The organism is Pseudomonas sp. NFACC51, from assembly GCF_900103575.1.
Lineage (GTDB): Bacteria > Pseudomonadota > Gammaproteobacteria > Pseudomonadales > Pseudomonadaceae > Aquipseudomonas > Aquipseudomonas fluorescens_Q.
In genome coordinates this window covers 144,944-202,614 of sequence record NZ_FMXH01000008.1, presented here as the reverse complement: position 1 = coordinate 202,614, position 57,671 = coordinate 144,944, and the positions used below count along the sequence as shown (strand labels likewise).

Below are 57,671 nucleotides of genomic sequence, written 5' to 3'. Positions count from 1 at the left end.
ACAGGGTTTTGCAGGAAGTTTCCGTCAGTCGCAAGAACTTTGCTTGTAGGGCCTTACTGAATTCTCGCGGGTGTCTTGAGAACGGGGAACAGGCCGGGCATGGTCAGGGTCCAGACATTCTTAAGGACAAGAACCATGCTTGTATTAAGCCGCGCTGTAGGTGAGTTGATTTCCATTGGTGACGATATTTCCGTCCGTGTGCTGTCGGTCAGCGGCGGCACGGTGCGTTTCGGCGTGGAAGCGCCACGGCACGTCGATGTCCATCGCTCCGAAATCTACGACAAGATCCAGAAGAAAAAGGCCCAGGCCACTCGCAAGGCCTGTTCAGTCGAATAGGTGTTTTGGCACGTCGTGCTTGAGCATCAGTTGACACTGTTCACTTTCGGGGTCGAAGACGATCAACGCCTGGCCTTTGGTCAGGGCTTGCCTGACCCGCAGAACCCGCGTTTCCAGGGGGGTGTCGTCACCATTGTCGGTGCCGTCGCGGGTCACGAAATCCTCGATCAGGCGGGTGAGCGTGTCGACTTCGAGTTGGTCGTGGGGGATGAGCATGGGGTACCTCGGCTAGACAATGGGACGATGCTACGGCCAATGGGCTTTTGCGGCTAGCCTTGGGTTTGTGGGGCCGTTCTGGCCTCATCGTGAGCAAGCTCGCTACCACAGAGGAATGCATTTCAAGTGTGGGAGCGAGCTTGCTCGCGATGGCAATAGCCCAGACAGTGAATGTTGGATCAGCTATCGGAGCGCTGCCCCACCAGGCTATCCACCGATGGCACCCGGGTATCGCTTTCCATCTGGGTATCGTGTTCGATCTGATGACTGAAGCGGTCCAGTGAGCCTTGGGCTGGTTGCGCGTCGCTGGCGAACACCGGCGGGCTGAGGATGTAGGCGCCGAGCAGGCGACTGAGGGCGGCCAGGCTGTCGATGTGGGTGCGTTCGTAGCCATGGGTGGCGTCGCAGCCGAAGGCGAGCAGGGCGGTACGGATGTCGTGGCCGGCGGTGATGGCCGAATGAGCGTCGCTGAAGTAGTAGCGGAACAGGTCGCGGCGTGCCGGTACCTCGTTCTCCTTGGCCAGTTTCAGCAAGTGCCGCGACAGATGATAGTCGTAGGGGCCTCCGGAGTCCTGCATCGCCACGCTGACCGAATGTTCGCTCGAGTGCTGGCCAGGGGCGACGGGCGCGATGTCGATGCCGACAAATTCGCTGACATCCCAGGGCAATGCTGCCGCTGCACCGCTGCCGGTTTCCTCGGTGATGGTGAACAGTGGGTGACAATCGATCAGCAGTTCTTCGCCGCTGTCGACAATCGCCTTGAGCGCCGCCAACAGGGCTGCGACCCCGGCTTTGTCGTCCAGGTGCCGGGCACTGATGTGGCCACTTTCGGTAAATTCCGGCAGGGGATCGAAGGCGACGTAATCACCGATGCCCACCCCCAGGGTTTCGCAATCGGCACGCGTGGCGCAGTAGGCGTCCAGGCGCAGCTCGATGTGGTCCCAACTGATGGGCAGTTCATCCACGGCGGTATTGAACGCGTGCCCGGACGCCATCAACGGCAGCACGCTGCCACGGATCACGCCGGTGTCGGTAAACAGGCTGACCCGGCTGCCTTCGGCAAATCGGCTGGACCAGCAACCCACCGGGGCCAGGGTCAGGCGGCCGTTGTCCTTGATGGCCCGCACTGAGGCACCGATGGTATCCAAGTGCGCCGACACGGCCCGGTCGGGGCTGCTCTTGCGCCCCTTGAGCGTGGCGCGGATTGTGCCACGGCGGGTCATTTCAAAAGCGATACCCAGCTCTTCGAGCCGCTCGGCGACATAACGCACGATGGTGTCGGTAAAGCCGGTAGGGCTGGGAATGGCGAGCATTTCCAGCAGGACTTTCTGCAGGTATTCGAGATCCGGTTCTGGAATTTTGCTGATCATGGAAACTCCTCACGGAACATTAAGTTGAATAGGGGAACCTTGTGGCGAGGGAGCTTGCTCCCGCTGGACCGCGAGCGGTCCCCTTTGAGCTCCAGGTCAATGCACAGACCCGGAGGCAACGGAGAAGGGCTGCTTCGCAGCCCAGCGGGAGCAAGCTCCCTAGCCACAGAAGAAGGGCTAGGCCACCGCCTGGCTATGAGGAAACAACAGATCCACAAAGCGCTCGGCGGTGGGTTGTGGTTCGTGGTTGGCCAAGCCTGCGCGTTCGTTGGCTTCGATGAACACATACTTGGGTTGATCGGCCGCCGGTACCAGCAGGTCGAGGCCGACCATGGGGATGTCCAGCGCCCGTGCGGCGCGCACCGCCGCATCGACCAGGGTCGGATGCAGGATCCCGGTGACATCCTCCAGCACGCCGCCGGTATGCAGGTTCGCCGTACGCCGTACGAACAGGTGCTCCCCAGCGGGCAGCACGCTGTCGTAGTCGAACCCCGCCGCGTTGAGTGTGCGCAAGGTCTCGCCATCCATCGGGATTTTACTTTCGCCGCCCGTGGCCGCTTGGCGTCGGCGGCTCTGGGCTTCGATCAACGCGCCGATGGTGTGCCGGCCATCGCCGATCACCTCCGCCGGGCGCCGGATCGCCGCCGCCACCACTTCAAAACCGATCACCAGGATGCGCAGGTCCAGACCCTCGTGGAAACTTTCCAGCAAGACCTGGCTATCGAATTGCCGGGCCGCTTCGATGGCGCTCTGCACCTCCTCGATGGTGCGCAAATCCACCGCCACGCCTTGGCCCTGTTCGCCGTCCAGCGGCTTGACCACCACCCGTTCGTGCTCGTCGAGAAACGCCAGGTTGTCATCGGCATTGCCCGCCAACTGTTGGGCCGGCAGGTTCAGGCCGGCGCTTTTCAGCACTTTGTGGGTCAGGCTTTTGTTCTGGCACAGCGTCATGCTGATGGCGCTGGTCAGGTCGCTCAAGGATTCGCGGCATCGGACCCGGCGGCTGCCATGGACCAGGGTGAACAAGCCGGCCTCGGCATCGTCTACCTGTACGTCGATGCCTCGGCGGTGAGCTTCTTCGACAATGATGCGCGCATAAGGATTGAACTGCGCTTCGGGGCCTGGCCCCAGGAACAACGGCTGGTTGATGCCGTTCTTGCGTTTAATGGCGAAGGTCGAGAGATTGCGAAAACCGAGTTTGGCGTAGAGGTTTTTCGCCAGGCGATTGTCGTGCAACACCGACAGGTCGAGGTAACTCAAGCCACGGCTCATGAAATGCTCGATGAGGTGACGCACCAGCACTTCGCCAACACCGGGCCGCGGACATTGCGGGTCCACGGCCAGGCACCAGAGGCTGCTGCCGTTTTCCGGGTCGTTGAAGGCCTTCTGGTGATTCAGGCCCATGACGCTGCCGATCACCGCACCGGTGTCGTCATCTTCGGCCAGCCAATAGACCGGGCCACCCTCATGGCGCGGGGTCAGGCGCAGTGGGTCGATGGGCAACATGCCCCGGGCTTGGTAGAGCTGGTTGATGGCCTGCCAGTCGGTCTCGCCTTGGGCCCGGCGAATCCGAAAGCCGCGAAATACCCGCGTGGCCTGGCGATAGTCGCTGAACCACAGGCGCAAGGTGTCGGACGGATCGAGGAACAGTTGGGCCGGTTCCAGCCCCAGCACTTGCTGGGGCGCGGCCACGTATAAGGCAATGTCCCTTTCGCCGGGTTGTTCGTTGAGCAGTTCCCGGGCCAGGCTTGCCGGGTCCGGGAAGGTGTGGCCGATCAAAAGTCGGCCCCAGCCGCAATGCACCGCGATCGGGTCGGCGCCCAATTCGCTGCCGTCTTCGGCCAGGCGTGCCTGCAGGCGTTCATAGGAGGGCGCCTGGCCGCGCAAGAGGCGTTGGTTGTGAACCGTTGCATGAGGTTTCATCGATCAGATTCCTTGCTCGCTGAGCCACAGGTTCAGCGCCGCCAGTTGCCACAGTCGTGAGCCGCGCAATGGCGTGAGCTGGCCGTTGGGGTCGGTCAGCAGGCGGTCGAGCATGGCCGGGTTGAACAGGCCGCGGTCCTGGCTCGGATCCAGCAGCAGTTCGCGAACCCAGGCCAGGGTGTTGCCTTCCAGGTGCTTGAGGCCTGGTACCGGGAAATAGCCTTTTTTGCGGTCGATTACCTCGCCGGGGATCACCCGCCGGGCGGCTTCCTTGAGTACCTGTTTGCCGCCATCGGGTAGCTTGAACTTCGCGGGGACCCTGGCCGAGAGTTCCACCAGGCGGTAGTCCAGGAAGGGTGTGCGCGCTTCCAGGCCCCAGGCCATGGTCATGTTGTCGACGCGCTTGACCGGGTCGTCCACCAGCATCACGGTGCTGTCCAGGCGCAGGGCCTTGTCTACCGCGGCATCGGCCCCGGGCTGGGCGAAATGTTCTTTGACGAAGTCGCCGGCCGCGTCGTTGGCCGTCAGCCATTTGGGCTGCACGGTGGCGGCATATTCTTCATGGCTGCGGTCGAAGAACGCGGCGCGATAGGCCGCGTAGGGATCGCTGGCGCCATCGACCTGCGGGTACCAGTGGTAACCGGCGAACAGCTCGTCGGCGCCCTGGCCGCTTTGCACCACTTTGCAGTGCTTGGCCACTTCCCGCGACAGTAGATAGAAGGCGATGCAGTCGTGGCTGACCATCGGTTCGCTCATGGCACGGAACGCTGCCGGCAGTTGCTCGATGATCTCTTTTTCGTCGATACGCAGTTGGTGGTGGCGGGTGCCGTAGTGCTTGGCGATCAGGTCCGAATACTGGAACTCGTCACCGCGCTCGCCACCGGCATCCTGGAAACCGATAGAGAAGGTCGACAGGTCCTCTACGCCGACTTCCCGCAGCAGGCCCACGAGCATGCTTGAATCCACGCCACCGGAAAGCAGTACGCCGACATCCACGGCGGCGCGTTGGCGAATGGCGACCGCTTCACGGGTGCTGTCGAGCACGCGCTCGATCCAGTCTTCCAGGTTCAGGTGCAGTTCGTCGGCCCGTGGTCCGTAGGGCAGGGTCCACCAGGTTTTCTGCTCGGTGCTGCCGTCGGCTTCGATGCGCATCCAGGTCGCGGGCGGCAGTTTTTCAACACCCGCCAGCAAGGTGCGGGGCGCCGGGACCACCGCGTGGAAATTCAGGTAATGGTTGAGGGCCACCGGGTCGAGCATCGGGTTGATATCGCCGCCCTTGAGCAGCGCCGGCAATGCCGAGGCGAAACGTAGCCGTTGGCCGGTGCGCGACAGGTACAGCGGCTTCACGCCGAGGCGGTCGCGGGCGATGAACAGGCGCTTGGCATCGCGTTCCCAGATGGCGAAGGCGAACATGCCGTTGAGCTTGGGCAGCAGCGCTTCGCCCCAGGCGTGATAGCCCTTGAGCAGCACTTCGGTGTCGCCACCGGAATAGAAGCTGTAGCCCAGGCCTTCGAGTTCGCTGCGCAGCTCCGGGTAGTTGTAGATCGCGCCGTTGAAGGCCAGGGACAGGCCCAGCTGATTGTCGATCATCGGCTGGGCCGAGCCGTCCGACAGGTCCATGATTTTCAGGCGCCGATGGCCCAGGGCAATTGGTCCCTGGCTATGAAAACCCCAGGCGTCGGGGCCGCGAGGGGCCAGGTGATGGGTGATTCGCTCTACGGCCGCAAGGTCCGCAGGTTGTTGATCGAAACGTAACTCTCCAGCTAATCCGCACATAAGTCCTTACCGGTTTTTCCGTTGGGGAGGGGTCAAGCCGCACCCACCAAAAGGGCGGGTACCCTGAAACTGACCGGAGGGATTGCTGTGAGTTTTAGATCGATGCGTTATAAGCCGGCGGGTAGGGGGTGCCCCATGCCTCACGGGATAAGAGGAACCTGTGGAAGCGAGCTTGCTCGCGATAGCAGTGGGGCAGTCAACTCAGATGCCAACTGATCCACCGCCATCGCGAGCAAGCTCGCTCCCACAAGGGATTGGGGCACACCATTAAAGGGTGTCAGGCCTTGCCCCGAATCAATGCCCGCAACGCAAATCGATTCGGATGGCAGGCCTCGGCCACGCTGCGGGGCAGCGGCAAAGGCTCGTTGTCCAGCCAGGCGGCGATCAGTTCGCCCGACAGCGGTGCAGTGATCAGGCCACGGGAGCCATGGCCGCTGTTGATGTACAAACCCTCGGACCACGGGCAGGGGGTGTCTGGCACTTGGCGGGCGTCTTTGCCCAGGGCCGAATAGGCCTCGCTGAACGCCTGCCTATCCGCCAACGGTCCGACAATCGGCAAGTAATCCGGGCTGGTGCAACGGAATGCCGCACGGCCTTCGAGGCGTTCCGGGTCCAGGCTGCCGGCGTTCAGGCGATCCACCAGGTCTTGGGAGATTTCTTCGAGCATCTGCAGGTTGCCGGCGTGCTCGGCGGCGGTGGGCGTCAGGTCGTCGCTGTTGAAATCGAAACTGGCGCCCAGGGTGTGCTCGCCCAGCCGCGGCGGGGCCACATAGCCTTCGGCGCAAACTACGGTCGCCAGGCTCTGGCTGCGGGTGGTTTGCGGCAACCGGGTGATTTGCCCGCGAATACGCTTGAGCGGCAAGTCGGCGGCCGGTTCGAAACGTTTGATTTCGGCGGCGCTGGCGAGGATCGCCACCGGTGCGCTGGCCAGGCATCGTTCGTCGTCCCATGCCTGCCACTGGCCGTCCACGCGGCGCAGTTGCAGCACTTCATGATGGGGCTGCACGTCGATCGCCGTGCCTGAGGCTTGCCAGCGACACAAGGCCGGTGGATGCACCCAGCCGCCCTCGGGATAAAACAGACCACCACAGGCCAGGCCGATGCCGGACCGCACTTGCGCCTCGCACTGATCGAGGGGGTGCAGCAAATCCCTTGGGAACGCCTCGGCCAGTTGTGCCTGACGCTCGGCTTCCTTGCTGTTGAAGGCCAGTTGCAAGACCCCGCAGGCGTCCCAGTCAATGCCGCGTTGCAGTTGTTCCAACACGCGCCGGGTGTAGCCGAAACCGCTGAGGATCATCTGCGACAACGCCGTGCCGTGGGCCGATAGCTTGAGATACAGCACGCCCTGGGGGTTGCCGGAGGCTTCCTCGGCCAAGCCTGCATGACGCTCCAGCAGCGTCACCTGCCAGCCACGCGCGGCGAGGCTGGCGGCGCTGGCACAACCAGCCAGGCCGCCGCCGATCACCAGGGCCCGGCGCTCGCCGATGGGCGGCAAGGGGCGGGCGTACCAGGGTTTTGCCGGGGCCGGCGCTGGTGTCTGCTCCGGCCAGCCAAGAAACACACCGCGCAGGATTTCCCACTTATGGCCGATGCCCGGCGTGCGCTTCATCTTGAAGCCCGCCGCGTTCAGCAATCGCCTGACCCAACCGGTGCTGGTGAAGGTGCTGAGGGTGGCGTCGGGTGCGGCCAGCCGGGCCAGTTCGGCGAACAGCTCGGCGGTCCACATCTCTGGGTTTCGGGCCGGTGCGAAACCGTCCAGGAACCAGGCGTCGATCTGCCCGTCCAACTGCGGCAACTGCTCCAGGGCATCGCCGATCAACAGGGTCAGCGTCACCCGCCCATTGGCCAGGACCAGGCGCTGGAAACCCTGATGTATCGCCACGTATTGCCCAAGCAGTTGCTCGGCCTGGAGGGCGAGCTGCGGCCAGAGGGCCAGGGCTCGACACAGGTCCTGCGGGGTCAATGGGTACTTCTCGACGCTGACGAAATGCAGCCGCGCCCCGGTCGGCGCGCATTGTTCGAACAACTGCCAGGCGCAGAGGAAGTTCAAGCCGGTGCCAAAGCCGGTTTCGCCGATCACCAGGCGCCCGTCGGCGGGCAGCGCGGCAAAGCGCTCGGCCAGGTTGTTCTGCTCGAGGAACACGTAACGGGTTTCTTCCAGCCCGGACTGATCGGAGAAATACACGTCGTCGAATACCCGCGAGCGCGGGCGACCCTGGTCGTCCCAGTCGAGTTGGGCGTGGTGCTGGATGGGCGTCATGGCAGGCTCGGTCGAAACTGAGCGGCCATTCTAGCCGATCGGTATCGGCTTGCTTGACCCATCGCAACACAGCGTTGTTCTTGATGGAATCTGCTGCACAGGGCCGCATCCAATCCGCTAGTCTTGCCCCAATCCCTGGAAGGAGCTGTCCATGTTCGAATCCGCTGAAATCGGTCACGTCATCGATAAAGAAACCTTTGAAGCCGAGGTGCCGGCCCTGCGTGAAGCACTGCTGGAAGCGCAGTTCGAGTTGCAGCAGCAGGGTCGGTTTCCGGTCATCGTGTTGATCAACGGCATCGAAGGCGCGGGCAAGGGCGAGACGGTGAAGTTGCTCAACGAATGGATGGATCCGCGGCTGATCGAAGTGCGCACCTTTGACCAACAGACCGACGAGGAATTGGCGCGGCCTCCGGCGTGGCGCTATTGGCGAATGCTGCCGGCCAAGGGGCGCATGGGAATTTTCTTCGGCAACTGGTACAGCCAGATGCTGCAGGGCCGGGTCCATGGCGAGTTCAAGGACCCACGGCTCGACCAGGCGATTGCCGGTGCCGAGCGCCTGGAAAAAATGCTCTGCGACGAAGGCGCGCTGATCTTCAAGTTCTGGTTCCACCTGTCCAAGAAGCAGATGAAGGCCCGGCTCAAGGGGCTCAAGGATGACCCGCTGCACAGCTGGCGCATCAGCCCGCTGGACTGGCAGCAATCCCAGACCTATGACAAGTTCGTCAAATACGGCGAGCGTGTGCTGCGCCGCACCAGTCGCGATTACGCGCCGTGGCATGTGATCGAAGGCATGGACAGCTGTTATCGCAGCCTCACCGTCGGGCGGATCTTGCTCGACGGTTTGCGCCAGGCCCTGGACCGGCCGAAGATCAGGCCGCAAAAGGTCAGCGTGGCGCCGCTGCCCGAGTTGGATGGCCAGATCACGTTGCTCGACAGCCTGGACATGACCCGGCGCCTGGACAAAGCCGACTACGAAGAACAATTGATCACCGAGCAGGCGCGCTTCTCTGGCCTGCTGCGGGACAAGCGCATGCGCCAGCATGCCCTGGTAGCGGTGTTCGAAGGCAATGACGCGGCGGGCAAGGGCGGGGCTATCCGGCGGGTCACGGCGGCCCTGGACCCGCGCCAATACAGCATCGTGCCCATTGCCGCGCCCACGGAAGAAGAGCGCGCCCACCCCTACATGTGGCGCTTCTGGCGGCATATTCCCGCACGCGGCAAGTTCACCATGTTCGACCGCTCCTGGTACGGTCGGGTGCTGGTGGAGCGGGTCGAAGGGTTTTGCAGCCAGGCCGACTGGCTGCGGGCCTACGGGGAAATCAACGATTTCGAGGAACAGCTCGCCGACGCCGGCGTGGTGGTGGTCAAGTTCTGGCTGGCCATCGACAAGCAAACCCAGCTGGAGCGTTTCCAGGAGCGCGAGGATATTCCGTTCAAGCGCTTCAAGATCACCGAGGATGACTGGCGCAACCGCGACAAGTGGGACGCTTACCGGGCCGCGGTGTGCGACATGGTCGACCGCACCAGCACCGAGATTTCCCCCTGGACCTTGGTGGAAGCCAACGACAAGCGCTGGGCGCGGGTCAAGGTGTTGCGCACCCTCAACCAGGCGCTGGAAGCGGCTTTCGAGCGGAGTGCAAAGCAGGCTCGCAAGAAAAAGAAGGGCTAGGGCGATGGAGGCGCATACGCGAGGTGAATGATTGTCGCAGTCGGTTATGCAGTGGATTTATGCTCGATTCACTCTCAACCGACTACAACAATGAGGTACAGCCATGCGTGAAGTGGTGATCGTCGACAGCGTACGGACCGGCCTGGCCAAGTCCTTTCGCGGCAAGTTCAACATGACCCGTCCAGACGACATGGCGGCCCATTGTGTCGATGCCTTGCTGGCGCGCAACGACATCAACCCCGCCAGTGTCGAGGACTGCATCGTCGGGGCCGGGTCCAATGAAGGCGCCCAGGGCTACAACATCGGGCGTAACGTGGCGGTGCTCTCGCGATTGGGCACCGGCACCGCCGGCATGACCCTCAACCGCTTCTGTTCCTCGGGCCTGCAAGCCATTGCCATCGCCGCCAACCAGATCGCTTCCGGTTGCAGCGACATCATCGTGGCCGGCGGGGTGGAGTCCATCAGCCTGACGATGAAAAGCGTCAACACCGACAACCTGATCAACCCGCTGCTCAAGGAGCAGGTGCCCGGGATTTATTTTCCCATGGGCCAGACCGCCGAGATCGTCGCCCGACGTTACCAGGTCAGCCGCGAGGAGCAGGATCGCTACGCCTTGCAGAGCCAGCAACGCACCGCCAAGGCCCAGGCGGCCGGGTTGTTCGATGACGAAATCATCCCGATGGCGGTCAAGTACCGGGTCGAGGACAAGAACACTGGCGCTGTGCAGGTCCTCGACGGTGTGGTCGATCGCGACGATTGCAATCGCCCGGACACCACCTATGAAAGCCTGGCAGGCCTGAAACCGGTGTTCGCCGAAGACGGTTCGGTGACGGCGGGCAACTCGTCGCAGTTGTCCGACGGGGCTTCGATGACCTTGGTGATGAGCCTGGAAAAAGCCCTGGCGCTGGGGCTCAAGCCCAAGGCGTTTTTTCGCGGCTTCACCGTGGCCGGTTGCGAGCCGGACGAGATGGGCATCGGCCCGGTGTTTTCAGTGCCCAAGCTGCTCAAGGCCAAGGGCTTGCAGATCGCCGATATCGATCTGTGGGAACTCAACGAAGCCTTTGCTTCCCAGTGCCTGTACAGCCGCAACCGACTGGAAATCGATCCCGGGAAATACAACGTCAACGGCGGCTCGATCTCCATCGGCCATCCATTCGGCATGACCGGCTCGCGGCAAGTGGGGCACCTGGTGCGCGAGCTGCAGCGACGCAACCTGCGCTACGGTGTCGTAACCATGTGCGTGGGCGGTGGGATGGGGGCTACGGGGTTGTTTGAGGTGGTTCGTTAACCGTTTGCCGAAGAGGTTGGGGGGCAATCTGTGGCGAGGGAGCTTGCTCCCGCTCGGCTGCGAAGCAGTCGCCGGCTTATCAGTACCGTGCTGATTGAACAGGGGCCGCTTCGCGGCCCAGCGGGAGCAAGCTCCCTCGCCACATCCTGCCTAGCTGGCAACCTGCGTCAGTTGTAGCATCCGGCCGATATACGCCTCTATCTCCCGCTCCGCCGCCTCGCGGGTGGCGAACGGACCCTCCTGGGTGCCCTCACGTGTATTGAAATAAAACTCGCCGTTGACCCGGCAGATCCGGTCACTGCGAAAAATAGTCGTAGGGGCGGGATCCAAGGCGCGTTTTCCAAGCATGTCGGGTCTCCAGAGTGCAGCAAGGTCTGTTTCAAATGAGCATATGTGTTGTCCCTGATTCCCGCCTGCCCAGCCGATCGACGGCTACGACCCATACAATCCCGTGGGCGGCCTCTGCCCAACTGTCCCTGTGTCGTGACGCAATAGACGCCTAGAATGGACGTCCTTTGTCTTGGGCTTCGAGGGTTGCATGCACATATCGTCCGGTCGCTGGGTCTACGGCCTGTTCCTCGCCCTGCTGACTGCCCTGCTCTGGGGAATCCTGCCGATCAAGCTCAAGCAAGTGCTGCAAGTGATGGACCCGGTCACCGTGACCTGGTTTCGCTTGCTGGTGTCCGGCGGTTTGCTGTTCATCTATTTGGCGGCCACCCGGCGCCTGCCCAGTCACAAGGTCCTTGGCCCGCGCGGAGGCTGGCTGGTGGCGATGGCGGTGCTCGGGCTGGTGGGCAACTACGTGTTGTACCTGATGGGCCTGAATCGCTTGAGCCCCGGCACCGCGCAACTGGTGGTGCAGATGGGGCCGATCATGTTGCTGGTCGCCAGCCTGTTCGTGTTCAAGGAGCGCTTCAGCGTGGGGCAGGGCATCGGCCTGCTGGTGTTGCTGATCGGTTTTACGCTGTTTTTCAACCAGCGCCTGGGTGAGTTGCTGACGTCCCTGAGCGACTACACCGCCGGGGTGCTGATGGTGTTGCTGGCGTCGACGGTCTGGACCTTCTATGCCTTGGGCCAGAAGCAACTGTTGACGGTGTGGAATTCGTTGCAGGTGATGATGGTGATCTACCTGTTCTGCGCGTTGCTGCTCACCCCCTGGGTGCACCCGTTGGAGGCGCTGCAATTGAGTCCGTTGCAAGGCTGGTTGTTGCTCGCTTGCTGCCTCAACACGTTGATTGCCTATGGCGCGTTTGCCGAAGCCTTGGCCCATTGGGAGGCGTCGCGGGTCAGTGCGACCCTGGCGATCACGCCGCTGGTGACGTTCGCCGCGGTGGCGATGGCGGCTTGGTGGTGGCCTGAGTATGTCCATGCCGAGCAGATCAATCTGCTGGGGTATGGCGGGGCGGTGCTGGTGGTGCTGGGTTCGGCGTTGGTCGCCCTGGGGCCCTCGCTGATCGCCGGGCTCAAGGCCCGGCGGCAGCGGATGGTTGTAGAGCGATAGACCGCGTTATCGTTCTTCGCGAGCAAGCCCGCTCCCACATTCGATCTCATCGGACACAGGTTGTGTATCCGACCCCAATCCATTGTGGGAGCAGGCTTGCTCGCGAAGACAGGTTATCGGTCACCGCAAATCTTCAGCCCTAGCTACCGGCCTCCAGCATATTCTCCGGTCGCACCCAGGCATCGAACTCTTCATCGGTCAGGTACCCCAGTTGCAGTGCCGCTTCACGCAAGGTCAGCCCTTCGCCGTAGGCTTTCTTGGCGATCTCGGCGGATTTGTCGTAGCCGATGTGCGGGTTCAGCGCGGTCACCAGCATCAACCCGCGTTCCAGGTGCGCGGCCATCTGCTCGGCATCCGGCTCGAGCCCGGCGATGCAGTGCTGCTGGAAGTTGCTGCAGCCATCGGCCAGCAGCCGGATCGATTGCAGCAGGTTGTGGATGATCACCGGTTTGAACACGTTCAACTGCAAATGCCCCTGACTGGCGGCAAAGCCGATGGTCACGTCGTTGCCCATGACCTGGCAGGCCAGCATCGACAAGGCTTCGCACTGGGTCGGGTTGACCTTGCCGGGCATGATGGAACTGCCCGGTTCGTTGGCCGGCAATTTCACTTCGGCAAACCCCGCCCGCGGCCCGGAACCCAGCAGGCGCAGGTCGTTGGCGATTTTCATCAGGGTCACGGCGAGGGTTTTCAGGGCGCCGGACAAGGCGGTCAAGGGTTCATGGCCGGCCAGCGCGGCAAACTTGTTCGGCGCGGTGACGAATGGCAGGCCCGACAGCGCCGCCAGTTCAGCGGCAATCGCTTCGCCGAAACCATGGGGCGAATTGAGCCCGGTGCCGACCGCCGTGCCGCCTTGGGCCAGTTCGCAGACCGCCGGTAGCGCGGCGCGGATCGCTCGTTCGGCGTAATCGAGTTGAGCAATGAACGCCGACAGTTCCTGGCCAAAGGTGATTGGCGTGGCATCCATCATGTGGGTACGGCCAGTCTTGACCAGTTTCATGTGGCGCGCCGCCAGTTCCGCCAGGCCGCCGGACAGCTCACTGATGGCCGGGAACAATTGCTGGTGGACGGCCTGGGCAGCGGCAATGTGCATCGCGGTGGGGAAGCAGTCGTTGGAGCTCTGCGAGCGGTTGACGTGATCGTTGGGGTGCACGGGGCTCTTGCCACCGCGGGGGTTGCCGGCCAGTTCGTTGGCGCGCCCGGCGATCACCTCGTTGACGTTCATGTTGCTCTGGGTGCCGCTGCCGGTCTGCCAGACCACCAGCGGGAACTGGTCGTCATGCTGGCCGGCCAGCACTTCGTCGGCGGCCTGTTCGATCAGGCGGGCGATGTCGGCGGGGAGGTCGCCATTGCGGTCATTGACCCGTGCGGCGGCTTTCTTGATCAGTGCCAAGGCGTGCAACACCGACAGTGGCATGCGTTCGTTGCCAATGGCGAAGTTGATCATGGAACGCTGCGTCTGGGCGCCCCAGTAGGCGTCGTCCGGGACTTCAACCTGGCCAAGGCTGTCGGTTTCGATACGGCTCATCGGGTCAAACTCCTTAAGGGCTGAATGCGCAGTTTAGGCCCAGATGGGCGGCACCGGTTCCCTCAATCATCCTTCAATCCAGGAGCGGTGGGTTCGGCCCGTCAATCGGACCCGGCAAGCATCGGGGTTGAGGCCCAGCGTTTTTTAGGCGCAGAATGGTCGCCCTTGGGGTTTTACCTCGCCTGTAATCAAAGGAAACTCGATGACCCGTCTTCGTGCCATCTGTACCGCAGTTGCTCTGGTGTGTGCCAGCGGCCCTGTTTTCGCCGATACCGCCAGCCACAACGCCAGCGCCGAAGCGTTCCTGACCCTGGCGCACGCTGACAAACTGGGCACTCCGGTATACATGCAAGTGCAGCAGATGTTTGCCCAGCGCTTTGAACAGACCAAGGCCCCTGAGTCGAAAAAAGCCACCCTGGAAACCTACCAGGCCAAGGCCAATGCCGCGTTGGACCAAGCTATCGGCTGGAACAAGCTCAAGCCGGACATGGTCAAGCTCTACACCAGCAACTTCAGCGAATCGGAGCTCAAGGACCTGGTCGCTTTCTATCAATCGCCACTGGGCAAGAAAGTCCTGGAAAAAATGCCGCAACTGACCCAGCAATCAGCCCAACTGACCCAGGCCAAGCTTGAAAGCGCGGTGCCGGTGGTCAACAAGCTGCTGGCGGACATGACGGCCGAGCTCGAGCCCAAAGCCGCCCCTGCCAAGAAAAAGCCGTAAGCGGAGCCTGGTATGAGCATGCAACAACGCATCGAATCGACACTCGGGCTCTTGCAGCCCGAGCACTTGCAAGTGCTGGATGAAAGCCACATGCACAGCCGTGGCCTGCAGACCCACTTCAAGGCCGTGGTGGTCAGCCAGCAGTTCGAAGGGCTCAATCGTGTCAAGCGTCACCAGAAGGTCTACGGCACGCTGGGCGAGCTGATGGGCGAATTCCATGCGTTGGCGCTGCACACCTACACCCCTGAAGAATGGGCCCAGATCGACGCGGCCCCGGCTTCGCCAACCTGTGCCGGCGGCAGCAAGCACTGAAAGTGGTTGTTTGTCGCGCGGATGCTTGTTGTGGCGAGGGAGCTTGCTCCCGCTGGACCGCGAAGCGGTCCCCTGGAAACTGATCCAGACGACGGCTTCGCCGCCGAGCGGGAGCAAGCTCCCTCGCCACAATGGTCCGGCTCACAGGCGCGTGCAGCTCCTAAAGCCACCGTGTTTTTGCTAGAATCCGCAACGCGCCGCTCACCCGGCGCGTTTTTTTTCGCATCCGGTTCACCCTTTACGAGGGTAGCCACCTGGAGAAATACCCATGGCACAACCCATTGTCGTGGCGGCACTGTATAAGTTCGTCACCCTTGAAGATTACGTCGAGCTGCGTGAGCCCTTGCTCAAGGCCATGCTCGACAACGGCATCAAAGGCACGTTGCTGATCGCTGAAGAAGGCATTAACGGCACGGTTTCCGGCACTCGCGAAGGCATCGATGGCCTGCTGGCCTGGCTCAAGAATGATCCGCGCATGATCGACATCGACCATAAAGAGTCGTACTGCGATGAACAGCCGTTCTACCGCACCAAGGTCAAGCTCAAAAAAGAAATCGTCACCCTCGGCGTCGAAGGCGTGGATCCTAACAAGCAGGTCGGCACCTATGTCGAACCACAGGACTGGAACGCACTGATCAGCGATCCGGAAGTGTTGTTGATCGACACCCGTAACGATTACGAAGTGTCCATTGGCACCTTCGAGGGCGCCATCGACCCCAAGACCACCAGCTTTCGCGAATTCCCTGAATACATCAAGGCCAACTTCGACCCGGCCAGGCACAAGAAAGTCGCGATGTTCTGCACCGGCGGCATTCGTTGCGAAAAAGCCTCCAGCTACATGCTTGGCCAGGGTTTCGACGAGGTCTATCACCTCAAGGGCGGCATCCTGAAATACCTCGAAGAGGTCCCCCAGGAAGAAACCAAGTGGCGCGGCGACTGCTTCGTGTTCGACAACCGCGTAACCGTCCGCCACGACCTCAGCGAAGGGGACTACGATCAATGTCACGCTTGTCGTACTCCGGTAAGCGTAGAAGACCGCGCCTCGGAGCACTACGTGCCTGGCATCAGTTGCCCGCACTGCTGGGACAAACTGAGCGAGAAGACCCGTCGCAGCGCCATCGACCGGCAGAAGCAGATCGAGTTGGCCAAGGCTCGCAACATGCCGCACCCGATCGGCTACAACTACAAGCAATCATCTTCCGAGGCTTGAACCATGGCGTCACGCCTGCTCTATGTGATGGACCCGATGTGTTCCTGGTGCTGGGGTTTTGCGCCGGTGGCCGAGGCGCTGGTAGAGCAGGCGCAGGCCGCGGGGGTGGAGTTGCACCTGGTGGTGGGTGGTTTGCGCACCGGCAGCGGTTCGGCGCTGGAGCCGACCACCCGGCGCTACATTCTTGAACACTGGCAGGCCGTTACCCAGGCCACCGGCCAGCCCTTCAAGCTTGAAGGCGCGCTGCCGGACGGTTTCGTCTACGACACCGAGCCTGCCTGCCGGGCACTGGTCACGGCCCGCAGCCTGGCTCCGGACCTGGCCTGGAAGTTGGTGAAGCTGATCCAGCAGGCTTTTTATGTGCAAGGCCGCGACGTGACCCACGCCAGCGTGCTGGTGGAGCTGGCCGAACAGGCCGGGCTGCCACGCATCGAATTCGCCGCGGCCTTCGATCGCGCCGATCAACATGCGGCCACGGCTGCGGATTTCACCTGGGTACAGGACCTGGGCATTGCCGGGTTCCCCACACTGTTGGCCGAGCGCGATGGCCAGTTGGCCTTGCTGACCAACGGTTACCAGCCCCTGAGCCAACTGTCGCCTTTGCTTGGCCGCTGGCTGGAGCGCGCGACCTGTGCCTGACCGGCCACCAGATACATCGGCCTCGCAGCGCATCGACCGGTTGAGTTGGGCGGAAATCCGTCGCCTGGCCCTCAAGCATAAAAAAGCCCTGTGGATCGCCAATGGCGTGGCCGTGCTGGCGACGCTGTGCAGCGTACCGATCCCGTTGCTATTGCCGTTGCTGGTGGATGAAGTCCTGCTGGGGCATGGCGATACGGCCCTGAAAGTCATGAACCAGGCGTTGCCCATGGGCTGGCAGCGCGCGGCCGGCTACATTGGACTGATGTTGCTGGTAACCCTGGCCCTGCGCTGTGGCGCATTGTTGTTCAACGTGCTGCAGGCGCGCTTGTTCGCCCGCTTGGCCAAGGACATCGTCTATCGCATTCGCATCCGCTTGATCGAACGTCTCAAGCGAATTTCCCTGGGCGAATACGAAAGCCTGGGCAGCGGTACCGTGGCGGCCCATCTGGTCACCGACCTGGACACCCTGGACAAATTCATCGGCGAAACCCTCAGTCGTTTCCTGGTGGCGATGCTGACCCTGGTGGGCACCGCCGGGATCCTGGTGTGGATGCACTGGGAGCTGGCGCTGCTGATCCTGCTGTTCAATCCGTTGGTGATCTACGCCACGGTGCAGTTGGGCAAGCGGGTCAAGCACCTCAAGAAGCTGGAGAACGACAGCACCTCGCGCTTCACCCAGGCCTTGACCGAAACCCTGGATGCCATCCAGGAAGTGCGCGCCGGTAACCGCCAGGGGTATTTTCTTGGCCGCTTGGGGATGCGCGCCAAGGAGGTCCGCGATTACGCCGTGAGTTCGCAGTGGAAAACCGATGCCTCGAACCGCGCCAGTGGTTTGCTGTTCCAGTTCGGCATCGATATTTTTCGCGCGGCGGCCATGCTCACCGTGGTGTTTTCCGACCTGTCCATCGGCCAGATGCTGGCGGTGTTCAGCTATCTCTGGTTCATGATCGGTCCGGTCGAGCAACTGTTGAACCTGCAGTACGCCTATTACGCCGCCGGCGGTGCCTTGAACCGGATCAATGAACTGCTGGCCCGGGCCGACGAGCCCCAGTACACGGGCGTCGTCGATCCGTTCAAGGGCCGTGACACGGTGGGCATCGAGATCCAGGGGTTGAGTTTCGGCTACGGCGAGGAACTGGTGCTCAACCAGTTGAACCTGTCCATCTCGCCGGGCGAGAAAGTCGCCATCGTCGGGGCCAGCGGCGGTGGCAAGAGCACCCTGGTGCAGTTGTTACTGGGGCTGTACACGCCACAATCAGGCAGCATTCGTTTCGGCGGCGCCACGCAACAGGAGATCGGCCTGGAGACCATCCGGGAGAATGTTGCAGTGGTGTTGCAACATCCGGCGCTGTTCAACGATACGGTGCGGGCAAACCTCGCCATGGGCCGTGAGTGCAGTGACGACGACTGCTGGCGTGCTCTGGAAATCGCCCAGCTCGATGCCACCGTACGGGCGCTGCCCCAGGGCCTGGAGAGCGTCGTTGGGCGTTCCGGGGTGCGGCTGTCGGGCGGACAGCGTCAACGGCTGGCCATCGCTCGCATGGTATTGGCCGACCCACGGGTGGTGATTCTCGACGAAGCCACCTCGGCACTGGACGCGGCGACCGAGTACAACCTTCATCAGGCACTGGCGCGTTTTTTGAGCGCACGCACCACGCTGATCATCGCCCACCGGCTCTCGGCGGTGAAGCAGGCCGATCGGGTATTGGTGTTCGACGGTGGGCAAATCGCCGAAGACGGCGACCATTTGCAGCTGATTGCCGAAGGTGGCCTGTACGCGCGACTCTATGGTCATTTGCAACAGATTCAGCAGCCTTGAGTTTCTAGCGCTTTTCTGCGCTTAGTATCGGAAAAAAAGCAGGCAAACACGCCGATTTTTCTGAATTCCACGCAAAGTCTGTCGATCTGTTCATCCATTCATTCGAAAGGTTGAAAACTAGCCTAGGCTATTGAGTCAGGAGCGGAATTCTGGCGGGTGTTCGTCTGGCAATACCTGTGCAAGGGACCTCATGAAGCAAAAGCAGACTCTCGGAACACCACGGCTGCTAGGCATCGTCTGGCCCTTTATTGCCGTCGTGCTATTTCAGGCATTGCTTGGCGGCGTCAGCCTTTACGTGCTGTCTGCCGTTCGCGGCTATGTGGCGGGGGAGAGTCTCTGGTCCAAGGGCCAGAAAGACGCCATCTATTATCTCAACCTCTACGCCGACAGCCGTGACGGGGCGATTTTCCGCAAATACCAGCAAGCCATCGCCGTCCCCGAGGGCGGCCATGAACTGCGCGTGGCGCTGGATCGCGAACCGCCGGATCTCGAAGCTGCACGGGCCGGGATTCTCCAAGGTGGCAACCATCCGGATGACGTTTCCAGCTTGATCTGGTTGTACCTCAATTTTCGTCACTTCAGTTACCTGGAGGAAGCCATCGATCTCTGGACGGTGGGCGACGGCTACTTGATCGAGCTGGATAACGTCGCCCGGCAGATGCACAACAGCATTACCGCAGGCCAGGCGTCGGAGGTGGATATCCGCGGCTGGAAGGCCCAGATCTTTGCGATCAACGATTCCGTTACCCCGGCTGCCAAGGCCTTCAGCGACGCATTGGGCGAGGGCTCGCGTTTCATCCTGCAGCTTTTGTTGGTGACCAATTTCGCCACCGCCCTGGGACTGATCGTCCTGGCGTTGTTGCGGACCCATAAATTGCTCGCCCAGCGGCAGGTGTTCGCCAACGCGCTGCAGATGGAGAAAGAGCGGGCGCAGATCACCCTGCAATCCATTGGCGACGGGGTCATCACCACCGACGTCGAAGGTGCCATCGCCTACATGAACCCCGCTGCCGAAGCGATGACCCATTGGAAGGCTGAACATGCGACGGGCTTGCCCTTGGCCGCGTTGTTCAATTTGCTCGATGACAATGCCCAGACCGAGGGGCTGACCCTGATCGAGCACATCCTCAGCGGTCGGCTCAGCGGTGCCAGCGAACATTCCAAGCTGATCCAGCGCCTGGATGGCAGTACCGTGTCGGTCACCCTGGTGGGCGCGCCAATCCGTCATGCGGGCAAGGTCAGCGGCGCCGTGCTGGTGTTGCATGACATGACCCAGGAGCGCCAATACATCGCCAACCTGTCGTGGCAGGCTACTCATGATGCCCTGACTGGCCTGGCGAACCGCCGGGAATTCGAGTATCGCCTCGAGCAGGCCTTGCACAACCTCACTCGCCAGGTCGGGCGTCATGCCTTGATGTTTCTCGACCTGGATCAGTTCAAGCTGGTCAACGACACCTGCGGCCATGCAGCGGGTGACGAATTGTTGCGCCATATCTGCGCCTTGCTGCAATCGGGGCTACGGGAAAACGACACCCTGGCCCGGCTGGGCGGGGATGAGTTCGGGATCTTGCTGGAGAACTGTTCGCCGGAAGCGGCGGAAAAAATTGCCGAAGGGCTGCGCCAGACCGTGCAGAACCTGCACTTTGTCTGGAAGGGCCGGCCGTTCGTGACCACCGTGAGCATCGGCCTGGTGCATATCGCCCAGACGCCGACGACCCTCGAGGCGTCCCTGCGGGCTGCCGACATGGCCTGCTACATGGCCAAGGAAAAGGGCCGCAACCGGGTCCAGGTCTACCATGCCGACGACTCGGAGCTGTCCCTGCGTTTTGGCGAAATGGCCTGGGTCCAGCGCTTGCACATGGCCCTGGAGGAAAATCGCTTCTGCCTCTACGCCCAGGAAATCGCCGCGTTGGGCCCGGGTGACCATGGCGGCGGGCATATTGAGATCCTGTTGCGCCTGCATGACGAAGCCGGGCGGATGATCCTGCCGGACAGCTTCATTCCCGCGGCGGAACGCTACGGCCTGATGACCTCCCTGGACCGTTGGGTGGTGGAGAATGTCTTCAAGATCATCCGCCAGTGCCTGAATGATTCGCGACAGGGGCCTATGGCGATGTGTGCGATCAATCTGTCAGGCACAACGATTGGAGACCAGGCGTTCCTCGATTTCCTGCGTAAACAGTTCGTGGCCTACTCGATTCCGCCGGAAATGATTTGTTTTGAAATTACAGAAACCAGCGCTATTTCGAATTTGGGCAGTGCGATCCGCTTTATCAATGAACTCAAGAGCTTGGGATGTTACTTCTCGCTGGATGACTTTTGCGCCGGAATGTCTTCATTCGCCTACCTGAAACATTTACCTGTAGACTTCCTGAAGATCGACGGGAGTTTCGTAAAGGATATGCTGGACGACCCGATTAACCGAGCAATGGTCGAAGTGATCAATCACATCGGCCACGTCATGGGTAAGCGCACGATTGCCGAGTTTGTTGAGACCGCCCAGATCGAGCAGGCATTGCTGGAGATAGGGGTGGATTACGCTCAGGGGTATGTGATCGAACGCCCGCAATTGTTTACCTGTGACACGTTGCAATGTCGGCCGGCCCGGCCGCAGCCGTTGTTATTCAAGGCCCCCGGCACGTTCCGCTGAAACTCTTGCTGATCTGGAAAATCACAATCAAAAGGAGCCCGACAGTGATCGACACATTCAACCGAACAGGCCCGCTCATGGACGCCACGAGCTATCCGAAATGGGCACAGCAGCTCATTACCGATTGCAGCGAGAGCAAGCGCCGGGTTGTCGAACACGAACTGTACCAGCGCATGCGCGACAACAAGCTCAGCGCCAGGACCATGCGCCACTACCTCATTGGTGGTTGGCCGGTCGTCGAACAGTTCGCTTTATACATGGCACAGAACCTCACCAAGACCCGCTTTGCCCGCCACCCCGGTGAGGACATGGCGCGTCGCTGGCTGATGCGCAACATTCGTGTCGAACTCAACCATGCCGACTACTGGGTCAACTGGAGCGCCGCCCACGGCGTGACCCTGGAAGACCTGCAAGCCCAGCATGTGCCGCCTGAGCTGCATGCCTTGAGCCACTGGTGCTGGCACACCAGTTCCTCGGATTCGCTGATCGTGGCCATCGCCGCGACCAACTATGCCATTGAGGGGGCCACGGGTGAGTGGTCGGCGCTCGTGTGTTCCAGCGGTGTCTACGCGGCCGCTTTCGCCGAGGAAGACCGCAAGCGGGCGATGAAATGGCTGAAGATGCATGCCCAGTACGACGATGCCCATCCTTGGGAAGCCCTGGAAATCATCTGTACGCTGGCGGGGATGAACCCAAGCAAAGCCCTGCAAACGGAGCTGCGCCAGGCCGTTTGCAAGAGCTATGACTACATGTACCTGTTCCTGGAGCGTTGCATGCAACTGGAGCAGTCGGAGACGGTGAGCAAGTCCTCATCCACCCGTGAGCGCCTGGCACTGGCCGGGAGCTGATTACTACCGCTACAGATAGCCACAACCTGTGGGAGCGAGCCTGCTCGCGAAGAGGTCTGGACAGTCGACGGGGAGGTTGACTGCAAGACCGCTATCGCGAGCAGGCTCGCTCCCACAGTTGTTCGGGTGACTACCGGCTGATGATCGCCGCAAGATTTTGTGGGAGCGGACTCGCTCGCGAAGACTTCGGCGCATTCAGCCTATTGATAGGCTGACCCACCGCTTTCGCGAGCAAACCCGCTCCCACAAGGATGTGGTGTTCTTGCATTCTTTCGTTGTTCAGCCAGCCATCGCCAGTCGATTACGGCCTTCGCGCTTGGCCACGTACAGTGCGCTGTCAGCCCTGCGCAGCAGGCTTTCCGATGATTCCCCCGGTAGCAGGGTGGCGCAACCCAGGCTGACCGTCAGCTCGATCCTTGTGCTCGCGGCGAAATAATCCTGGGCCTGGGCGGCGTAGCGCAGTCGTTCCCCGACCATGGCCGCAGCATCCCGGCTGGTATTGGCCAGCAGGATCAGAAACTCTTCACCGCCGAACCTGAACACCATGTCCACGTTGCGCAGTTGGCCCTTGATCGACTCGGCCACGGCCTTGAGCACTTCGTCGCCAACGCCGTGACCATGGCTATCGTTGATGCGCTTGAAATGGTCGATGTCGAGCATCAGCACCGACAAGGGTTGCGAATGACGCTTGGCCATGTCGATTTCACGCATCAGCGTCTGGTCCATGGCAATGCGGTTGCCGGTACCTGTCAGCGGATCGCGCAGGGCGCTCTGGGTGGCGGCCCGATAGAGCAACGCGTTGCGCAGTGGATACAGCAGCGCCGACATGCTGGATTCAAGGTCGCTTTGTTCGGCTTCGGTGAAGCGCTGGTTGCGACGGAATACCAGTTCGCCCAGGTGTTCGCCTTCATGGCTGAGGTTATAGCTGAGGGTGTGATGCCCGCGTTGCCCGAACTCCAGGCGCAAATCACTGGCTTTGTGCTGGTAAGCCAGCGCATCCAGGGGCACCAGCCGCTGGATTTCCCGGAAAAACAGGCCGAGGATTCGCTGTGGCTCCAGGCTGGTCTGCAGCTGTTGGCTCAGTTGCTGGCGCAATTGCGAAAGACTGACGGAGCGTGCCGCGAGCGGCGATGGCTGGCCAAGACCCAGACGCTGCAATTTGGCGCTGTCGAAGTCAATCGCGTTGATCTGGGTGGGCGTTTTCATATGGCGTTAGCCCCTAAGCTAAATCTGTCCTGGCAGGTTGGGTGTGGCGGCTTTGGGCTGCGCGTCGTACTGGTCCTTCAGTCCCGTAGGACACTGATTTGAGTTTAGTCTGCTTTCCCTGGCAGGCATAAGTCTCGTCTCAACGTCCACTACTTGCCGAACATGGCATGTTTGAGGAAGTTTAGAGCGAAAGTCGTGCCATTCGGTTCACTTCAATAAAAACCGCTTAGGAATCAATTTATTGGCGGCAAAAAGGGATATTTCCAGCGACGTGGGTTTGGCGGTTCGCTTGGTTGGGCATCGAATGGAGCCTGCATCGCGACGGTAAGTCGTCGCGATGCAGGCCGTGGCCATTATTGCGCGTTGAACGCCTGGCCATTGACGCCGGTGCTGTCCGGGCCCATGAGGTACAGGTAGACCGGCATGATCTCTTCGGGCGTCGGATTGTTGAGCGGGTTTTCCCCCGGGTAGGCCTGGGCTCGCATGCTGGTGCGGGTGGCACCGGGGTTGATGCTGTTGGCGCGCACGGCGGCGACGGTGTCGACTTCGTCGGCCAGGGTCTGCATCAGCCCCTCGGTGGCGAACTTGGACACGCCATAGGCGCCCCAGTACGCCCGGCCCTTGCGCCCGACGCTGCTGGAGGTGAACACCACGGACGCATCCTGGGACAGCTTGAGCAGGGGCAGCAAGGTGCTGGTAAGCATGAACATCGCGTTGACGTTGACGTGCATCACCCGCATGAAATTCTCACCGGACAACTGTTCCAGCGGTGTACGCGGGCCGATGATCGAAGCGTTGTGCAGCAGGCCGTCCAGATGACCGAACTCGGTTTCGATCATGGCCGCCAGTTCATCGTACTGATGAGGCAGTGCGGTTTCGAGGTTGAACGGGATCACCGCTGGCTGCGGATGACCGGCCGCCTCGATTTCATCGTAGACCTGGGTCAGGTTGGCTTCGGTCTTGCCCAGCAGCAGCACGGTGGCGCCATGGGCGGCATAGGCTTTCGCCGCTGCGGCACCGATACCGCGACCGGCGCCGGTGACCAGAATCACCCGGCCATTGAGCAGGTCGGGGCGGGCGGAATAATCAAACATAAAAAACCTCAACAATTAGAGCAGCACAGTACCGGTGACGAGGAAGCTTTTGTGGCAAAGAGGCTTTTGTGGCGAGGGAGCTTGCTCCCGCTCGGCGGCGCAGCCGTCGTCCAGGGGACCGCTTCGCGCTCCAGCGGGAGCAAGCTCCCTCGCCACAAGGGCTCAGTTCAGCAACTGCACAACGCGTTATCCAGCACTTCACGCAGCGCCGAAGGGTGGTCGATCACGACGTCCGCACCCCAGTGCTTCGGGTTGTCGTCCGGGTGGATGTAGCCGTAGGTCACCGCGCAGGTCTTGGTACCGGCGCTGCGTCCGGACTCGATGTCCCGCAGGTCATCGCCCACGAACAGCACGCTGGCCGGATCCAGGTCGAGCATCTTGCAGGCCAGGGTCAGCGGTTCCGGGTCTGGCTTGCTGTTCTTCACGTGATCAGGGCAGATCAGCACTTTCGAGCGCTCGGCCAGGCCCAGTTGCTGCATGATCGGCTCGGCGAAACGCACCGGCTTGTTGGTGACCACGCCCCAGATCAGGTTGGCCGCTTCGATATCGGCCAGCACCTCGGCCATGCCGTCGAACAAATGACTGTGGACCGCGCATCCCTTGAGGTAGCGGTCGAGGAACTCCTGGCGCAGTTCCTCGAACCCTGGTGATTCAGGGTCCATGGAAAAGGTCACCGCGACCATCGCCCGGGCACCGCCGGAAATCTCGTCGCGAATGTGCTGGGTGTTCATCGGAGGCAAGCCACGGTCGGCGCGCATGGCCTGGCAGATGGCGATGAAATCCGGCGCGGTGTCCAGCAGCGTGCCGTCCATGTCGAAGAGAACCGCTTTGAGACGCATCGACTTACTCCTCGCGCAGGGTCTGGATCATGTAGTTGACGTCAACGTCGGCGGCCAGCTTGTAGTGCTTGGTCAGCGGATTGTAGGTCAGGCCGATGATGTCCTTGACGGTCAGCCCGGCCGCGCGGCTCCAGGCGCCCAGTTCGGAAGGGCGGATGAATTTCTTGAAGTCGTGAGTGCCGCGCGGCAGCAGCTTCATGATGTATTCGGCGCCGATGATGGCGAACAGGTAGGCCTTCGGGTTGCGGTTGATCGTGGAGAAGAACACCTGGCCGCCGGGTTTGACCATACGGAAGCAGGCGCGGATGACCGACGACGGATCCGGCACGTGCTCGAGCATTTCCAGGCAGGTGACCACGTCGAATTGGCCGGGCATTTCTTCGGCCAGGGCTTCGGCGGTGATCTGCCGGTATTCCACGCTGACGCCCGACTCCAATTGATGCAGTTGCGCCACGGCCAGTGGCGCTTCGCCCATGTCGATGCCCATCACCGTCGCCCCGCGCTGGGCCATGGCTTCGCTGAGGATGCCGCCGCCACAACCGACGTCGAGCACCTTCTTGCCAGCCAGGTTGACCCGTTCGTCAATCCAGTTGACCCGCAGCGGGTTGATGTCGTGCAGCGGCTTGAATTCGCTTTCACGGTCCCACCAGCGATGGGCCAGGGCTTCGAACTTGGCGATTTCGGCGTGGTCGACGTTGCTCATGTGCAGATCCTCGAAAAGCTTGAAAAATCAGGTGCCCCGAGCCGTGGCTCAAGGGGCGTGGTTATTCGTTGTGGCCGCTGATGCGGCGACCCCAGGCCTGGGCCGTGGCGATCAGTCTTGATTCGTCCATGCGGGTCAGTCGGCCATCCTCCAATAACGGCTTGCCGCCCACCCACAGGTGTTTTACGCAATCGCGACCGGTGGCATAGATCAACTGCGACACCGGGTCGTAGATCGGCTGCTGGGCCAGGCCCGACAGATCGAAGGCCACCAGGTCGGCGGCCTTGCCCACTTCCAGCGAGCCGACAATCGCCTCGATGCCCAGCGCCCGGGCGCCATTGAGCGTGGCCATGCGCAGCGCCCGGTGGGCATCCAGGGCCGTGGCCGAGCCGGCGACGGCCTTGGCCAGCAGGGCCGCGGTGCGGGTTTCGCCCAGCAGATCCAGGTCGTTGTTGCTCGCCGCACCGTCGGTGCCGAGCGCCACATTGACGCCGGCCTGCCACAGGCGCTCCACTGGGCAGAAACCGCTGGCCAGCTTCAGGTTCGATTCCGGGCAGTGGATCACGCTGCAATTGCTTTCTACCAGCAAGGCCTGGTCTTCGTCGCTGATTTGAGTCATGTGCACGGCCTGAAAGCGTGGCCCCAGCAGGCCAAGTCGTCCCAGGCGCGCCAGTGGTCGCTCCGCGGTGTTATCCACAGCCTGCTGCACTTCGAAGGCGGTTTCGTGAACGTGCATATGAATGGCCGCGTCCAGTTCCTCGGCGATCACGCGGATTTTCTCCAGGTTCTCGTCGCCCACGGTGTAGGGGGCGTGCGGGCCGAATGCGACTTTGATCCGTGGGTGGTGCTTGAGGTCGCCAAACAATTCGATGCCCTGACGAATGGCTTCGTCGGCGCTGGCGGCACCGGGGATCGGGAAATCGAGGATTGGAATCGCGATTTGCGCACGAATACCGCTGTCGTGGACACACTCGCTGGCGATCTTGGGGTAGAAATACATGTCGGAGAAGCAGGTGATGCCGCCCTTGATCTGCTCGGCGATGGCCAGGTCGGTGCCGTCGCGTACGAAATGCTCATCGACCCATTTGGCTTCCGCCGGCCAGATGTGCTGTTCGAGCCAGGTCATCAAGGGCAGGTCGTCGGCCAGGCCGCGGAACAGGGTCATGGCTGCGTGGCCATGGGCATTGATCAGGCCGGGGCTGAGCAGCATGCCGGGCAGCTCACGGACCTGGGCGGCGTCACACCGGAGGGCTTCTGCCCGTGGACCAATGAACGCGATGCAGCCGTCGCGAATGCCCAGGCCATGATCCTTGAGCACTACACCGGCGGGTTCGACAGGCACCAACCAGGTCGGCAGCAATAATAAGTCGAGCGCAACGGCAGGCTTGGGCATCGTGGAACGGTTCCATGGGGTATAAAGGATGGCGAAGTATACCCGAGCGTCTTCGCGGAGGGATCGCTATAATCGGCGGCTTTTGTTCATGAGTACGGGGTGAAGGATGCGCGATCGACTATTGGCTGCGGAGAAGGTGAAGGCCATCGATTGGCGTGATGGCGTCCTGTACCTGTTGGACCTGCGTGTCTTGCCGTTCGAGGAAAACTGGATCGCCTGCACCTGTGCCGCCGATGTGGCCGAGGCCATTGGCTCGCTGGTGGTGCGCGGCGCGCAGGCCATCGGCATCAGCGCGGCTTATGGTGTCGTGCTGGCGGCGCGGACCAGGGTGGCCGAGGGCGGTGACTGGCAATCGGCCCTGGAGGCTGATTTTGCCTTGCTGGCCGAGGCCCGGCCGACAGCGGCGAACCTCTTCTGGGCGCTGGATCGGATGCGCGACCGGTTGGGGCGCTTGAAAGAGCACGCCGAGCCGCTGGCGGTACTTGAGGCTGAAGCCATCGCGATCCACGAAAGTGACCGCGAAGCCAACCTGACCATGACCCAGCTCGGTGTCGACCTGATCCGCAAGCACCAGGGCAACGCCCAGGCCATCCTCACCCACGGCAACACCGGCGCCCTGGCGAGCGGTGGCTTCGGCACGGCCTTGGGTGTCATCCGTGGCGCGTATATCGAAGGCATGGTGGAGCGCGTCTATGCCGACGAAACCCGTCCATCGCTGCAAGGCTCGCGCCTGACGGCGTGGGAGCTGGCCCGTGAGAGCATCCCGGTGACCCTCAACGCCGATTCCGTCGCCGCCCACATCATGAAGACGAAAGGTGTGACCTGGGTGATTGTCGGTGCCGACTGCATCACCGCCAATGGCGATGTGGCGAACAAGATCGGTACCTATCAACTGGCGGTCTGTGCCATGCACCATGGCGTGCGTTTCATGGTGGTGGCGCCGAGTTCGACCATCGATATGAGCCTGGCCTGCGGTGATGACGTTCCGGTCGAGGAGCGCGATGGACGTGAACTGCTGGAAATCGGCGGCAAGAGGCTCGGTGCGGAGGTGGACGCCTTCAACCCGACGTTCGATATCACCCCGGCGGATTTGATCGACGTCATCGTCACGGAGAAGGGCATCATCGAGCGTCCGGACACCGCCAAGCTGGCGCAGTTGATGTGCCGCAAGCGGTTGCACTGACGATTTCCAGAGGGTGATCTGCCGCCATCGCGGGCAAGCTCGCTCCCACAGTGGATAGGGCATGTCTGAAATTTCTGACATAAGAGTCCTTGTGGGAGCGAGCTTGCTCGCGATGAGGTCCTCAAAGGCAACAAATGCCTTGCATTTTCGCCCCGATTCTCCATCCGCAGCGCTTCTAAGCCCCTCTGGTCCCATATCAGCCTGTCACCGGTCAACTAACTACGCACCATGCGCATCTGGGGGATAGGTGCGTGGCGGCTCTTGTGATAACATCCGGCGGTTTCCAAGGCTGCCTCGCGAGGTGGCCTTTACTGCGCAGATCCATGGCATAACTCGTTGATTTGTCGTAAGTCGCTGCACGGCACTTGTTCTGCAGCGGCGAGCTTCGTTCGTCCCATCTGGATGTGACGAGGTTTCACCAGAAAAAGGAATCAGGCTTCTCATGGGCGAACTGGCCAAAGAAATCCTCCCGGTCAATATCGAAGACGAGCTGAAACAGTCCTACCTCGACTACGCAATGAGCGTAATCGTCGGGCGGGCGCTGCCGGATGCGCGCGATGGCTTGAAGCCCGTGCACCGGCGCGTGCTGTTCGCGATGAGCGAACTGGGCAACGACTTCAACAAGCCGTACAAGAAATCTGCCCGTGTCGTCGGCGACGTGATCGGTAAGTATCACCCCCACGGCGACACTGCCGTGTACGACACCATCGTTCGTATGGCGCAGCCATTCTCCTTGCGCTACCTGCTGGTAGACGGCCAGGGCAACTTCGGTTCCGTGGACGGCGACAACGCCGCGGCCATGCGATACACCGAAGTGCGCATGACCAAGCTGGCCCACGAACTGCTGGCCGACCTGCACAAGGAAACCGTGGACTGGGTGCCGAACTACGACGGCACCGAAATGATCCCGGCGGTCATGCCGACCCGTATCCCGAACCTGCTCGTCAACGGCTCCAGCGGTATCGCCGTGGGCATGGCGACCAACATCCCGCCGCACAACCTCGGTGAAGTCATCGACGGTTGCCTGGCCCTCATCGACAATCCCGAGCTGACTGTCGATGAGCTGATGCAATACATCCCGGGTCCGGACTTCCCGACCGCCGCGATCATCAACGGTCGCGCCGGCATCATCGAAGCCTACCGCACCGGCCGTGGCCGTATTTACATGCGCGCCCGTTCCACCGTCGAAGACATCGACAAGGTTGGCGGCCGCCAGCAGATCGTCATCACCGAGCTGCCGTACCAACTGAACAAGGCTCGCCTGATCGAGAAGATCGCCGAGCTGGTGAAAGAGAAGAAGCTCGAAGGCATCACCGAGCTGCGTGACGAGTCCGACAAGGACGGCATGCGCGTCGTGATCGAGTTGCGTCGTGGTGAAGTGCCTGAGGTGATCCTCAACAACCTCTACGCCCAGACCCAACTGCAAAGTGTGTTCGGCATCAACATCGTTGCGCTGATCGACGGCCGTCCGCGGATCCTGAACCTCAAGGACCTGCTGGAAGCTTTCGTACGTCACCGTCGCGAAGTGGTTACCCGCCGCACCGTGTTTGAACTGCGCAAGGCTCGCGAGCGTGGCCACATTCTTGAAGGCCAGGCCGTTGCCCTGTCGAACATCGACCCGGTGATCGCCCTGATCAAGGCCTCGCCAACGCCGTCGGAAGCCAAGGAAGCGCTGATCAGCACGCCTTGGGAGTCCAGCGCGGTGGTGGCGATGGTGGAGCGTGCCGGTGCCGATTCGTGCCGTCCGGAGAACCTCGACCCGCAATACGGCCTGCGCGAAGGCAAGTACTTCTTGTCCCCGGAACAGGCGCAAGCCATCCTGGAACTGCGCCTGCACCGCCTGACCGGCCTGGAACACGAGAAGCTGCTGGCCGAGTACCAGGAGATCCTCAACCAGATCGGCGAACTGATCCGCATCCTCAACAGCGCCACGCGCCTGATGGAAGTGATCCGCGAAGAGCTGGAAGTGATCCGCGCCGAATACGGCGACGTACGCCGCACCGAGATTCTCGATGCGCGCCTCGACCTGACCCTGGGCGACATGATCCCGGAAGAAGAGCGCGTGGTGACCATTTCCCACGGCGGCTACGCCAAGACCCAGCCGTTGGCCGCCTACCAGGCCCAGCGTCGCGGCGGCAAAGGCAAGTCGGCGACCGGCGTCAAGGACGAGGACTACATCGCTCACCTGCTGGTCGCCAACAGCCACACCACGCTGTTGCTGTTCTCCAGCAAGGGCAAGGTGTACTGGCTCAAGACCTACGAAATCCCCGAAGCGTCCCGCGCAGCCCGTGGTCGTCCGCTGGTCAATCTGCTGCCGCTGGACGACGGTGAATACATCACCACCATGCTGCCGGTGGAGGAATACACCGAAGGTCACTACATCTTCATGGCGACCGCCAACGGCACCGTGAAGAAGACTCCGCTGGAATCCTTCAGTCGCCAGCGTAGCGTCGGCCTGATTGCCCTGGAGCTGGACGAAGGCGACGTGCTGATTTCCGCCGCCATCACCGACGGCGAGCGTGAAGTCATGCTGTTCTCCGACGGCGGCAAGGTCACTCGCTTCAAGGAATCCGACGTTCGCGCCATGGGCCGTACCGCCCGCGGTGTGCGCGGCATGCGCCTGCCGGAAGGCCAGAAGCTGATTTCCATGCTGATCCCAGAAGAGGGCAGCCAGATCCTCACCGCTTCGGCGCGTGGTTATGGCAAGCGCACGGCCATCAGCGAGTTCCCTGAGTACAAGCGTGGCGGCCAGGGCGTGATCGCCATGGTCAGCAACGAGCGTAACGGCCGTCTGGTTGGCGCTGTCCAGGTGCTCGATGGCGAGGAGATCATGTTGATCTCCGACCAGGGTACCCTGGTGCGTACGCGGGTCGCCGAAGTCTCGAGCCTGGGTCGTAACACCCAGGGCGTGACGCTGATCAAGCTGGCCAGCGACGAAACGCTGGTAGGGCTTGAGCGGGTGCAGGAGCCATCGGAAGTCGAAGGCGAGGAGCTGGAAGGCGAGGAAGGCGTGGCGTTCGACGGCACCCTGGGTGCCGATGTCGACGACATGACCGGTGACCAACCGCTCGACGCTGCCGCAGACGAAGAAGAACCGCAGGACTAAGCGGACACGCGGGGGGCGGATGAAGATTCGCCCCCTTGTTGTTTGTCCCGTTTGAAAATTTGCGACACTGCACATTCTCCTGTGGGGCTGATGCTGCTCACTTAAGGTTTGTTTGATTCATTGTGGCGAGGGAGCTTGCTCCCGCTTGGGTGCGAAGCGCCCATAGAATGGGTCTGCTGCGCAGCCCAGCGGGAGCAAGCTCCCTCGCCACAGGTTCAGGGCAATCCTTACATGAGCGGTAGCTACCATCGGGTGATGGGTGAATGAAGATTTAAGTGACCACCAGATCAGAGCGAGATTGGATGTGAGCAAGAGAGCCTATAACTTCTGTGCCGGCCCGGCGGCGTTGCCTGAAGCGGTCCTGAAGCGTGCCCAGGGTGAACTTCTCGACTGGCACGGCAAGGGCCTGTCGGTCATGGAAATGAGCCATCGCAGCGATGAGTTCGTATCCATTGCCACCAAGGCCGAGCAGGACCTGCGTGATCTGCTGAACATCCCGTCCAACTACAAGGTGCTGTTCCTGCAGGGCGGTGCCAGCCAGCAGTTCGCCCAGATCCCGTTGAACCTGCTGCCGGAAAGTGGCAAGGCCGACTACATCGACACCGGTATCTGGTCGCAGAAAGCCATCGAAGAAGCTTCGCGCTACGGTCACGTCAACGTGGCTGCCACCGCCAAGCCCTACGACTATTTCGCGATTCCCGGCCAGAACGAATGGAACCTGTCCAAGGACGCGGCCTACGTTCACTACGCGCCGAACGAAACCATCGGTGGCCTGGAATTCAACTGGATCCCGGAAACCGGCGACGTGCCATTGGTGGCCGACATGTCCTCGGACATTCTCTCGCGCCCTGTGGATATCTCCCGTTTCGGCATGATCTACGCCGGCGCCCAGAAAAACATCGGCCCTAGCGGCATCCTGGTCAGCATCATTCGTGAAGACCTGCTGGGGCGTGCCCGTTCCCTGTGCCCGACCATGCTCAACTACAAGGTCGCGGCCGACAACGGCTCGATGTACAACACCCCGCCGACCCTGGCCTGGTACCTCTCTGGCCTGGTATTCGAATGGCTGAAGGAGCAGGGCGGTGTCGAGGCCATCGGCAAGCTCAACGAAGTCAAGCAGCGCACGCTGTATGACTTCATCGACGCCAGCGGCCTCTACAGCAACCCGATCAACAAGACCGATCGTTCGTGGATGAACGTGCCGTTCCGACTGGCCGACGACCGTCTGGACAAGCCGTTCCTGGCCGGTGCCGACGAGCGTGGACTGCTGAACCTCAAGGGCCACCGTTCGGTCGGTGGCATGCGTGCCTCCATCTACAACGCCGTCGACATCAACGCCGTCAATGCGTTGATCGCCTACATGGCAGAGTTCGAGAAGGAACATGGCTGATGTCTGAGCAAGAACTCAAGGCGCTGCGCCTGCGCATCGATGCCCTGGACGAAAAGGTCCTGGAGCTGATCAGCGAGCGTGCGCGCTGCGCCCAGGAAGTCGCCCGGGTGAAGATGGCCTCCCTGGCCGAAGGCGAAGTGCCGGTGTTCTATCGTCCTGAGCGTGAAGCCCAGGTGCTCAAGCGTGTCATGGAGCGCAACAAGGGGCCGCTGGGCAACGAAGAGATGGCGCGGTTGTTCCGTGAAATCATGTCCTCGTGCCTGGCGCTCGAGCAGCCGCTGAAAGTCGCCTACCTGGGGCCGGAAGGGACCTTCACCCAGGCCGCCGCCATGAAGCACTTTGGTCACGCCGTGATCAGCAAGCCAATGGCGGCCATCGACGAAGTCTTCCGCGAAGTGGCGGCCGGCGCGGTGAATTTTGGCGTGGTGCCGGTGGAAAACTCTACCGAAGGCGCGGTCAACCACACGCTGGACAGCTTCCTCGAGCATGACATGGTGATCTGCGGCGAAGTCGAGCTGCGTATCCACCATCACCTGTTGGTCGGCGAGAACACCAAGACCGACAGCATCAGCCGGATCTATTCCCACGCCCAGTCGTTGGCCCAGTGCCGCAAGTGGCTGGACGCCCATTACCCGAACGTCGAGCGCGTAGCGGTATCGAGCAACGCCGAAGCGGCCAAGCGGGTCAAGGGTGAGTGGAACTCGGCGGCGATCGCTGGTGATATGGCGGCCGGCCTCTACGGGCTGACGCGCCTGGCCGAGAAAATCGAGGATCGCCCGGACAACTCCACGCGGTTCCTGATGATCGGCAGCCAGGAAGTACCGCCGACCGGCGACGACAAGACCTCGATCATCGTCTCCATGAGCAACAAGCCCGGTGCGCTCCATGAACTGCTGGTGCCGTTCCACGACAACGGTATCGACCTGACGCGGATCGAGACCCGTCCGTCGCGCAGTGGTAAATGGACCTACGTGTTCTTCATCGATTTCGTCGGCCACCACCGCGATCCGCTGGTAAAAGGTGTGCTGGAGAAAATCAGTCAGGAAGCAGTGGCACTCAAGGTGCTGGGTTCCTACCCCAAGGCAGTTCTTTAAGGGCGGATAGCAAATGAGTGGCAACTTCCTCGCTCTGGCTCAGCCAGGCGTGCAACAACTCTCGCCTTACGTTCCGGGCAAGCCCGTCGACGAACTGGCCCGCGAGCTGGACCTGGATCCGGCCAGCATCGTCAAGTTGGCGAGCAACGAAAATCCGTTGGGCGCGAGCCCCAAGGCACTGGCGGCGATCCGCGACGAACTGGCCGAGCTGACCCGTTACCCCGATGGCAATGGGTTTGCGTTGAAAAGCCTGCTGGCCGAGCGCTGTGGCGTCGAGCTGAACCAGGTGACGCTGGGCAATGGCTCCAACGACATTCTTGAGTTGGTCGCCCGTGCGTACCTGGCACCGGGTCTCAACGCTGTGTTCAGCGAGCACGCGTTTGCGGTCTACCCGATCGCGACCCAGGCCGTGGGCGCGGATGCCCATGTGGTTCCGGCCAAGGACTGGGGGCACGATCTGCCGGCCATGCTGGCCGCCATCGATGCCAACACGCGGGTGGTCTTCATTGCCAACCCGAACAACCCGACCGGCACCTGGCTCGACGCCCAGGCCTTGGACGACTTCCTGCAAGACGTGCCCGCGCACGTGCTCGTGGTGTTGGACGAGGCCTACATCGAATACGCCGAAGGCAGCGATTTGCCCGATGGCCTGGATTTCCTCGCGGCCTACCCGAACCTGCTGGTTTCGCGCACGTTCTCGAAAGCCTACGGCCTGGCCTCGCTGCGGGTTGGCTACGGCTTGTCCACCGCCGTGGTGGCCGACGTGCTGAACCGCGTGCGCCAGCCATTCAACGTCAACAGCTTCGCCCTGGCAGCCGCCTGTGCCGCCTTGCAGGATGAGGCCTACCTGGCCGAAAGCCGTCGCCTGAACGCGGCCGGCATGCAGCAGTTGGAAGCGGGGTTCCGTGAGCTGGGCTTGAGCTGGATTCCATCCAAAGGCAATTTCATCTGCGTCGACCTGGGGCGTGTCGCTGCGCCGGTGTACCAGGGGCTGCTGCGCGAAGGCGTGATCGTGCGTCCGGTGGCCAACTACGGCATGCCGAACCACTTGCGCGTCACCATCGGCCTGCCAGCGGAAAACAACCGTTTCCTTGAGGCGTTGAGCAAGGTTCTGGCTCGTGGTTGATGTCACTTCGCTGCAACCTGCTGCCCCTATGATCGGTCGCCTGGTGGTGGTCGGCCTGGGGTTGATTGGCGGTTCGTTTGCCAAGGGCTTGCGTGAAAGCGGTCTGTGCCGCGAGGTGGTCGGTGTCGACCTGGATCCGCAGTCGCGCAAGCTGGCCGTGGAGCTGGGGGTGGTCGATCGCTGCGAGGATGACCTGGCGATCGCTTGTCAGGGCGCGGATGTGATCCAATTGGCGGTGCCGATCCTGGCCATGGAAAAACTGCTGGCGCGTCTGGCGACCATGAACCTGGGGCAAGCGATCCTGACCGACGTCGGCAGCGCCAAGGGCAACGTCGTGCGTGCGGCCACCGAGGCCTTCGGCGGGATGCCGGCGCGCTTCGTGCCCGGCCATCCGATTGCCGGTTCCGAGCAGAGCGGGGTGGAAGCCTCCAACGCCGAACTGTTTCGTCGCCACAAAGTGATCCTCACGCCGCTGGACCAGACGGATCCAGCCGCGCTGGCGGTGGTGGACCGTTTGTGGCGCGAACTGGGCGCTGATGTCGAGCACATGCAGGTCGAGCGTCACGATGAAGTGTTGGCGGCCACCAGCCATTTGCCGCACCTGTTGGCGTTCGGCCTGGTGGATTCGTTGGCCAAACGCAATGAAAATCTTGAGATCTTCCGTTACGCTGCCGGCGGTTTCCGCGATTTCACGAGAATCGCAGGAAGCGACCCGGTCATGTGGCACGACATCTTCCTCGCCAACCGCGAAGCTGTCTTGCGCACACTCGATACATTTCGCAGCGACCTCGACGCCTTGCGCGACGCGGTCGATGCAGGGGACGGGCACCAATTGCTGGGCGTTTTCACACGCGCCAGGGTGGCCCGCGAGCATTTCAGTAAAATCCTGGCCCGTCGGGCCTATGTGGACGCTATGAACTCCAACGATCTGATTTTCCTGGCACAACCTGGTGGCTCCCTGAGCGGGCGTATTCGTGTACCGGGCGATAAATCGATTTCCCACCGTTCGATCATGCTCGGCTCCCTGGCCGAAGGCGTGACCGAGGTGGAAGGCTTCCTCGAGGGTGAAGACGCCCTGGCAACGCTGCAAGCGTTTCGCGACATGGGGGTGGTCATCGAAGGTCCGCACCACGGTCGCGTGACCATCCATGGTGTCGGCCTGCACGGCCTCAAACCTGCTCCGGGGCCCATCTACCTGGGTAACTCCGGGACCTCGATGCGTCTGTTGTCCGGCCTGCTGGCCGCGCAAGACTTCGACAGCACCCTGACCGGTGACGCCTCGCTGTCCAAGCGCCCGATGAATCGCGTCGCCAATCCGTTGCGGGAAATGGGCGCGGTCATCGAGACGGCCGCCGACGGTCGTCCGCCGATGATCATTCGTGGTGGCAACAAGCTCAAGGGCCTGATCTACACCATGCCGATGGCCAGCGCGCAGGTAAAATCCTGCCTGCTGCTGGCGGGTCTCTACGCCGAAGGCAAGACCACCGTCACCGAACCGGCCCCGACCCGCGACCATACCGAGCGCATGCTGCGCGGCTTCGGCTACCCGGTCACGGTCGATGGCGCCACGGCGTCCGTCGAGTCTGGCAGCAAGCTGACCGCTACCCACATCGAAGTGCCGGGTGACATCTCCTCGTCGGCATTCTTCCTGGTGGCCGCTTCGATTGCCGAAGGTTCCGACCTGGTGCTCGAACATGTCGGCATCAACCCGACCCGCACCGGCGTTATTGACATCCTGCGCCTGATGGGCGCTGACATCACCCTGGAAAACCAGCGTGAAGTCGGCGGCGAGCCCGTGGCGGACCTGCGCGTACGAGCAGCTAAACTCAAGGGTATCGAGATTCCGGAGGCGCTGGTTCCGCTGGCCATCGACGAGTTCCCGGTGCTGTTCGTGGCGGCTGCCTGTGCCGAAGGGCGCACCGTATTGACGGGTGCCGAAGAGCTGCGGGTCAAGGAGTCGGATCGCATCCAGGTGATGGCTGATGGCTTGCTCGCCCTGGGCGTCAAGTGCCAGCCAACGCCGGACGGCATCATCATCGACGGCGGCCAGATCGGCGGCGGCGAAGTCCATGGTCACGGTGACCATCGTATCGCCATGGCCTTCAGTGTTGCGTCTTTGCGCGCCAGCGCGCCGATTCGCATCCATGATTGCGCCAACGTCGCGACGTCGTTCCCGAACTTCCTGGCGCTGTGCGCGCAGGTCGGTATCCGAGTAGCACAAGAGGCGCAGTCGTGAACATCAAGGCACCGGTCATCACCATCGATGGCCCAAGCGGTTCGGGCAAGGGCACCGTCGCCGGGATCCTGGCCAGGCAGTTGGGCTGGAACCTGCTCGATTCGGGTGCCCTGTATCGTCTATTGGCGTTCGCTGCCGCGAACCATGGCGTCGACCTGACCAACGAAGAGTTGCTCAAGGCGCTGGCGGCTCATCTGGACGTGCAATTCATTGCCGCGACCGACGGTCAGCTCCAGCGCATCATTCTGGAAGGTGACGAAGTCAGCGACGTCATTCGTACCGAAAGCGTGGGGGCCGGGGCCTCCCAGGTCGCCGCGTTGCCGGCGGTACGCGAAGCCTTGCTGCAACGCCAGCGTGCCTTCCAGGAGCCGCCGGGGCTGGTGGCCGATGGTCGTGACATGGGCACGGTGGTCTTTCCTGACGCGCCGCTGAAGATTTTCCTCACCGCCAGTGCAGAGGAGAGGGCGCGTCGCCGATATTTGCAGTTGAAGGGCAAAGGCGAGGATGTTAGTCTGTCGAGTCTGCTAGATGAGATCCGTGCACGCGATGAGCGTGACACCCAGCGCGCAGTAGCCCCGCTCAAGCCGGCGGCCGACGCGATACAGCTGGATTCCACGGAGTTGTCCATCGATCAGGTGCTGCAACGCATCATGAGCGAGATCGCCATTCGCGATATCGCCGGGTGACAGGAAGCTCCGCAGGGGACCAGTCATAGTCCTGCGGCGCTTCTTTTATATGAAACTAACCCACATCGTCTGGGGTGTGGAGATGGGCGTTTACTTCGCCCTAATCAACAGGAATTAAAATGAGCGAAAGCTTTGCGGAACTCTTTGAAGAAAGCTTGAAAACCCTGAACCTTCAGGCAGGCTCCATCATCACCGGCGTTATCGTTGATATCGATTACCAAGCTCGCTGGGTAACCGTTCACGCTGGTCTGAAGTCTGAAGCGCTGATCCCGCTTGAGCAGTTCTACAACGACGCTGGCGAACTGAACATCAACGTCGGTGACGAAGTTCACGTTGCGCTGGACTCGGTTGAAGATGGTTTCGGTGAAACCAAGCTGTCCCGTGAAAAAGCCAAGCGCGCTGAATGCTGGATCGTTCTGGAAGCGGCCTTCGCAGCTGAGGAAGTGGTCAAGGGCGTTATCAACGGTAAGGTTAAAGGCGGCTTCACTGTCGACGTTAACGGCATCCGTGCGTTCCTGCCAGGTTCCCTGGTTGACGTCCGTCCAGTGCGCGATACCACGCACCTGGAAGGCAAAGAGCTGGAATTCAAGGTCATCAAGCTGGACCAGAAGCGCAACAACGTTGTCGTTTCCCGTCGCAGTGTCCTGGAAGCCGAGAACTCCGCCGAGCGTGAAGCTCTGCTGGAATCGCTGCAGGAAGGCCAGCAGGTCAAGGGTATCGTCAAGAACCTCACCGATTACGGCGCATTCGTCGATCTGGGTGGCGTCGATGGCCTGCTGCACATCACCGACATGGCCTGGAAGCGTATCAAGCATCCTTCGGAAATCGTCAACGTTGGCGACGAGATCGATGTCAAGGTTCTGAAGTACGATCGCGAGCGCAATCGTGTTTCCCTGGGCCTCAAGCAACTGGGTGAAGATCCATGGGTCGCTATCAAAGCCCGTTACCCAGAAAGCACCCGCGTCACCGCTCGTGTTACCAACCTGACCGACTACGGCTGCTTCGCTGAGCTGGAAGAAGGCGTTGAAGGCCTGGTACACGTTTCCGAAATGGACTGGACCAACAAGAACATCCATCCTTCGAAAGTCGTACAAGTCGGCGACGAAGTGGAAGTCATGGTTCTGGACATCGACGAAGAGCGTCGTCGTATCTCCCTCGGCATCAAGCAGTGCAAGTCCAACCCATGGGAAGACTTCTCTGGCCAGTTCAACAAGGGCGATAAAATCTCCGGCACCATCAAGTCGATCACCGATTTCGGTATCTTCATTGGTCTGGACGGCGGCATCGACGGTCTGGTTCACCTGTCCGACATCTCCTGGAACGAAGTGGGCGAAGAAGCCGTACGCCGTTTCAAGAAGGGCGACGAGCTGGACACCGTTATCCTGTCGGTTGACCCAGAGCGCGAGCGCATCTCCCTGGGCATCAAGCAACTGGAAAGCGATCCGTTCTCCGAGTACGTTCAAGAGAACGACAAAGGCGCAATCGTTAAGGGCATCGTGAAAGAAGTTGACGCCAAAGGCGCCATCATCACTCTGGCCGACGATATCGAAGCGACTCTGAAAGCCTCCGAAATCAGCCGTGACCGCGTTGAAGACGCGCGCAACGTTCTGAAAGAAGGCGAAGAAGTAGAAGCCAAGATCATCAGCGTTGACCGCAAGAGCCGCGTAATCCAGCTCTCCATCAAGTCGAAAGACGATGCTGAAGAGAAAGAAGCAATCCAGAGCCTGCGCGACAAGCCAGCTACCTCTGACATTGCTGCTGGTCCTACCACTCTGGGCGACCTGTTGCGTGCACAAATGGAAAAACAGAACTGAGTTCTGTCAGACCATAGAAAAAGGGCGACTTCGGTCGCCCTTTTTTGTGCCTGCGAAATGTCAAGATTCTCTGCAAGCTGCTGCCGATGGCAGAGTTCATTCGGGACGCTGCGAAACCAACCCATCAACCCAGCTGTCTCTTTTATGAAGCGGATCAATAATCTATTCAGGGCGTGGCTCCGACTTGTATAAATGATCGATCCGGACCTCTGTCTAAAGGAACTGAATGAACAAGCTCTTTCTGGTGTTGAGTATCTTGGTGCTGGCCGCTTGTTCTACAAGCGCCAAGACCCACGCAGTGCGTGGTGTCAGTGGTATCGAGGTCGACTGCTCGGGGTTGGGTTCCGGTTGGGAGAAGTGCCACAAGAGAGCCGCAAGAGAGTGTAAAGGGGCTGGCTACAAGGTGGTTACCCGATCTGACGACGCGAAGGATGAAGATCAGTACCCCTTTGGTTTCAATCCGGCTGGCTATCTGACTCGTACGATGCTGGTCATCTGTCGATAGCATCTCCCTGCTTGCGCACAAAGAGGCGGTAGGGGAGTCAAGAAGAATGTCAATACTTGGGCTGTTCAAATCCCTCCGGTCATGCTAAAACCTTTTCAAGCGATTTTCCTAGCTGCTTGAAAAAGAAGGGAAAAATATGACGAAGTCGGAGTTGATCGAACGAATTGTCACCCATCAAGGGCTACTCTCATCCAAGGATGTGGAGCTAGCCATCAAGACCATGCTTGAACAAATGTCCCAGTGCCTGGCTACGGGGGATCGCATCGAGATCCGCGGTTTCGGCAGCTTCTCCCTGCACTACCGCGCTCCGCGGGTTGGGCGCAACCCCAAAACGGGCCAGTCCGTCAGCCTTGATGGAAAGTTCGTTCCTCATTTCAAACCAGGCAAAGAGCTTAGGGATCGTGTGAATGAGGAGGAGGGGGATGGACTTTAACGAGGCGTAAAAAAAAGGTATATTTATGGGGAACTTTAAGCGTTTGGCTGTTGTCGTACTTGCGCTGCTCGTGGCTTCAGCTATTGTACTTTTCGTGCTTGAAAATAATCAGTCTGTCGCGCTGCTGTTCTTGGGATGGTCAGCTCCGCAACTTCCTGTTTCGGTTTTTGTGCTACTGGCGCTTCTCGCGGGCATGATGATCGGCCCTTTGCTTGCATGGTTTGTGGGCGCGCGTCGGCGGTTGAAATAATGGATGTGTGAGCCCAAGAGTCTTGGAGTAAGGATCACTGCCTACAATTTTTCTGACTTTGGGTGTATTTTGTTCGTATTTAATCTGACTCAGTTAACTGTCGCGTCCCCTAGGGATTTACCCTTCTTGCTTTTTAATGCGTTCAGTGCATGTGCGAGCGCAATTTCAGAAAAAGAAAGCGAGGCGATCCATGCAAAATAATCGTGCTGAAGTGCCTGGCCTCAATGAGGTTAGCCTTGTTGAGCTTGTGCGGGGGGGGTGGGCTCAAAAATGGTTAATCCTAGGTATTGCTCTTTTAGTCAGTAGTGGTGCTGCTGCTTACGCGTTTCTTAGTAAGCCAGTCTATGAAGTCAAGCTTTTTATCATGCCTCCCACCCAGAATGGTATTGATGAGCTTAATTACGGGCGTGGGAAAAGTACTGAGTTGGAAACTTACTCCATCGGATATGTTTATGACGTATTCGCCCGAAACCTTCAGGGTGAATCCCTTCGTCAAAAATTCTTCAATGAGGTCTATCTCCCTTCGCTCGATGAGTCTCAGCGAAAGGGCGCTCAGGACCGTTTGTATGAGCGCTTTTCTCGAGAGTTGGTGATCAAGGGGCCTGGTAAGGATACTCCGGATCGTTACTCGGTAACCGTTCAAGGTGGTGATCCCGTACGGGCAACCGAGTGGGCCAAGGCTTATGTAGCGCGCGCCAGTCAGGCTGCTGAGTCGGAACTGATCAAGAACGTAACGACCGAAGCTTCAGTAAGAGCGCGCAATCTGGAGCAAAGAATAGTCAGCTTGCGGGAGAAGGCCCAGCGGGTGCGCGAGGATAGAATTCAGCAGTTGCGTGAAGCGTTGAAAATTGCCGAGGCAATTGGTTTGGCTACGCCGACCGTAAACTCTTCCGCTGCGGTGGATATAACTGTAGATACTGGCAATAGAATGGATTACCAGCGAGGTAGTAAAGCTCTGGTCGCCGAAATCAATGCGCTGGAGTCGAGGGCTTCGGATGACGCATTTATATCGGATTTACGGTCGTTGCAGATGCGTTATAATTTTTACCATAAGTTGAATATTGATCCCGACAGAATTTCGGTCTATCGGCAGGACGGTAGTGTGGAAGTGCCGGAGAGTCCAATCAAGCCGAACAAAACTATTATCTTGGTATTAGGGATCGTTGCGGGCTTGATGTTGGGAGGCTTTATTGCTGTTTTCCGTTTTTTTTTAATCCGCGAATGATTCGTGTGAGCGGGAATATGTACTAGTATCCGTATGCAGTGGTTCGTGAAGGATGTCGTATTGACTAATATTGACCTGTCATCGTGGGTTTTTCGGCGATGATGGGTTTTTTAGTGTTCGTGTTCTTGCCTTTGATAGTTTGTTTTTTATTGTCTTGTTTGTGGGAAATTGGAGGGGCGGTTGTTAATGTGGGGCTATATGCAGTTTATTGGATTCGTTTGAAAAGAATTCGGCTGGAAGAAGCTCGATATCTGTACAGAATAGTAAGATTTTTAGATTGCTTTTTGCTGCTGATTTATGATCTGGCCAAGCAAATGTGGACAAAAATCAACCTGCGCGTTTTTTTGGGGGGGGGGGGCGCTAGGTTCGGTACGAATTGAGTAGGGGCTTCGTAGAGGCCGATACCATTGGGTGGTTGTCGTTGGGAGGGAAGGGCTAGACTTTTATCGATTTTTGAGGTCGAGAAAATTGAATTCGTCGATCAAAGGTCTTAAATAATCTGGTCAATCTAGTAACATTCGGCTACCAGATGGGCGCTGTGCTTTCAGGGCAAACCGCGAATCCTGGAGCTGTAGTGTGCTAAGTCCGCATAGGCGCGCTACCAGTTTCGATGAGGGCATCAGAAAAATCATCTATTTGTCGCGGCCAGCGCTGAATTTAAATACTCAACTAGTACTGAGGTGGAAAGTGAACAAAGTTTTGGTAACAGGTGCTGATGGCTTTATTGGTTCGCACTTGGTTGAGTTGTTGGTGCAAGAAGGCTATCAAGTAAAAGCTCTGTCCCAGTATAACTCGTTTAATAATTGGGGGTGGCTGGAAGATGTCAACTGCCGAGAAGCGATTGAGGTGGTCAGTGGTGATGTCAGGGATCCGCACTTCTGTAAACACCTCACGAAAGATGTCGATATTGTCTATCACCTGGCGGCGCTGATAGCTATTCCTTATTCCTATGTGGCCCCCGATAGCTACGTCGATACGAATGTCAAAGGTACCTTGAACATCTGCCAGGCTGCTCTGGAAAATGGTGTGTCGCGTGTTATCCATACCTCAACCAGTGAGGTTTATGGTACGGCTCAATATGTCCCTATCGACGAGAATCACCCCCTCCAAGCGCAGTCCCCTTACAGCGCATCCAAAATTGGCGCTGATGCCATGGCGATGAGTTTCTTCAACGCATTCAATTTGCCTCTGACCATAGCGCGACCGTTCAATACATACGGCCCACGCCAGTCGGCGCGCGCGGTGATCCCCACGATCATTACTCAGATTGCTAGTGGGATGAAGCAGATCAAGCTGGGTGATGTGTCGCCGACCCGGGACTTCAACTATGTCTTGGATACTTGTCGTGGTTTCTTGGCGTTGGCCAATTGCGACGAGGCTATTGGTCAGACGGTCAACATTGGTTCGAACTTTGAGATTTCAGTGGGTGATACGCTGAACCTTATCAAGGAAATCATGGGCAGTGATGTTGAGTTCCTCCTCGACGATCAGCGCTTACGCCCGGAAAAATCGGAAGTATTTCGTCTGTGGTGTGATAACACCAAAATTCAAGGGTTAACCGGTTTTAAACCTGATTATTCGATTCGTCAGGGCTTGGAGAAGACCATCGAATGGTTGGTTCGTCCTGATAATCTGTCCAAGTACAAAGCCGATATTTACAATGTGTGAGGGATGATATGTACGATTCTCTGATTCGGTTCATTCGCGAATACTTCGGGACGACGGAGTTTATTCCTTTGCATGCGCCGGTTTTTGCTGGGAAAGAGCGGGAGTATGTCAACGCCACCCTCGAATCCACTTTCGTCTCGAGTGTCGGTGCTTTCGTTGATCAATTCGAGAATCGTATGGCTGCCTTCACTGGCAGTGAGCGTGCGGTTGCCACGGTCAATGGCACGGCCGCGTTGCACATGGCTCTGCTACTTGCAGACGTTCGCCCCGGCGATCTAGTAGTTACCCAGCCGTTGACCTTTGTCGCGACCTGCAATGCCATCGCTTACTGTGGAGCCGAACCGGTTTTCGTGGATGTCGATTTGCACACGATGGGCTTGTCTCCAAATGCCCTGGAGAGCTGGCTGTCGCAGCATGCCTACCGCGATGTCGATGGTCAGTGTCGGGCTAAGGCCAATGACAAGATCATAAAGGCATGTTTGCCCATGCATACATTTGGTCATCCCGTCGAGCTCGATACGTTGATTGAATGCTGCGCGCGCTGGGGGCTGACGCTAGTCGAAGACGCGGCCGAATCGCTTGGCAGCCTTTATAAGGGGCGCCATACGGGTACCTTCGGTGCGTTGGGCACTCTGAGTTTCAATGGTAACAAGGTCATCACGACTGGCGGCGGCGGTATGATCTTGACCGATGCTCAAATAGGGGCAAGAGCAAAGCATCTCACAACCACTGCCAAGCTTAGCCATGCCTATGAGTTCCGGCATGACGAAGTCGGCTACAACTATAGACTGCCCAATCTAAACGCTGCGCTAGGGTGCGCGCAGCTTGAGCAGTTGGATCATTTTATTGCAGTTAAACGCCAATTGGCTGCGTTCTATGAGCGCGAGCTTGACGGCTCAGGCCTGGTCTTCTTCAAAGAACCGCCAGAGTGTCGTTCGAATTACTGGCTCAATGCAGTCATCTGCGAAGGTGCGGAGCAGCGTGATGAGTTGCTCAAGGCTACCAATGCGCAAAATGTGATGACTCGACCTATCTGGGCGTTGATGAACAAATTGCCAGCTTATGCCGCTTGCCTCAAAGGGGATCTGAGCAACGCCGAGTGGCTCGAAGCTAGAGTCGTCAACCTGCCAAGCAGTGTTGTGCCGAGCGCAATCGTATGAAGCGGCGGATTGCTGTGTTCACCGGAGCGCGGGCTGAGTATGGGCTGTTGTACTGGCTCCTCAAGGAGTTGAAAGCATCCCCTTCGGTCGATTTGCAACTGATTGTCAGCGGCATGCACTTGTCGCCCGAATTCGGTGATACCTGGAAAGCCATTGTCCAAGATGGTTTCGATATAGATGCCAAAGTGGAAATGCTGTTGTCTTCCGATAGTGCTGTGGGTGTTGTCAAGTCCATGGGGGTCGGACTGCTGGGATTTGCCGATGCGCTTGAGCGACTTAAGCCTGATTGTTTAGTCATTCTGGGGGATCGCTATGAGGCCTTGGCCATCGCTCAGTCTGCAATGATCATGAGAATCCCTATCGCGCATCTTCACGGGGGCGAAGTGACTGAAGGGGCTTACGATGACGCAATACGACATAGCATCACCAAAATGTCCTATCTGCATTTCGTGGCGACGGATGTCTATCGCAAGCGTGTAATCCAATTGGGCGAGTCACCTGATCGGGTTTTCAACGTCGGCGCCATAGGCCTGGAGCATTTCAATCGCAGTGCTGTGATGAGTTGCGAGGAGTTGAGCAATAGTCTGGGGCTTGAACTTAATGCTCCCTTTTTTCTGGTCACTTACCATCCCGTCACGTTGGAAGGAGAGGACCCGGCGCAGTCATTTACCTCATTGTTGATTGCCCTTGATCAGTTTCCCGATCATCAAGTGATCATGACCTACCCTAATTCTGATAACGGTGGACGAACCATAATACCGTTGATCGAGGCTTACGCCAGCAAGTATCCCAAACGGGTCAAGGCCATCGCATCGCTAGGTTTCAGGCGATATCACAGTGCGTTGAAGCATGCCCTGGTCGTGGTTGGTAACTCCTCGAGCGGTATCATTGAGGCACCCAGCATGGGGGTCCCTTCCATTGATATTGGGATTCGTCAGCGAGGGCGTCTGGCTGCTGAGTCGGTGCTGCATTGTCCGGCTCACGTGCCGGCCATCCAGGAAGCGATCGCCAAAGCATCGTCTCCCTCATTCCAGGAGCTGAGTCGTAATGTTGTCAATCCCTATGGTGACGGTCACACTGTGGAGCGTATCGTCGAAATATTGACGACCTGTGCTTTGCAGCCAACGAAACCCTTCTTCGATGCATAAGGTAGAGAAATGAAGAATCAGAAGGTTTATGTCATCGCAGAGGCCGGTGTCAATCACAATGGAGAGCGTGATCTTGCGTTCCGCCTGATCGACGCTGCAGCAGCAGCTGGCGCTGACGCGGTCAAGTTTCAGACATTCAGCGCCGATCTTCTCGCTTCACAGTTTGCGCCAAAAGCAAACTACCAGAAGGCTACGACATCAGACTCGGAAAGCCAGCTAGAAATGTTGCGCAAGCTGGAGTTGCCCCGGCAATGGCATATAGAACTTCAAGCCTATGCTCGCACTCAAGGTATCGAATTTTTGTCCACGGCGTTTGATATCGCCAGTCTGGAGTTTCTAGTCGGACTGGACATGCCCATGTACAAGATTCCATCGGGGGAGATCACCAATGGGCCACTGCTTTGGCGCTTCGCGCGTACTTCCAAGCCTCTGATCGTTTCAACTGGTATGGCTACTCTGAGTGAAGTGGAGCAGGCCCTGGCGATCATTGCGCATGCACGGCTGAACGAGGAGGAACCCCGTCACTTGGACGAGGTTTGGAAATGCTGGGCACAAGCCGGTGCTCGTGAATCCTTGCAAGGTTGGGTGACTTTGCTTCACTGCACGTCGCAGTACCCGACGCCCATGCATGAAGTCAATCTGCGAGCTATGGATACACTGGCCTCGACTTTTTCTCTCCCTGTTGGCTATTCGGATCATACGGCAGGGGGGCTGATTTCCACAGCAGCCGTTGCACGGGGGGCTTGTGTGATTGAAAAACATTTTACCCTCGATCGTGCAATGCCGGGGCCGGATCATGCCGCGTCGCTAGAGCCTGATGAACTCAAATGTCTGGTCTCAGACATCCGAGATTTGGAAGTCGCCCTTGGGGATTCTTTCAAGATACCGCAACCGAGCGAGTGGGATACCCGGTTGGCTGCAAGGCAACAGATCATCGCATCGAAAGCAATTCAAAAGGGTAGCGTCATCGAATCCGATCAATTGAGCACTGCTCGCTGTGGTTCGGGGTTGATGCCAACTCATATCTGGAATTTGGTAGGGCAGGTCTCGCTACGCGATTACGTGGCAGGAGATGTTATCCAGTGACCACTCTCCCTCATATAATCATCGGCGCAGGCGGCCATGCCAAGGTATTGCTAGCCTTGGCGAGGTCTCTGGGGCTGTTGGTCGAGGGGGTATGTGCTCCGGAGCTCGCCGATTTGCGCGGTAGCCGTTGGCGGGGGGTTGTGGTGTTGGGCGACGATGATGCGCTGGAGCACCTTGATCCTGACCGAGTGCTGTTAATTCATGGAGTCGGCCAGCTACCACGTAGTTGTGTCAGGCAGCGTATACATGAACGATTGAAATCCAAGGGATTTCGATTCGCTACCATGGTCCATCCCTATTCCTGGGTTGACGAGACAGCTTTGCTGGGGGAAGGGGTGCAGATCATGGCAGGCGTCGTCGTCCAGCCCGATGTGATAGTGGGGGTAGGGACAATCATCAATACAGGTGCAAGTATTGACCATGATTGTCGAATCGGTGCACATGTGCATGTTGGACCAGGTGCCGTTCTATGTGGGGATGTCGACGTTCAGCAAGAGGCGTTCGTTGCCGCGGGTTCTACTCTGTTGCCTGGGCTTACGATTGCACGGGGTGCGATCGTTGGTGCGGGAGTGACATTGATACGTGACTTGGCGGAGCACCAATGTGTGGTCGGCCCGGCCGTAAGACTTAAGTGATTCATTTAACATGATGAGTAAGGAATGACGATGAGACCTTGGGAGTTGACCCTGACTGGGCCTCTGACGACGCTTGAAGATGCCATAGCCATACTGGATCGTGTGGCTCTGCGTATAGTCTTGGTCATCGATGATCAGAATCGCTTGTTAGGTACGCTCACCGATGGTGACGTCCGCCGCGCCTTGTTAAAGCGCCACACCCTCAGTGAGTCGGTACAAGACGTCATGTGCAGCACGCCTCGGACGGCAAAGCGGGGTTGGAGCAAGGACCGTGTCTTGGCTGTGATGGAGAAGTACCAGCTTTTGCAGCTCCCGGTTCTTGACGATGCAGGTGTGGTAGTAGGTCTCGAGACACTGCATGACTTAGTCAATCCCCAGAAGCAGGATAATCCGGTGTTTCTCATGGCGGGTGGGTTTGGTACGCGCTTGCGCCCTTTGACTCATAATTGCCCGAAACCCCTGCTCAAAGTGGGTGATAAACCCATTCTCGAGCTAATTCTGGAAAGTTTCATCAAGTCTGGCTTCCACAATTTTTATATCTCGACGCACTACATGCCTGAAATGATCGTCGCCCATTTCGGTGACGGTAGTCAGTGGGGGGTGACGATCCATTACATCCACGAGCATGAACCGCTTGGAACCGGTGGGGCCTTGGGGCTCCTTCCTCATGATGAGATCAATCTTCCATTGATCGTGATGAATGGCGATTTGCTGACCACCCTAGATTTTAGGAGTCTTCTCGACTTCCATGGGGAAAAGGGAGGGGTTGCCACCATGTGTGTTCGTGAACATGAATATTGTGTTCCTTACGGTGTTGTTCAAAGCGACGGGCACAAGGTTCGCGCAATGGTGGAAAAACCGGTGCAGAAATTTTTCATCAATGCCGGAATCTACGTGCTGGCACCGGAACTAGTAAAGTGTGTGCCCTATGCCACGCGAGCCGACATGCCGACGCTGCTGGAAAAACAAATTGCGCAAGGTAACGATGTCAGTATGTTCCCCTTGCACGAGTACTGGTTGGATATTGGTCGCATGGAAGATTTCCAGAAAGCTCAGCAAGAGTTCGGGCACTTATGAACGCCTCAGGCTGTTGCCTTGTCGTCGGCAGTGGAAGCATTGCCAAGCGTCACCTGCGTAACCTGCGACAGGTGCTACCGGAGTGTTCGATACACTGTGTTTCGGCGTCCGGGCGGCCCTTGATGCCTGATGAGGTGACGGCTGATGTCGTCCATTCCAGCTTGGATGAAGCCATTGCTTCCAATCCACTCTGCGCAATCGTAGCTTCACCGGCTCCCTGGCACTTATCCCACGCGACCCAGTTGATGGCGGCTGGTATTCCCGTCCTGATTGAAAAGCCCATGGTTGCAACGGTGCAGGACGCCATAAAGATGGCCGAACAGGCTGAGCTGCATAATGCATGTGTCGACATCGGCTACAATCTACGGTTCCTGCCTTCAGCATGTTGCGTAAAGGATCTGATCCAGCAAGGTGGCTTAGGCCGTATCCACTCCGTTCATACGGATGTCGGTCAGTATTTGCCGGATTGGCGGCCAATGACAAACTTCAGACATAACGTTTCCGCCCAGAAGTCGCTGGGGGGAGGGGTATTGCTTGAGTTGAGTCACGAGCTCGACTATCTCTGTTGGTTGTTCGGGCCAGTGGACTCGGTTTATTGCAAGGTCAGGAATACCGGAACGCTCGAGATCGATGTTGAGGACTGTGTGGACGCTTTGTTTACCTTTTCCGCCGATATCGTGGCTACGCTGCACATGGATTTTTTACAGCGTGCGCCCATGCGAACCTGCAAAATCATTGGGGCAGAGGGCACCCTTGTTTGGGATCTGAATCGCAATAATGTCGACTTGCATGAACCCGGTGGCGCTGTTCGAAGGCTTTATGAGGATTGCGATTACGATCGCAATGAGATGTATGTGGCCGAGCTCCGGCACTTTGTCGATGTGTTCGAGCATGGCGTTGCGGCCAATGTGAACTTGCAAGAGGCAACACAGACCTTGCGGTTGATTGAGGCGATGCGCCAGTCCTCTGCTCAGGGGCTGCCTGTGAATATGAAGAAGGTCTAGCATGCGAATTGCAGCATTCATTTTTGCCCGTGGAAACTCCAAGGGTCTGCCTGGCAAGAATATCCGCCCGTTGGGCGGGGTTCCGTTAATTGGCCATAGCATCAAACTGGCAGCTAGTATGCCAGCCATAGATCGTGTGTTCGTTTCGACAGACTCGGAAGAAATAGCCGATATAGCCCGGCAATACGGCGCAGAAGTGATCGAGCGCCCCGGGCACTTGGCGACCGACACGGCTGCTGAGTGGAACGCCTGGCAGCATGCCATCACTTATTTAGCCGAACGCAATTATTGTTTTGACGTATTCGTTAGTTTGCCGGCCACCAGCCCCTTGCGATCCGAAGAGGATGTGCAGGGTTGTCTGGATTTATTGACCGAAGATGTTGATGCCGTTATCACAGTCACAGCGGCTTCCCGCAGTCCTTTTTTTAATATGGTTGTCATTGACGAGGCGGGTCATTGCAGTGTGGTCAATTCGGGTGACAGAATCACTCGGCGTCAGGATGCCCCCGTTGTGTACGACATCACGACAGTCGCTTATGTGACTACGCCGGGCTTTATCGCAGGTCATGACCGTTTGTTTGCCGGTCGGGTGAAGTCGTGGATAGTACCGAAGCATCGGGCCGTCGATATTGACGATCTCTATGACTTCAAAGTGGCCGAAGCCTTCTATTCTATGCGGAATGAGTAACATGTTTATAGGCAAGAAGTTTTTGATTGCGGGGGCTGCCGGTTTACTTGGGAGGCAACTGGTAAGGCACTTGGTGGAAAACCAGGCTCAGGTGGTGGCCGTTGATATTGATCTCGAGGGACTGCAAAGCCTCTATGCGTCGGACACCGCCGTAACAGTTGAATCGCTTAATTTAAATGATGAACAGGCGGTTATTCGTTTTTTTTCTAATCGGTCTGATCTCGACGGAGCTGTGAACTGTTCCTATCCGCGGAATAGTAAGTACGGCGCGCATTTCTACGATGTGGGGCTTGCAAGCTTCAATGAGAATGTGTCGTTGCACTTGGGAGCCTCGTTTCTCTTTATGCAGCAAGCGGCCGCTTATTTTGAGCGTGTAAAAGCACCTTTTTCGCTTGTGAACATCGCATCCATCTACGGTGTGGTGGCTCCGCGTTTTGATGTATACGAGGGGCTCAAGATGACGATGCCTGTCGAATATGCGGCTATCAAGTCTGCACTGATTCATTTGAGCAAGTATGTTGTCCGCTACGTTGGCCAAAGCGATTTTCGTTGCAATGTTGTCAGCCCTGGCGGGTTGTTCGACCACCAGCCTGAACCTTTCCTGGAACGCTATCAACAACATAGCCTGGGTAAAGGGATGCTTGACGTTAAGGATGTCCTTGGATCGATCGCTTTCCTGTTAAGCGATCGATCTCAGTATGTGAACGGCCAAAATCTAGTGGTGGATGACGGGTTTTCATTATGAGCCAAGCCAATCAAGTAAAATCGAATTATCTCTTGGTAGGCGCCGGACAGTTGGGTACGCGGCACCTTCAGGCGTTGGTCGGGCATGCTCCCGGGCCTATCACTATCCAGGTTGTCGATCCTTTCGAAACTTCACTGATGATGGCACGTGAACGTGCCGAAGCTGTGAAAAATAGCGACGGATATGTCGAACTGTCCTATTTGAGCAAGCTTGAGCATATCTTGCCAACGATCGATTTTTCAGTCATTGCAACTAATGCTAATTGTCGGCTCGACGTTATAGAACAGGTACTGGCAAAGTCTCTTGTCAGGTATCTCGTACTTGAGAAAGTTTTGTTCCAGTCGGCCGATCAGCTTGATCAGGCGGTTGATTTGATAGAGCGAGTCGGTACCGTCGCCTATGTCAACTGCCCGCGCCGTATGTTTCCAATCTATCGGGAGTTGCGCGAGCACCTTAAAGATGCCAAACAGGTCGTACTCTCAGTTGAAGGTGATGACTGGGGGCTGGCTTGTAATGCCATCCATTTCATCGACCTATGGGCTTTTCTGACCGGCTGCACAGACTATGAAGTAGATGTCTCTGCGTTAGATTCCACGATCCTCGATAGTAAGCGCGAGGGCTATAAGGAAGTCACCGGCGTTGTGCGAGGACACGCCGCAGGGCACGCCTTCCATTTAGTTTCGCGTGCGATGGATACGGCGGATAAAGAACCTCTAAGGGTGCGGGTTGAGACCGAGCAACTGGTAATCGATATTTTCGAGTCTAAAGGGATCTGTCGAATCGTAGATTTGGCAAGGCACTCTGAGCAGGAGCAAAGTTTTTCGATTCCCTATCAGAGTCAACTCACTCATCTCGTGGCGGATTCGCTATTACAGCACGGGCAATGTGAACTAACTCCATTTAAGGAGTCGGTCGCGTTACACAAGCCATTGCTCAAGGCTTTACTGGCGTTTTTCAATGAGTACGACGATGTCGTACGCGATCACTGTCCGATAACTTGATACCAAGGTTCCCATGATTCTTCTTGTTGGCGCCGGCCCGATGGCTGTGCACTATGCGCATGTACTTAAAGGTTTGAAGAAAGAATTCACCGTGGTAGGACGAAGCCTTGATTCCTCGTCACGCTTCGAAAATGCCACGGGTGTGTCGCCCATCAGTGGTGGCTTGGAGCTATTTCTGAATGGGTGCGCTGAAGTCATTGAGTGCGCCATTGTTGCGGTGAGTGTCGAGCAGCTGGAGGCAACTACCCGGCAGTTATTGCTCCATGGCGTTTCTCGCATTCTGGTTGAAAAACCAGGTGGTTTAACCCTTGCTTCCATTCAATCGTTGCAGGACCTGGCTACTGAGCGCAATGCCGACATTTTTATTGCCTATAATCGGCGTTTCCTGTCATCAGTGCTGCTTGCCAAGGCGATGATTGCTGCGGATGGAGGGGTGACCAGTTTCACTTTCGAGCTGACCGAGTGGTCCGATAGCATTTCTAAAATAGCCAAGGCTGAAGGCGTTAAAGAGAATTGGTTCTTCGCAAATACCAGCCACGTTACTGACTTGGCTTTTTATTTGGGGGGGCAGCCGGAGCTCATATCCTGCTATGCCGCAGGAGAATTGGAATGGCATACGCGTGCTTCGAGATTTGCGGGTGCCGGTAAAACGAACCAAGGGGCGCTATTTTCTTATTCCGGGGATTGGAATGCACCGGGTCGTTGGGCAGTAGAGATTATGACGTCAGCCCGACGGTATATTTTAAAGCCAATGGAGCAATTGCAAGTTCAAAATCGCAACAGTGTTGCCGTAGAACACTGCGAATTAGATGCTATACTCGATCAACAATATAAGCCGGGGTTGTTTCTGCAAGTTAAGCACTTTTTGGATGATGATGTCGGCGTATTGTGCTCTTTGCGTGAACATCTAGCTAACAGTGCCATCTATGCGAGAATCGCTAGCTATGATCGCTAGGTTGAAACACTGGGGTAACCTTAGCCAGGTTAATGTTCCTGAGTTAAAGGGTGCGTTGCGTTATGTGTTTTTTGTCTATAGCGAATTTGGTTTGGTTGCATTACTTACCTTATATTTTATTAATGCTGCGCCGGCCAGTATGTTGGCGGAGTCGAGCATCACCTTTATTGTGATCTCCTACAGTACTTTTCTCGCATTCGGCTTTCACAATGGTGCCACTAGAGATGCTGCTGTTGCCACGACGCTGGAACAGCGTAATGAAATATTGAGGTTGGAACTTCTGTTTTCTTCCGCTGTAGCTTTAGTCCTCTTAGGCATAGTGCTGGTCTTCAATCCCGATTTCTATTTGATGGCTGGCATGATGATCGGCGCTGTCAACCATTTGAAAGTAGCTTGCCAGGCTATATTCAGACTTAATGGTGAGAATAATCGGCTCAATTTGCTAAATGTATCGTGTGCCTTAGCGTTTTTTCTATTGTTTACTCTGAGTCAAGGCTTTGCTTGGCCTTTGCCGTTGGAGCAAGCATTCTTTCTAGCATGGCTTACCGCCACCTGCTTAGTGGTGGCGATATTTTATGTGGTGTGTGGAAGAAAGGTCGGTCTTTTTAGTCGCCGTCCCTATGATCTAAGCTTGTTTTTCAGGATTCTGAAAGCTTCTAAATTTATGTTTGTCATGGCTGTTGGGGGGAGCGTATTGTTGACGTCCGATCGGGTCATGCTGAATCTCCATCAGGCTGGGGAGCTGATTGTCGCTAACTTTCAATACGTCGATACGCTATCGAATATCTACTTTCTCGGCTTGTCAGCGGTTTTATACTACTTTACGCCTAATTTGTTGCGACGATACAATTCTGCAGGAGAGGAGGAGGGGGCGGCAAACTTTCTGCGTTCGATGAAAATGATGCTTTTTGCCCTGGTGGGTGTGGTTCTACTTTTCTTGGTCTGTGCGTCAGTATTATTGTTTTTTTTAGGTCGGCTTGAGTTTGTGATGTTTGAGTTGTTGCTATCGATGTTGCTAATGAAGAGTGCTATGATTATGCTGGGTATTGTATGTAATTTTTATTTGGCTAATAGTGGTGAGAGGCGTTTGGCGGGATATTATATTGTCGTCACCTGCATTTCTTTGCTGGCGACACACTTGTGGGTTAGTCTGTTCTCCAATGCACAAATGATTTTCTTTCTCCCTCTTTTAAATAGTGCGTTTATTGTTGTGATGTTTGGTGCTCTATTGATGCATATCAAGGCAATAAAAGCATGCAAGTAGTTTTGATGTTGACCGATTCTCTTGGCCTTCCTAGAGTCAAGCCGGAGCGTATTGGGGACGACGATTGCTGGGTCTACCGTCTTCAAGATGATTTTAGTCAAGTGCTAAAATTTCGTACTGTCTGTACGCCAGGTCTGGATACTCGGCAGCTATTAGTGGCGAGTCGGGATTACCATCAGGCCATGAAACCAGACTTGGTGGTTCTTCAGGTAGGCATTGTAGATTGTTATCCGCGGGCGCTAAAGCGTAACGAGCTCTCTGTTATCATGCGGTTGCCAAAGGTGGTGAGCATGTTCTTGCATCAGCAGATTAAGCGATATTATAGTTATCTGATAGAGCGTCGGCGAATTCAATATGTTGGTCCAGCCGAGTTTAAAGCTAACTTGCAGGCGATGCGCGACATGTTTCCGTGTGCGCAGTTTCGCATTGTGCCGATTGCTCCCCCTTGCTCTGACTATAAGGCTAGAAATCCGTTAATTGAGTCCGCTATCACTAGCTATAATCAGATTTTGATCGACTTATTTGGCGGCGAAGTGTTGGTTGACTGTTATGCGGAGGGCGGGGATCAACTATTTATGAGCGATAATCACCATCTGAATGCGGCAGGGCATGCCCGAGTCTATAGTAGTGTGAGTCAGGCACTGTATAAGTTTTTGAGCGTTAGGGCCTGACGGAGCAATCACATGGTATTGTCTACTGCGCTTCTAATGATGTTTATTTATTTGGCGTTTCGAAACAAGAGTGCGCTCGGGCCCTCTAATATTGTTTTTTTAAATTATGCGTTATATTTTATATTTCCTGCAGTCCTGTTTTATTTTTTGGAGGCTTTGCATTGGGAGTATGTTTTGCCGTGGGGTAAAATGAATGATTGGTCTGCACTTTCGGAAGGGGCGGTTTTATCTTATCTGTATGTATTTATAATGTTTTTTATATTTACACGTTTGCTCGAGATCGGAATGTGTCGTACGGTGAATGTCAATTTTTTCGAGAGCTATGCAGTACGATCAATGCCTTTTTTTCTTTTTATATCTTTGATTTTTTTTGGAGGGGTGATTTTTATTCAAGTGACTGGTGGGGTGGATCAGTGGCTGGGTAGTTATAGTGATACATATCTTAAGAACAAAAAAGGGTATGGGTTGCTAAATTTTTTGTTGATTGTAGGTTCGAATTTTTTGGCTTTTGTGTTGGGGTTTTATTGGCGAGTTGAGAAGCGCGTCAACTGGATGTTGGTTTTTTACGCGCTTACGGTTTTAGTGTTCTGTGCTTATTTGCAAGGCATTAAAAGCCGGGTGTTTTATTATGCGGTTTTTTTTAGTGTTCCTTGGCTTGTTTATGCTCGTGTCTCAATTTCAAAGGGGGTGGCTGTATTCGTTGCGTTCATGGTTGCGTTCATGTTTTCAATGTATTTCCGGTCTAATGGTTTTTATAGTACCCCGGAGATGTTGTTAGAATATTTCTTAAGCTATTTCAATACCATATTTTTGCACGATCGTATTATTCATGATATGGATCCTCAGTTTTTCAAAACTATTGGTTTTCCGGTAAATAAATGGTTAACGTTTGTAGGTGTGCCGAGTGAAGACTATCTTCATGATATCAGTCGATGGTTGACGTCTATTTATTTTCCAGCGCAATGGTTTGAAGGGGCGGCGACACAGCAGTGGCCAATTGAGACAGAGCTATACCTGAATTACGGATATTTTGTTTTTTGGGTGGTTCCAGTATTTTTTTATTCGTTGTTCATGTGTTTTCTCTACTCTGCTCGCTTTAAGTTTGGCCCCGTATTTTTGTTTATATATGTGCTGGGTTACTTGCATTTTTTGAGCGTGTTTCGCGGTAGCATGCTGGCTTGGATTGATCTATTTTCTTTGCTGGTGTATATTTTTTTGCTTGTGCTTGGGCGTGCTATATTTGTTAGAGTGAGCCATAATTGTGATTGAAGTGAAATCAGTAAGTGTTGCTCGTGTGGTTTTTAATGCTTACTTAAATGAGGTGAGATTGGATATTGCGTTGCGTGACAAGTTTCTTTCTCGTGAACGCGCAGCAAGTTTTTTACCTCGCTACAAGATGATGGTAATTTTACCATTTTATAGAAAGCATCCTCGGTTGGTTTCCGTGGGGTTGTGGATTGCTAGTATCGCGTTGTTGCCAACTCTATTCGTTGGCTCATTTTTGCTTGCTTTAGCTGGAATGCTCTATGCGTGCCTCAAGCGCCTGCCATATTCTGATCTTGATGAAGAGGTATGTTTTCCTGTTAATAATAACTTCAAGTTATATTATTATCTCTTTTCCGACTTTAATCGGCGTCAAAAATTTTTGTGCAGGAAGGCCTTCGCTTTTATGGGCTATTTTTCTGTTTCTGATTTTGTTCGGGTATTTTGTGTGGTCCAGTGTGTGCTCTGGTATTGTCTGACGAATCGATATAATAAGGATATTCGTTTTCGAGACCTGTCGCTCCATTTGCGTGATCTGTTTTCCATAAGTTGCTTCGCTATATTCGTTGTGCAACTCGATGCTCATGGAAAGCGCCCGATCACTGATAGCAATCTGCAGCGGTGGGATTTTATTATCAGCCACCTAGCGTCTCGCGCCTCGCTTATCCAGCATGCGTTTATCCACGGAGATATTGATTTCGAGGTTCCCTTCGGTCGGTTAAGCAGACTTTACGTATTCGATCCGATATTTGTAGACATGTTTGCTCGGTATTTCACGATTGAAGAGATCGGTAAGGTCTCCCCCAAGATCAATATGAGCTCTTGCTCATCATCCAAGCCGACTCTATTTTTGGCATCTTCGGAGCCTTACTTGGATGTTGAGATCGAATTTCTTCGTTTTGTGAGAGTTCATTTGGATTGCCATGTACTTGTGAAACTGCACCCAAAGCATATTTA

General features: G+C 57.8%; 50 protein-coding genes (1 of these 50 cut by a window edge). 38 read left to right on the top strand and 12 right to left on the bottom strand.

Features of this window, described 5'->3' with window-relative positions; all coding sequences use genetic code 11:
• Positions 1–135 precede the first annotated feature (135 nt).
• A complete protein-coding gene (gene csrA, locus BLT00_RS17840) occupies positions 136–336 on the top strand; it encodes a carbon storage regulator CsrA (protein ID WP_092144941.1) in 201 nt (66 codons plus the stop codon).
• Here csrA and BLT00_RS17835 read toward each other — a convergent pair.
• From BLT00_RS17835 to mnmC, 5 genes are all read right to left on the bottom strand, one after another.
• Positions 325–552: a YheU family protein gene (locus BLT00_RS17835; RefSeq protein WP_003199186.1), complete on the bottom strand. Its 228-nt coding sequence runs from the start codon at positions 550–552 to the stop codon at positions 325–327. The genes csrA and BLT00_RS17835 overlap by 12 nt on opposite strands.
• 179 nt (positions 553–731) lie before the next feature.
• Complete coding sequence (locus BLT00_RS17830) at positions 732–1,922, bottom strand: osmoprotectant NAGGN system M42 family peptidase (protein WP_063322377.1); 1,191 nt, start codon at positions 1,920–1,922, stop codon at positions 732–734.
• Between the two features lie 177 nt (positions 1,923–2,099).
• Positions 2,100–3,845, bottom strand: a complete 1,746-nt coding sequence (gene ngg, locus BLT00_RS17825) for an N-acetylglutaminylglutamine synthetase (protein WP_092144939.1) — start codon at positions 3,843–3,845, stop codon at positions 2,100–2,102.
• Between the two features lie 3 nt (positions 3,846–3,848).
• Positions 3,849–5,621 carry an N-acetylglutaminylglutamine amidotransferase gene (locus tag BLT00_RS17820; protein ID WP_092144937.1) on the bottom strand — a complete coding sequence of 591 codons (1,773 nt, stop codon included), beginning with the start codon at positions 5,619–5,621 and terminating at the stop codon, positions 3,849–3,851.
• A gap of 277 nt (positions 5,622–5,898) precedes the next feature.
• A complete protein-coding gene (mnmC, locus tag BLT00_RS17815) occupies positions 5,899–7,881 on the bottom strand; it encodes a bifunctional tRNA (5-methylaminomethyl-2-thiouridine)(34)-methyltransferase MnmC2/FAD-dependent 5-carboxymethylaminomethyl-2-thiouridine(34) oxidoreductase MnmC1 (RefSeq protein ID WP_092144935.1) in 1,983 nt (660 codons plus the stop codon).
• Positions 7,882–8,032: 151 nt separating this feature from the next.
• Here mnmC and pap point away from each other — a divergent pair, with 151 nt between their 5' ends.
• Complete coding sequence (gene pap, locus BLT00_RS17810; protein WP_063322373.1) at positions 8,033–9,550, top strand: polyphosphate:AMP phosphotransferase; 1,518 nt, start codon at positions 8,033–8,035, stop codon at positions 9,548–9,550.
• A gap of 103 nt (positions 9,551–9,653) precedes the next feature.
• On the top strand, positions 9,654–10,838 hold the full coding sequence (locus BLT00_RS17805; protein ID WP_092144933.1) for a thiolase family protein: 1,185 nt from the start codon (positions 9,654–9,656) through the stop codon (positions 10,836–10,838).
• A 150-nt stretch (positions 10,839–10,988) separates the two neighbouring features.
• Here the strand turns inward: BLT00_RS17805 and BLT00_RS17800 are convergent, their stop codons facing one another.
• Positions 10,989–11,186 carry a DUF6316 family protein gene (locus tag BLT00_RS17800; RefSeq protein ID WP_063322371.1) on the bottom strand — a complete coding sequence of 66 codons (198 nt, stop codon included), beginning with the start codon at positions 11,184–11,186 and terminating at the stop codon, positions 10,989–10,991.
• A gap of 190 nt (positions 11,187–11,376) precedes the next feature.
• Between BLT00_RS17800 and BLT00_RS17795 the strand changes: the two genes are divergently transcribed.
• A complete protein-coding gene (locus BLT00_RS17795) occupies positions 11,377–12,339 on the top strand; it encodes a DMT family transporter (RefSeq protein WP_092144931.1) in 963 nt (320 codons plus the stop codon).
• A 139-nt stretch (positions 12,340–12,478) separates the two neighbouring features.
• Here BLT00_RS17795 and BLT00_RS17790 read toward each other — a convergent pair whose 3' ends face one another.
• Positions 12,479–13,867 (bottom strand): class II fumarate hydratase, encoded by a 1,389-nt coding sequence (locus BLT00_RS17790; RefSeq protein ID WP_092144929.1) that lies wholly within the window; start codon positions 13,865–13,867, stop codon positions 12,479–12,481.
• Between the two features lie 202 nt (positions 13,868–14,069).
• On the opposite strand from BLT00_RS17790, the gene BLT00_RS17785 reads away from it, so the two are divergent.
• From BLT00_RS17785 to BLT00_RS17755, 7 genes are all read left to right on the top strand, one after another.
• A complete protein-coding gene (locus BLT00_RS17785) occupies positions 14,070–14,588 on the top strand; it encodes a DUF2059 domain-containing protein (protein WP_018602923.1) in 519 nt (172 codons plus the stop codon).
• A 12-nt stretch (positions 14,589–14,600) separates the two neighbouring features.
• Positions 14,601–14,900, top strand: a complete 300-nt coding sequence (locus BLT00_RS17780) for a BolA family protein (protein ID WP_014337210.1) — start codon at positions 14,601–14,603, stop codon at positions 14,898–14,900.
• Between the two features lie 268 nt (positions 14,901–15,168).
• Positions 15,169–16,110 carry an oxygen-dependent tRNA uridine(34) hydroxylase TrhO gene (locus tag BLT00_RS17775; RefSeq protein ID WP_063322368.1) on the top strand — a complete coding sequence of 314 codons (942 nt, stop codon included), beginning with the start codon at positions 15,169–15,171 and terminating at the stop codon, positions 16,108–16,110.
• A gap of 36 nt (positions 16,111–16,146) precedes the next feature.
• Positions 16,147–16,749, top strand: a complete 603-nt coding sequence (locus BLT00_RS17770; RefSeq protein ID WP_170845901.1) for a DsbA family protein — start codon at positions 16,147–16,149, stop codon at positions 16,747–16,749.
• Positions 16,742–18,568 carry an ABC transporter ATP-binding protein gene (locus BLT00_RS17765; RefSeq protein WP_092144926.1) on the top strand — a complete coding sequence of 609 codons (1,827 nt, stop codon included), beginning with the start codon at positions 16,742–16,744 and terminating at the stop codon, positions 18,566–18,568. The genes BLT00_RS17770 and BLT00_RS17765 overlap by 8 nt, the downstream gene beginning before the upstream one ends.
• Positions 18,569–18,758: 190 nt before the next feature.
• Complete coding sequence (locus tag BLT00_RS17760) at positions 18,759–21,218, top strand: EAL domain-containing protein (protein ID WP_092144924.1); 2,460 nt, start codon at positions 18,759–18,761, stop codon at positions 21,216–21,218.
• Between the two features lie 77 nt (positions 21,219–21,295).
• Complete coding sequence (locus BLT00_RS17755; protein WP_219737843.1) at positions 21,296–22,066, top strand: iron-containing redox enzyme family protein; 771 nt, start codon at positions 21,296–21,298, stop codon at positions 22,064–22,066.
• A 279-nt stretch (positions 22,067–22,345) separates the two neighbouring features.
• Here BLT00_RS17755 and BLT00_RS17750 read toward each other — a convergent pair whose 3' ends face one another.
• The 5 genes from BLT00_RS17750 to BLT00_RS17730 form a co-directional block, all read right to left on the bottom strand.
• A complete protein-coding gene (locus BLT00_RS17750) occupies positions 22,346–23,272 on the bottom strand; it encodes a GGDEF domain-containing protein (protein WP_092144922.1) in 927 nt (308 codons plus the stop codon).
• 353 nt (positions 23,273–23,625) lie between these two features.
• A complete protein-coding gene (locus BLT00_RS17745) occupies positions 23,626–24,366 on the bottom strand; it encodes a YciK family oxidoreductase (protein ID WP_018602937.1) in 741 nt (246 codons plus the stop codon).
• A 167-nt stretch (positions 24,367–24,533) separates the two neighbouring features.
• Entirely contained in the window at positions 24,534–25,205 is a 672-nt protein-coding gene (gene mupP / locus BLT00_RS17740) for an N-acetylmuramic acid 6-phosphate phosphatase MupP (protein ID WP_063322362.1), read from the bottom strand.
• 4 nt (positions 25,206–25,209) lie between these two features.
• The gene (gene ubiG, locus BLT00_RS17735; protein WP_063322361.1) at positions 25,210–25,908 is read right to left on the bottom strand and encodes a bifunctional 2-polyprenyl-6-hydroxyphenol methylase/3-demethylubiquinol 3-O-methyltransferase UbiG; all 699 of its coding nucleotides are present in this window, start codon (positions 25,906–25,908) and stop codon (positions 25,210–25,212) included.
• Between the two features lie 61 nt (positions 25,909–25,969).
• Positions 25,970–27,301, bottom strand: a complete 1,332-nt coding sequence (locus BLT00_RS17730) for a TRZ/ATZ family hydrolase (RefSeq protein WP_092144920.1) — start codon at positions 27,299–27,301, stop codon at positions 25,970–25,972.
• A 106-nt stretch (positions 27,302–27,407) separates the two neighbouring features.
• Between BLT00_RS17730 and mtnA the strand changes: the two genes are divergently transcribed.
• The 27 genes from mtnA to BLT00_RS17595 all read left to right on the top strand — a co-directional run.
• Positions 27,408–28,484 (top strand): S-methyl-5-thioribose-1-phosphate isomerase, encoded by a 1,077-nt coding sequence (gene mtnA, locus BLT00_RS17725; RefSeq protein WP_092144918.1) that lies wholly within the window; start codon positions 27,408–27,410, stop codon positions 28,482–28,484.
• A gap of 442 nt (positions 28,485–28,926) precedes the next feature.
• Positions 28,927–31,590, top strand: coding sequence for a DNA gyrase subunit A (gene gyrA / locus BLT00_RS17720; protein ID WP_063322358.1), 2,664 nt, complete (start codon positions 28,927–28,929; stop codon positions 31,588–31,590).
• 304 nt (positions 31,591–31,894) lie between these two features.
• The gene (gene serC, locus BLT00_RS17715) at positions 31,895–32,980 is read left to right on the top strand and encodes a 3-phosphoserine/phosphohydroxythreonine transaminase (RefSeq protein ID WP_003199231.1); all 1,086 of its coding nucleotides are present in this window, start codon (positions 31,895–31,897) and stop codon (positions 32,978–32,980) included.
• Positions 32,980–34,074, top strand: coding sequence for a prephenate dehydratase (gene pheA, locus BLT00_RS17710; RefSeq protein WP_003199233.1), 1,095 nt, complete (start codon positions 32,980–32,982; stop codon positions 34,072–34,074). The genes serC and pheA overlap by 1 nt, the downstream gene beginning before the upstream one ends.
• Before the next feature lie 13 nt (positions 34,075–34,087).
• Positions 34,088–35,200: a histidinol-phosphate transaminase gene (gene hisC, locus BLT00_RS17705; RefSeq protein WP_092144916.1), complete on the top strand. Its 1,113-nt coding sequence runs from the start codon at positions 34,088–34,090 to the stop codon at positions 35,198–35,200.
• Between the two features lie 28 nt (positions 35,201–35,228).
• On the top strand, positions 35,229–37,436 hold the full coding sequence (locus BLT00_RS17700) for a bifunctional prephenate dehydrogenase/3-phosphoshikimate 1-carboxyvinyltransferase (protein WP_256572779.1): 2,208 nt from the start codon (positions 35,229–35,231) through the stop codon (positions 37,434–37,436).
• Positions 37,433–38,122 (top strand): (d)CMP kinase, encoded by a 690-nt coding sequence (gene cmk, locus BLT00_RS17695; RefSeq protein ID WP_014337227.1) that lies wholly within the window; start codon positions 37,433–37,435, stop codon positions 38,120–38,122. The genes BLT00_RS17700 and cmk overlap by 4 nt, the downstream gene beginning before the upstream one ends.
• Before the next feature lie 119 nt (positions 38,123–38,241).
• Positions 38,242–39,936, top strand: a complete 1,695-nt coding sequence (rpsA, locus tag BLT00_RS17690) for a 30S ribosomal protein S1 (RefSeq protein WP_014337228.1) — start codon at positions 38,242–38,244, stop codon at positions 39,934–39,936.
• Positions 39,937–40,162: 226 nt separating this feature from the next.
• Positions 40,163–40,441 (top strand): hypothetical protein, encoded by a 279-nt coding sequence (locus BLT00_RS17685; protein WP_072340466.1) that lies wholly within the window; start codon positions 40,163–40,165, stop codon positions 40,439–40,441.
• Positions 40,442–40,577: 136 nt separating this feature from the next.
• Positions 40,578–40,874, top strand: coding sequence for an integration host factor subunit beta (gene ihfB, locus BLT00_RS17680; RefSeq protein WP_072442827.1), 297 nt, complete (start codon positions 40,578–40,580; stop codon positions 40,872–40,874).
• 25 nt (positions 40,875–40,899) lie between these two features.
• Positions 40,900–41,124: a lipopolysaccharide assembly protein LapA domain-containing protein gene (locus tag BLT00_RS17675; RefSeq protein WP_092144912.1), complete on the top strand. Its 225-nt coding sequence runs from the start codon at positions 40,900–40,902 to the stop codon at positions 41,122–41,124.
• 190 nt (positions 41,125–41,314) lie between these two features.
• The gene (locus BLT00_RS17670) at positions 41,315–42,349 is read left to right on the top strand and encodes an LPS O-antigen chain length determinant protein WzzB (protein WP_092144910.1); all 1,035 of its coding nucleotides are present in this window, start codon (positions 41,315–41,317) and stop codon (positions 42,347–42,349) included.
• A gap of 687 nt (positions 42,350–43,036) precedes the next feature.
• Positions 43,037–44,017 (top strand): NAD-dependent 4,6-dehydratase LegB, encoded by a 981-nt coding sequence (locus BLT00_RS17665; protein WP_092145039.1) that lies wholly within the window; start codon positions 43,037–43,039, stop codon positions 44,015–44,017.
• Positions 44,018–44,025: 8 nt separating this feature from the next.
• Positions 44,026–45,177: a LegC family aminotransferase gene (locus tag BLT00_RS17660; protein WP_092144908.1), complete on the top strand. Its 1,152-nt coding sequence runs from the start codon at positions 44,026–44,028 to the stop codon at positions 45,175–45,177.
• Complete coding sequence (neuC, locus tag BLT00_RS17655; protein WP_092144906.1) at positions 45,174–46,325, top strand: UDP-N-acetylglucosamine 2-epimerase; 1,152 nt, start codon at positions 45,174–45,176, stop codon at positions 46,323–46,325. Before BLT00_RS17660 ends, neuC begins: the two co-directional genes overlap by 4 nt.
• A 9-nt stretch (positions 46,326–46,334) precedes the next feature.
• A complete protein-coding gene (neuB, locus tag BLT00_RS17650) occupies positions 46,335–47,411 on the top strand; it encodes an N-acetylneuraminate synthase (RefSeq protein WP_092144904.1) in 1,077 nt (358 codons plus the stop codon).
• Complete coding sequence (locus BLT00_RS32565) at positions 47,408–48,046, top strand: acetyltransferase (protein ID WP_158265802.1); 639 nt, start codon at positions 47,408–47,410, stop codon at positions 48,044–48,046. Before neuB ends, BLT00_RS32565 begins: the two co-directional genes overlap by 4 nt.
• A 24-nt stretch (positions 48,047–48,070) precedes the next feature.
• Positions 48,071–49,123 (top strand): nucleotidyltransferase family protein, encoded by a 1,053-nt coding sequence (locus tag BLT00_RS17640; RefSeq protein ID WP_256572777.1) that lies wholly within the window; start codon positions 48,071–48,073, stop codon positions 49,121–49,123.
• A complete protein-coding gene (locus BLT00_RS17635) occupies positions 49,120–50,127 on the top strand; it encodes a Gfo/Idh/MocA family protein (RefSeq protein ID WP_092144898.1) in 1,008 nt (335 codons plus the stop codon). Before BLT00_RS17640 ends, BLT00_RS17635 begins: the two co-directional genes overlap by 4 nt.
• A gap of 1 nt (position 50,128) precedes the next feature.
• Positions 50,129–50,815, top strand: a complete 687-nt coding sequence (locus BLT00_RS17630) for an acylneuraminate cytidylyltransferase family protein (RefSeq protein WP_092144896.1) — start codon at positions 50,129–50,131, stop codon at positions 50,813–50,815.
• Between the two features lies 1 nt (position 50,816).
• Positions 50,817–51,560 carry an oxidoreductase gene (locus tag BLT00_RS17625; RefSeq protein WP_092144894.1) on the top strand — a complete coding sequence of 248 codons (744 nt, stop codon included), beginning with the start codon at positions 50,817–50,819 and terminating at the stop codon, positions 51,558–51,560.
• Entirely contained in the window at positions 51,557–52,561 is a 1,005-nt protein-coding gene (locus BLT00_RS17620; protein WP_092144892.1) for a Gfo/Idh/MocA family oxidoreductase, read from the top strand. The genes BLT00_RS17625 and BLT00_RS17620 overlap by 4 nt, the downstream gene beginning before the upstream one ends.
• A 13-nt stretch (positions 52,562–52,574) precedes the next feature.
• Positions 52,575–53,516, top strand: a complete 942-nt coding sequence (locus tag BLT00_RS17615) for a Gfo/Idh/MocA family oxidoreductase (RefSeq protein ID WP_092144890.1) — start codon at positions 52,575–52,577, stop codon at positions 53,514–53,516.
• Positions 53,506–54,780 (top strand): hypothetical protein, encoded by a 1,275-nt coding sequence (locus BLT00_RS17610; protein WP_092144888.1) that lies wholly within the window; start codon positions 53,506–53,508, stop codon positions 54,778–54,780. The genes BLT00_RS17615 and BLT00_RS17610 overlap by 11 nt, the downstream gene beginning before the upstream one ends.
• Positions 54,771–55,451: an SGNH/GDSL hydrolase family protein gene (locus BLT00_RS17605; RefSeq protein WP_092144886.1), complete on the top strand. Its 681-nt coding sequence runs from the start codon at positions 54,771–54,773 to the stop codon at positions 55,449–55,451. Before BLT00_RS17610 ends, BLT00_RS17605 begins: the two co-directional genes overlap by 10 nt.
• 12 nt (positions 55,452–55,463) lie before the next feature.
• Positions 55,464–56,720 (top strand): hypothetical protein, encoded by a 1,257-nt coding sequence (locus tag BLT00_RS17600; RefSeq protein ID WP_092144884.1) that lies wholly within the window; start codon positions 55,464–55,466, stop codon positions 56,718–56,720.
• On the top strand, positions 56,713–57,671 hold the 5' portion of the coding sequence (locus BLT00_RS17595) for a hypothetical protein (RefSeq protein ID WP_139199615.1). It continues 178 nt past the right edge of the window; 959 of the gene's 1,137 nt are visible here — the first part of the coding sequence; the start codon lies at positions 56,713–56,715; its stop codon lies beyond the right edge, outside the window. The genes BLT00_RS17600 and BLT00_RS17595 overlap by 8 nt, the downstream gene beginning before the upstream one ends.

Bases quoted from the DNA above. Each gene is read 5' to 3' on its own strand.
- BLT00_RS17600 (WP_092144884.1), top strand. From the start codon at position 55,464: ATGGTATTGTCTACTGCGCTTCTAATGATGTTTATTTATTTGGCGTTT.
- mnmC (WP_092144935.1), bottom strand. From the start codon at position 7,881: ATGACGCCCATCCAGCACCACGCCCAACTCGACTGGGACGACCAGGGT.
- BLT00_RS17700 (WP_256572779.1), top strand. From the start codon at position 35,229: ATGATCGGTCGCCTGGTGGTGGTCGGCCTGGGGTTGATTGGCGGTTCG.
- BLT00_RS17770 (WP_170845901.1), top strand. From the start codon at position 16,147: ATGTGTTCCTGGTGCTGGGGTTTTGCGCCGGTGGCCGAGGCGCTGGTA.
- BLT00_RS17605 (WP_092144886.1), top strand. From the start codon at position 54,771: ATGCAAGTAGTTTTGATGTTGACCGATTCTCTTGGCCTTCCTAGAGTC.
- BLT00_RS17675 (WP_092144912.1), top strand. From the start codon at position 40,900: ATGGGGAACTTTAAGCGTTTGGCTGTTGTCGTACTTGCGCTGCTCGTG.
- BLT00_RS17730 (WP_092144920.1), bottom strand. From the start codon at position 27,301: ATGCCCAAGCCTGCCGTTGCGCTCGACTTATTATTGCTGCCGACCTGG.
- BLT00_RS17610 (WP_092144888.1), top strand. From the start codon at position 53,506: ATGATCGCTAGGTTGAAACACTGGGGTAACCTTAGCCAGGTTAATGTT.
- ngg (WP_092144939.1), bottom strand. From the start codon at position 3,845: ATGAAACCTCATGCAACGGTTCACAACCAACGCCTCTTGCGCGGCCAG.
- pap (WP_063322373.1), top strand. From the start codon at position 8,033: ATGTTCGAATCCGCTGAAATCGGTCACGTCATCGATAAAGAAACCTTT.
- BLT00_RS17795 (WP_092144931.1), top strand. From the start codon at position 11,377: ATGCACATATCGTCCGGTCGCTGGGTCTACGGCCTGTTCCTCGCCCTG.
- BLT00_RS17750 (WP_092144922.1), bottom strand. From the start codon at position 23,272: ATGAAAACGCCCACCCAGATCAACGCGATTGACTTCGACAGCGCCAAA.
- neuB (WP_092144904.1), top strand. From the start codon at position 46,335: ATGAAGAATCAGAAGGTTTATGTCATCGCAGAGGCCGGTGTCAATCAC.
- BLT00_RS17760 (WP_092144924.1), top strand. From the start codon at position 18,759: ATGAAGCAAAAGCAGACTCTCGGAACACCACGGCTGCTAGGCATCGTC.
- BLT00_RS17630 (WP_092144896.1), top strand. From the start codon at position 50,129: ATGCGAATTGCAGCATTCATTTTTGCCCGTGGAAACTCCAAGGGTCTG.
- csrA (WP_092144941.1), top strand. From the start codon at position 136: ATGCTTGTATTAAGCCGCGCTGTAGGTGAGTTGATTTCCATTGGTGAC.
- BLT00_RS17625 (WP_092144894.1), top strand. From the start codon at position 50,817: ATGTTTATAGGCAAGAAGTTTTTGATTGCGGGGGCTGCCGGTTTACTT.
- BLT00_RS17800 (WP_063322371.1), bottom strand. From the start codon at position 11,186: ATGCTTGGAAAACGCGCCTTGGATCCCGCCCCTACGACTATTTTTCGC.
- BLT00_RS17660 (WP_092144908.1), top strand. From the start codon at position 44,026: ATGTACGATTCTCTGATTCGGTTCATTCGCGAATACTTCGGGACGACG.
- BLT00_RS17755 (WP_219737843.1), top strand. From the start codon at position 21,296: ATGGACGCCACGAGCTATCCGAAATGGGCACAGCAGCTCATTACCGAT.
- rpsA (WP_014337228.1), top strand. From the start codon at position 38,242: ATGAGCGAAAGCTTTGCGGAACTCTTTGAAGAAAGCTTGAAAACCCTG.
- BLT00_RS17685 (WP_072340466.1), top strand. From the start codon at position 40,163: ATGAACAAGCTCTTTCTGGTGTTGAGTATCTTGGTGCTGGCCGCTTGT.
- pheA (WP_003199233.1), top strand. From the start codon at position 32,980: ATGTCTGAGCAAGAACTCAAGGCGCTGCGCCTGCGCATCGATGCCCTG.
- BLT00_RS17835 (WP_003199186.1), bottom strand. From the start codon at position 552: ATGCTCATCCCCCACGACCAACTCGAAGTCGACACGCTCACCCGCCTG.
- hisC (WP_092144916.1), top strand. From the start codon at position 34,088: ATGAGTGGCAACTTCCTCGCTCTGGCTCAGCCAGGCGTGCAACAACTC.
- neuC (WP_092144906.1), top strand. From the start codon at position 45,174: ATGAAGCGGCGGATTGCTGTGTTCACCGGAGCGCGGGCTGAGTATGGG.
- BLT00_RS17615 (WP_092144890.1), top strand. From the start codon at position 52,575: ATGATTCTTCTTGTTGGCGCCGGCCCGATGGCTGTGCACTATGCGCAT.
- BLT00_RS17820 (WP_092144937.1), bottom strand. From the start codon at position 5,621: ATGTGCGGATTAGCTGGAGAGTTACGTTTCGATCAACAACCTGCGGAC.
- mupP (WP_063322362.1), bottom strand. From the start codon at position 25,205: ATGCGTCTCAAAGCGGTTCTCTTCGACATGGACGGCACGCTGCTGGAC.
- BLT00_RS17670 (WP_092144910.1), top strand. From the start codon at position 41,315: ATGCAAAATAATCGTGCTGAAGTGCCTGGCCTCAATGAGGTTAGCCTT.
- ihfB (WP_072442827.1), top strand. From the start codon at position 40,578: ATGACGAAGTCGGAGTTGATCGAACGAATTGTCACCCATCAAGGGCTA.
- ubiG (WP_063322361.1), bottom strand. From the start codon at position 25,908: ATGAGCAACGTCGACCACGCCGAAATCGCCAAGTTCGAAGCCCTGGCC.
- BLT00_RS17640 (WP_256572777.1), top strand. From the start codon at position 48,071: ATGACGATGAGACCTTGGGAGTTGACCCTGACTGGGCCTCTGACGACG.
- BLT00_RS17635 (WP_092144898.1), top strand. From the start codon at position 49,120: ATGAACGCCTCAGGCTGTTGCCTTGTCGTCGGCAGTGGAAGCATTGCC.
- BLT00_RS17620 (WP_092144892.1), top strand. From the start codon at position 51,557: ATGAGCCAAGCCAATCAAGTAAAATCGAATTATCTCTTGGTAGGCGCC.
- BLT00_RS17805 (WP_092144933.1), top strand. From the start codon at position 9,654: ATGCGTGAAGTGGTGATCGTCGACAGCGTACGGACCGGCCTGGCCAAG.
- gyrA (WP_063322358.1), top strand. From the start codon at position 28,927: ATGGGCGAACTGGCCAAAGAAATCCTCCCGGTCAATATCGAAGACGAG.
- BLT00_RS17780 (WP_014337210.1), top strand. From the start codon at position 14,601: ATGAGCATGCAACAACGCATCGAATCGACACTCGGGCTCTTGCAGCCC.
- mtnA (WP_092144918.1), top strand. From the start codon at position 27,408: ATGCGCGATCGACTATTGGCTGCGGAGAAGGTGAAGGCCATCGATTGG.
- BLT00_RS17775 (WP_063322368.1), top strand. From the start codon at position 15,169: ATGGCACAACCCATTGTCGTGGCGGCACTGTATAAGTTCGTCACCCTT.
- BLT00_RS17790 (WP_092144929.1), bottom strand. From the start codon at position 13,867: ATGAGCCGTATCGAAACCGACAGCCTTGGCCAGGTTGAAGTCCCGGAC.
- BLT00_RS17745 (WP_018602937.1), bottom strand. From the start codon at position 24,366: ATGTTTGATTATTCCGCCCGCCCCGACCTGCTCAATGGCCGGGTGATT.
- BLT00_RS17830 (WP_063322377.1), bottom strand. From the start codon at position 1,922: ATGATCAGCAAAATTCCAGAACCGGATCTCGAATACCTGCAGAAAGTC.
- BLT00_RS17785 (WP_018602923.1), top strand. From the start codon at position 14,070: ATGACCCGTCTTCGTGCCATCTGTACCGCAGTTGCTCTGGTGTGTGCC.